General features: G+C 69.8%; 55 protein-coding genes and 1 riboswitch (1 of these 56 running past the window's edge). Of the genes, 35 read left to right on the top strand and 20 right to left on the bottom strand.

Going from position 1 to position 56,138, the window contains the following annotated elements:
- Positions 1–397, top strand: partial view of a hypothetical protein gene (locus tag HUA78_RS47270; protein ID WP_371745620.1) — the 3' portion only. 746 nt of this gene lie to the left of the window's left edge; the window shows 397 of its 1,143 coding nt (coding positions 747–1,143); its start codon lies beyond the left edge, outside the window; it ends in the stop codon at positions 395–397.
- 12 nt (positions 398–409) lie between these two features.
- Here the strand turns inward: HUA78_RS47270 and HUA78_RS20980 are convergent, their stop codons facing one another.
- From HUA78_RS20980 to hisG, 10 genes are all read right to left on the bottom strand, one after another.
- Positions 410–955: a DofB protein gene (locus HUA78_RS20980; RefSeq protein WP_246137656.1), complete on the bottom strand. Its 546-nt coding sequence runs from the start codon at positions 953–955 to the stop codon at positions 410–412.
- Positions 956–1,135: 180 nt separating this feature from the next.
- Positions 1,136–1,765: a bifunctional phosphoribosyl-AMP cyclohydrolase/phosphoribosyl-ATP diphosphatase HisIE gene (hisIE, locus tag HUA78_RS20975; protein WP_174477086.1), complete on the bottom strand. Its 630-nt coding sequence runs from the start codon at positions 1,763–1,765 to the stop codon at positions 1,136–1,138.
- Positions 1,765–2,544, bottom strand: coding sequence for a histidinol-phosphatase (gene hisN / locus HUA78_RS20970; protein ID WP_174462447.1), 780 nt, complete (start codon positions 2,542–2,544; stop codon positions 1,765–1,767). Before hisN ends, hisIE begins: the two co-directional genes overlap by 1 nt.
- A gap of 97 nt (positions 2,545–2,641) precedes the next feature.
- Positions 2,642–3,406, bottom strand: a complete 765-nt coding sequence (hisF, locus tag HUA78_RS20965) for an imidazole glycerol phosphate synthase subunit HisF (RefSeq protein WP_368773779.1) — start codon at positions 3,404–3,406, stop codon at positions 2,642–2,644.
- A complete protein-coding gene (locus HUA78_RS20960; RefSeq protein ID WP_174465463.1) occupies positions 3,403–3,939 on the bottom strand; it encodes an imidazoleglycerol-phosphate dehydratase in 537 nt (178 codons plus the stop codon). The genes hisF and HUA78_RS20960 overlap by 4 nt, the downstream gene beginning before the upstream one ends.
- Complete coding sequence (locus tag HUA78_RS20955) at positions 3,936–4,652, bottom strand: HisA/HisF-related TIM barrel protein (protein ID WP_174465462.1); 717 nt, start codon at positions 4,650–4,652, stop codon at positions 3,936–3,938. Before HUA78_RS20955 ends, HUA78_RS20960 begins: the two co-directional genes overlap by 4 nt.
- Positions 4,649–5,242: an imidazole glycerol phosphate synthase subunit HisH gene (hisH, locus tag HUA78_RS20950; RefSeq protein ID WP_174465461.1), complete on the bottom strand. Its 594-nt coding sequence runs from the start codon at positions 5,240–5,242 to the stop codon at positions 4,649–4,651. Before hisH ends, HUA78_RS20955 begins: the two co-directional genes overlap by 4 nt.
- On the bottom strand, positions 5,239–6,279 hold the full coding sequence (locus tag HUA78_RS20945; protein ID WP_174462450.1) for a histidinol-phosphate transaminase: 1,041 nt from the start codon (positions 6,277–6,279) through the stop codon (positions 5,239–5,241). Before HUA78_RS20945 ends, hisH begins: the two co-directional genes overlap by 4 nt.
- Positions 6,276–7,583 (bottom strand): histidinol dehydrogenase, encoded by a 1,308-nt coding sequence (gene hisD / locus HUA78_RS20940; RefSeq protein ID WP_174465460.1) that lies wholly within the window; start codon positions 7,581–7,583, stop codon positions 6,276–6,278. Before hisD ends, HUA78_RS20945 begins: the two co-directional genes overlap by 4 nt.
- Positions 7,583–8,443, bottom strand: a complete 861-nt coding sequence (gene hisG, locus HUA78_RS20935) for an ATP phosphoribosyltransferase (RefSeq protein WP_141647382.1) — start codon at positions 8,441–8,443, stop codon at positions 7,583–7,585. The genes hisD and hisG overlap by 1 nt, the downstream gene beginning before the upstream one ends.
- Positions 8,444–8,754: 311 nt before the next feature.
- Between hisG and thiO the strand changes: the two genes are divergently transcribed.
- The 3 genes from thiO (at position 8,755) to moaA (ending at position 12,360) form a co-directional block, all read left to right on the top strand.
- On the top strand, positions 8,755–9,873 hold the full coding sequence (thiO, locus tag HUA78_RS20930) for a glycine oxidase ThiO (RefSeq protein ID WP_174456734.1): 1,119 nt from the start codon (positions 8,755–8,757) through the stop codon (positions 9,871–9,873).
- A gap of 166 nt (positions 9,874–10,039) precedes the next feature.
- Positions 10,040–11,281: an HD domain-containing phosphohydrolase gene (locus HUA78_RS20925; protein WP_174456735.1), complete on the top strand. Its 1,242-nt coding sequence runs from the start codon at positions 10,040–10,042 to the stop codon at positions 11,279–11,281.
- Between the two features lie 65 nt (positions 11,282–11,346).
- On the top strand, positions 11,347–12,360 hold the full coding sequence (gene moaA, locus HUA78_RS20920; RefSeq protein ID WP_174476997.1) for a GTP 3',8-cyclase MoaA: 1,014 nt from the start codon (positions 11,347–11,349) through the stop codon (positions 12,358–12,360).
- Positions 12,361–12,646: 286 nt separating this feature from the next.
- Here the strand turns inward: moaA and HUA78_RS20915 are convergent, their stop codons facing one another.
- Both HUA78_RS20915 and thiC read right to left on the bottom strand, forming a co-directional pair.
- Entirely contained in the window at positions 12,647–13,036 is a 390-nt protein-coding gene (locus tag HUA78_RS20915; RefSeq protein WP_141647378.1) for a DUF4870 domain-containing protein, read from the bottom strand.
- Positions 13,037–13,176: 140 nt separating this feature from the next.
- Positions 13,177–15,051 carry a phosphomethylpyrimidine synthase ThiC gene (gene thiC / locus HUA78_RS20910; protein ID WP_141647377.1) on the bottom strand — a complete coding sequence of 625 codons (1,875 nt, stop codon included), beginning with the start codon at positions 15,049–15,051 and terminating at the stop codon, positions 13,177–13,179.
- Positions 15,052–15,097: 46 nt separating this feature from the next.
- Positions 15,098–15,208, bottom strand: a riboswitch (TPP riboswitch).
- A 222-nt stretch (positions 15,209–15,430) separates the two neighbouring features.
- On the opposite strand from thiC, the gene HUA78_RS20905 reads away from it, so the two are divergent.
- From HUA78_RS20905 to HUA78_RS20880, 6 genes are all read left to right on the top strand, one after another.
- A complete protein-coding gene (locus tag HUA78_RS20905) occupies positions 15,431–15,862 on the top strand; it encodes a CBS domain-containing protein (protein ID WP_174476996.1) in 432 nt (143 codons plus the stop codon).
- Positions 15,863–15,887: 25 nt separating this feature from the next.
- Positions 15,888–17,300 carry an SLC13 family permease gene (locus HUA78_RS20900; RefSeq protein WP_174476995.1) on the top strand — a complete coding sequence of 471 codons (1,413 nt, stop codon included), beginning with the start codon at positions 15,888–15,890 and terminating at the stop codon, positions 17,298–17,300.
- A 119-nt stretch (positions 17,301–17,419) separates the two neighbouring features.
- Positions 17,420–17,941 (top strand): OsmC family protein, encoded by a 522-nt coding sequence (locus tag HUA78_RS20895; RefSeq protein WP_174462454.1) that lies wholly within the window; start codon positions 17,420–17,422, stop codon positions 17,939–17,941.
- Positions 17,942–17,960: 19 nt separating this feature from the next.
- Positions 17,961–19,382: a sigma-54 dependent transcriptional regulator gene (locus HUA78_RS20890; RefSeq protein WP_174476994.1), complete on the top strand. Its 1,422-nt coding sequence runs from the start codon at positions 17,961–17,963 to the stop codon at positions 19,380–19,382.
- 105 nt (positions 19,383–19,487) lie between these two features.
- Complete coding sequence (locus tag HUA78_RS20885; protein ID WP_141646159.1) at positions 19,488–19,877, top strand: BlaI/MecI/CopY family transcriptional regulator; 390 nt, start codon at positions 19,488–19,490, stop codon at positions 19,875–19,877.
- Positions 19,877–21,769, top strand: a complete 1,893-nt coding sequence (locus HUA78_RS20880; RefSeq protein ID WP_174477085.1) for a M56 family metallopeptidase — start codon at positions 19,877–19,879, stop codon at positions 21,767–21,769. The genes HUA78_RS20885 and HUA78_RS20880 overlap by 1 nt, the downstream gene beginning before the upstream one ends.
- 36 nt (positions 21,770–21,805) lie before the next feature.
- Here the strand turns inward: HUA78_RS20880 and HUA78_RS20875 are convergent, their stop codons facing one another.
- The 4 genes from HUA78_RS20875 to HUA78_RS20860 form a co-directional block, all read right to left on the bottom strand.
- Positions 21,806–22,912: a sensor histidine kinase gene (locus HUA78_RS20875; protein WP_141646155.1), complete on the bottom strand. Its 1,107-nt coding sequence runs from the start codon at positions 22,910–22,912 to the stop codon at positions 21,806–21,808.
- Entirely contained in the window at positions 22,909–23,622 is a 714-nt protein-coding gene (locus tag HUA78_RS20870) for a response regulator (protein WP_141646154.1), read from the bottom strand. The genes HUA78_RS20875 and HUA78_RS20870 overlap by 4 nt, the downstream gene beginning before the upstream one ends.
- Positions 23,597–24,790, bottom strand: coding sequence for a sensor histidine kinase (locus tag HUA78_RS20865; protein ID WP_174462455.1), 1,194 nt, complete (start codon positions 24,788–24,790; stop codon positions 23,597–23,599). Before HUA78_RS20865 ends, HUA78_RS20870 begins: the two co-directional genes overlap by 26 nt.
- A gap of 202 nt (positions 24,791–24,992) precedes the next feature.
- Positions 24,993–26,177, bottom strand: coding sequence for an SRPBCC family protein (locus tag HUA78_RS20860; protein ID WP_246137534.1), 1,185 nt, complete (start codon positions 26,175–26,177; stop codon positions 24,993–24,995).
- A gap of 237 nt (positions 26,178–26,414) precedes the next feature.
- Between HUA78_RS20860 and HUA78_RS20855 the strand changes: the two genes are divergently transcribed.
- From HUA78_RS20855 to HUA78_RS20795, 13 genes are all read left to right on the top strand, one after another.
- Positions 26,415–26,699: a hypothetical protein gene (locus HUA78_RS20855; protein WP_246137533.1), complete on the top strand. Its 285-nt coding sequence runs from the start codon at positions 26,415–26,417 to the stop codon at positions 26,697–26,699.
- A gap of 181 nt (positions 26,700–26,880) precedes the next feature.
- The gene (locus tag HUA78_RS20850; protein ID WP_174465457.1) at positions 26,881–27,564 is read left to right on the top strand and encodes a phosphoribosyltransferase; all 684 of its coding nucleotides are present in this window, start codon (positions 26,881–26,883) and stop codon (positions 27,562–27,564) included.
- Between the two features lie 152 nt (positions 27,565–27,716).
- Positions 27,717–29,840, top strand: a complete 2,124-nt coding sequence (locus HUA78_RS20845; RefSeq protein ID WP_174476993.1) for an ATP-binding protein — start codon at positions 27,717–27,719, stop codon at positions 29,838–29,840.
- Complete coding sequence (locus HUA78_RS20840; protein ID WP_141646149.1) at positions 29,837–31,198, top strand: sigma-54 dependent transcriptional regulator; 1,362 nt, start codon at positions 29,837–29,839, stop codon at positions 31,196–31,198. The genes HUA78_RS20845 and HUA78_RS20840 overlap by 4 nt, the downstream gene beginning before the upstream one ends.
- A gap of 109 nt (positions 31,199–31,307) precedes the next feature.
- A complete protein-coding gene (locus tag HUA78_RS20835) occupies positions 31,308–31,682 on the top strand; it encodes a response regulator (protein ID WP_141646148.1) in 375 nt (124 codons plus the stop codon).
- Positions 31,682–33,556, top strand: coding sequence for an OmpA family protein (locus HUA78_RS20830; protein WP_174456746.1), 1,875 nt, complete (start codon positions 31,682–31,684; stop codon positions 33,554–33,556). Before HUA78_RS20835 ends, HUA78_RS20830 begins: the two co-directional genes overlap by 1 nt.
- Positions 33,553–34,725, top strand: coding sequence for a FecR domain-containing protein (locus HUA78_RS20825; RefSeq protein ID WP_174476992.1), 1,173 nt, complete (start codon positions 33,553–33,555; stop codon positions 34,723–34,725). The genes HUA78_RS20830 and HUA78_RS20825 overlap by 4 nt, the downstream gene beginning before the upstream one ends.
- Positions 34,726–34,734: 9 nt before the next feature.
- Entirely contained in the window at positions 34,735–36,162 is a 1,428-nt protein-coding gene (locus HUA78_RS20820; RefSeq protein ID WP_174476991.1) for a CHASE2 domain-containing protein, read from the top strand.
- 87 nt (positions 36,163–36,249) lie between these two features.
- The gene (locus HUA78_RS20815) at positions 36,250–38,043 is read left to right on the top strand and encodes a diguanylate cyclase domain-containing protein (RefSeq protein ID WP_174476990.1); all 1,794 of its coding nucleotides are present in this window, start codon (positions 36,250–36,252) and stop codon (positions 38,041–38,043) included.
- A 31-nt stretch (positions 38,044–38,074) separates the two neighbouring features.
- Entirely contained in the window at positions 38,075–38,683 is a 609-nt protein-coding gene (locus tag HUA78_RS20810; protein WP_174462461.1) for an aspartyl/asparaginyl beta-hydroxylase domain-containing protein, read from the top strand.
- Positions 38,673–38,879: a Nif11-like leader peptide family natural product precursor gene (locus tag HUA78_RS46560; protein ID WP_174462462.1), complete on the top strand. Its 207-nt coding sequence runs from the start codon at positions 38,673–38,675 to the stop codon at positions 38,877–38,879. The genes HUA78_RS20810 and HUA78_RS46560 overlap by 11 nt, the downstream gene beginning before the upstream one ends.
- Complete coding sequence (locus tag HUA78_RS20800; protein ID WP_174476989.1) at positions 38,876–39,886, top strand: sulfotransferase family protein; 1,011 nt, start codon at positions 38,876–38,878, stop codon at positions 39,884–39,886. The genes HUA78_RS46560 and HUA78_RS20800 overlap by 4 nt, the downstream gene beginning before the upstream one ends.
- Positions 39,887–40,188: 302 nt before the next feature.
- Positions 40,189–41,253 carry a DUF3103 domain-containing protein gene (locus tag HUA78_RS20795; RefSeq protein WP_254623816.1) on the top strand — a complete coding sequence of 355 codons (1,065 nt, stop codon included), beginning with the start codon at positions 40,189–40,191 and terminating at the stop codon, positions 41,251–41,253.
- Between the two features lie 80 nt (positions 41,254–41,333).
- Here HUA78_RS20795 and HUA78_RS20790 read toward each other — a convergent pair whose 3' ends face one another.
- Positions 41,334–41,963, bottom strand: coding sequence for a TetR family transcriptional regulator (locus tag HUA78_RS20790; RefSeq protein WP_174476987.1), 630 nt, complete (start codon positions 41,961–41,963; stop codon positions 41,334–41,336).
- Positions 41,964–42,080: 117 nt separating this feature from the next.
- Between HUA78_RS20790 and HUA78_RS20785 the strand changes: the two genes are divergently transcribed.
- Both HUA78_RS20785 and HUA78_RS20780 read left to right on the top strand, forming a co-directional pair.
- Complete coding sequence (locus HUA78_RS20785) at positions 42,081–42,929, top strand: SDR family oxidoreductase (protein ID WP_174465451.1); 849 nt, start codon at positions 42,081–42,083, stop codon at positions 42,927–42,929.
- A 23-nt stretch (positions 42,930–42,952) separates the two neighbouring features.
- Positions 42,953–43,384 (top strand): DUF6069 family protein, encoded by a 432-nt coding sequence (locus HUA78_RS20780; RefSeq protein WP_174476986.1) that lies wholly within the window; start codon positions 42,953–42,955, stop codon positions 43,382–43,384.
- Positions 43,385–43,399: 15 nt separating this feature from the next.
- Here HUA78_RS20780 and HUA78_RS20775 read toward each other — a convergent pair whose 3' ends face one another.
- Positions 43,400–44,365 (bottom strand): ribokinase, encoded by a 966-nt coding sequence (locus tag HUA78_RS20775; protein WP_174456755.1) that lies wholly within the window; start codon positions 44,363–44,365, stop codon positions 43,400–43,402.
- Between the two features lie 271 nt (positions 44,366–44,636).
- On the opposite strand from HUA78_RS20775, the gene HUA78_RS20770 reads away from it, so the two are divergent.
- From HUA78_RS20770 to HUA78_RS20725, 10 genes are all read left to right on the top strand, one after another.
- Positions 44,637–44,879, top strand: a complete 243-nt coding sequence (locus HUA78_RS20770; protein ID WP_174476985.1) for a hypothetical protein — start codon at positions 44,637–44,639, stop codon at positions 44,877–44,879.
- Positions 44,880–45,154: 275 nt separating this feature from the next.
- Entirely contained in the window at positions 45,155–45,844 is a 690-nt protein-coding gene (locus HUA78_RS20765) for a TetR family transcriptional regulator (RefSeq protein WP_174456757.1), read from the top strand.
- On the top strand, positions 45,841–46,638 hold the full coding sequence (locus HUA78_RS20760; RefSeq protein WP_141647024.1) for a CoA transferase subunit A: 798 nt from the start codon (positions 45,841–45,843) through the stop codon (positions 46,636–46,638). The genes HUA78_RS20765 and HUA78_RS20760 overlap by 4 nt, the downstream gene beginning before the upstream one ends.
- Positions 46,635–47,375: a CoA-transferase subunit beta gene (locus tag HUA78_RS20755; protein ID WP_174476984.1), complete on the top strand. Its 741-nt coding sequence runs from the start codon at positions 46,635–46,637 to the stop codon at positions 47,373–47,375. The genes HUA78_RS20760 and HUA78_RS20755 overlap by 4 nt, the downstream gene beginning before the upstream one ends.
- Positions 47,376–47,420: 45 nt before the next feature.
- A complete protein-coding gene (locus tag HUA78_RS20750) occupies positions 47,421–48,458 on the top strand; it encodes an alcohol dehydrogenase catalytic domain-containing protein (protein ID WP_141647022.1) in 1,038 nt (345 codons plus the stop codon).
- A 54-nt stretch (positions 48,459–48,512) separates the two neighbouring features.
- On the top strand, positions 48,513–49,775 hold the full coding sequence (locus HUA78_RS20745; RefSeq protein WP_141647021.1) for a hydroxymethylglutaryl-CoA synthase family protein: 1,263 nt from the start codon (positions 48,513–48,515) through the stop codon (positions 49,773–49,775).
- Positions 49,776–49,808: 33 nt separating this feature from the next.
- Positions 49,809–50,123 (top strand): aldo/keto reductase, encoded by a 315-nt coding sequence (locus HUA78_RS20740; RefSeq protein WP_174456760.1) that lies wholly within the window; start codon positions 49,809–49,811, stop codon positions 50,121–50,123.
- A 117-nt stretch (positions 50,124–50,240) separates the two neighbouring features.
- The gene (locus tag HUA78_RS20735) at positions 50,241–51,581 is read left to right on the top strand and encodes an AHH domain-containing protein (protein ID WP_174462465.1); all 1,341 of its coding nucleotides are present in this window, start codon (positions 50,241–50,243) and stop codon (positions 51,579–51,581) included.
- A gap of 19 nt (positions 51,582–51,600) precedes the next feature.
- Entirely contained in the window at positions 51,601–52,176 is a 576-nt protein-coding gene (locus HUA78_RS20730) for an imm11 family protein (RefSeq protein WP_174456762.1), read from the top strand.
- Between the two features lie 56 nt (positions 52,177–52,232).
- On the top strand, positions 52,233–52,994 hold the full coding sequence (locus HUA78_RS20725) for a hypothetical protein (RefSeq protein ID WP_174476983.1): 762 nt from the start codon (positions 52,233–52,235) through the stop codon (positions 52,992–52,994).
- 25 nt (positions 52,995–53,019) lie between these two features.
- Here HUA78_RS20725 and HUA78_RS20720 read toward each other — a convergent pair whose 3' ends face one another.
- Both HUA78_RS20720 and HUA78_RS20715 read right to left on the bottom strand, forming a co-directional pair.
- Positions 53,020–55,527 (bottom strand): WD40 repeat domain-containing protein, encoded by a 2,508-nt coding sequence (locus HUA78_RS20720; RefSeq protein WP_174476982.1) that lies wholly within the window; start codon positions 55,525–55,527, stop codon positions 53,020–53,022.
- 194 nt (positions 55,528–55,721) lie between these two features.
- Positions 55,722–55,988 (bottom strand): hypothetical protein, encoded by a 267-nt coding sequence (locus HUA78_RS20715; protein WP_174476981.1) that lies wholly within the window; start codon positions 55,986–55,988, stop codon positions 55,722–55,724.
- Positions 55,989–56,138: the final 150 nt, after the last annotated feature.

Genomic DNA, 56,138 nt, shown 5'->3' with positions numbered 1-56,138 from the left:
TCAGCTCCTGGGGGCCCAGCCCGCGTTCCAGGCGTTCGATGGAGACCTCCTCACGGGAGTCCCGGTGAGCAACGCGAGGCGGGGCACGCGCTGGTCGGCGGACGGAGCGCTGCGAGCGGGCTACGCGCCCACGCTCAAGCACCTGGTGGGGTTCCGTGTCCGGGCGCAAGGCCCAGGCTCCCTGCGAGCCATCGTCCGCACGCCGAAGGGCGTGGGCTTGAATGATCCAGAGGGAGGCTTCTCGTTCGTCAATCCCACCGTGTGCCAGTTTCGTGGCACGGGCGAGTGGGAGACCTGCAACCCCGCCGCGCCCCTTGTCGAGGTGGACGCGGTCAGCGTGTTCCCCGAGAGCGCGGACGGCAAGCTCCTGGAGTTGGAGATCCTCGGCGCGCGCTGAGCGCCGACGGCGTCAGGCGACCAAGCCGCGGTCCTTGGCGAGCTGGAAGATGGGCGCCGCGTCCTTCTTCAGGACGGCGCTGACGTCCTTGACGATGGACTCGCCCGACTTCGCGACCGAGAGGAAGTTGTCGAAGGTCCGGGTGAGGATGAGCACGCCAGAAATGATGACGCGCTGGAGGTTGTGTTGCAGGTCCGTGCCCTCGTAGATGAGCCACGCCTGCTCGACACACGTCTTCCTCGCATCCACGAGGAAGTTGTTGAGGATGGTGCGCTCGTTCGCGTCGGGAACCTTGGACTTCGGGCTCACGGAGCCAATGTAGATGAGACGCGAGTTGAGCCGCGTCGAGGCCTCCTCCATCTGAGCCAGCATCGCCGCGACGTCCTCCTTGGTCGGAGGATTCTGCCAGCGGGAGAAGATGACTCGGTCGATGAGCTCTGCCTTGTACGTGGTGGGGCCGTTCACGATGCCTCCGGTGAGGCGGACGGTTTCGATGCCAAGAAGCGCCCGGCCGGCGTTCTCCACAGCGCCGCGCGTCTGGATGTGTAGCAGGAACACTCCTTTCGTTGAAGAGAGTCACTGCTGCACGCGATCACTCCACCGTCGCAATCCTGCTGTCCGTATGCAGCCGTGACGGACAAATCCATCCGGGTCGACGCTGACACGGCCTGAAAACGGGGTTTGATACGTGGAATGCCCTGATAGCCCTGTGTCCTGCTCACGCGAGGTGAGCCTCGCTCATCCAGCATTGCCGGGAAGTTTTGGCTTCGCGGCACGACGTGCGAGCACGGCCTTCACGTCTTCCAGGGAGAGCCCGAGCGGCCTCACCGCGACGAGGAGGTGGTAGAGGAGGTCGGCTGCCTCCTCGGCGGCGCGTCCGGCGTCCGCATCCGCGCAGGCCGTCACCAGCTCCGCGGCCTCCTCGCCCAGTTTCTTGAGACGCAGGTTTCGGTCCGCGAGCAGGCGGCGCGTGTAGCTGGGTTTTTCGCCCGGGGCATCGGGTCGGGTCGCGCGCTCGGCGAGGGTGGCATCCAGCGCGGCCAGCGCGTCTCCCCCTCCGGGACCGAAGCACGTGGTCTCGCCGGTGTGACAAGCCGGCCCGGCTTTCTCGACGCGGGCCAGGATCGCGTCACCGTCGCAGTCCGCGCGCAGGGACACCACCTGCTGCGTGTTCCCGCTGGTGGCGCCCTTGTGCCAGAGGCCACGCGAGCGCGAACGGTAGTGCATCTGCCCCGTGGCGAGGGTGCGCTCCAGTGCCTCGCGGTCCGCGTGCGCCACCATCAACACATCACCGGTGCGCGCGTCTTGAGTCACCACCGTCACCAGGCCACCGCCCTTGGTGAAGTCGAGTCGGTCCAGGTCCAGAATCACGTGGCCTCCGTCGCGCCCAGGCGCTCACGGGTGAGTGTGGCCAGGGCCGCGTTGGTGGCGATGCCGTTGCCACCGAAGGAGGTCCGCCGCCCGGTCCAGTCGGTGAAGACTCCTCCGGCTTCTTCGATGATGGGTTGGAGCGCGGCGGCATCCCAGGGCGAGAGCAGCTCGTCCACCATGACCTCCGCTCGGCCCGTGGCCACCAGCAGGTAGCCGTAGCAATCGCCCCAGGTGCGGGAGATGGCCGCGTCGAGGGTGAAGCGGCGCCAGGCTTCTCCGCGCTCGGGATGCTGACGGAAGCGCTCGTCCGTGGAGAGCACCACCGCGCGAGACAGGTCCGCCTGCTCGGACACTCGCGCGCGTTTGTCGTTCCAGAAGCAACCTTCCCCTGGCGCAGCCACCAGCAGCTCACTCACGGCGGGGAAGTACGCGGCGCCCACGAGGATGCGCTCCCCTTCCGCCAGTGCCACCAGGGTCCCCCATAGAGGTACGCCCCGGATGAAGGTCTTTGTTCCATCGATGGGGTCCAGGATCCATCGGCGCCGCGCGCCCGGCCGTGTCTCTCCGAACTCTTCCCCGAGGATGCCGTCGTCCGGAAAACGTGCTTCCAGCCATTCGCGTGCGGTCTGCTCCGCCGTGCGGTCCGCCACCGTGACGGGCGTCCCGTCGCTCTTGGTATCCACTGCGATACCACCGCGGAAGTAGCCCAGCGCCACGTCCCCGGCCTTGCGCGCGACTTCGGCCGCCGCCTGCATCAAGCCCTGTGCACTCGTCATGTCGTGCTCCGGATGGGAAGGCCGCTGAAGGCGCTCGGCGCCACGTCTCCCGAATTGCGTGCGACTTCAGCCGCCCGCATCAAGCCCTGTGCGCTCGTCATGTCGTGCTCCGGATGGGAAGGCCGCTCGCTCGGAGCAGCGATTTGATGGCCCCTACCGTGGTGAGCCCATCGTGAAGGATGCCCGCAACGAGCGCCGCGTCCGCGCCGCCACGCGTGAGTCCGTCCCGCACGTGCTCCGCGTTACCCGCCCCTCCGGATGCGATGACGGGCACGTCCACCGCGTCCGCCACCGCGCGCGTCAGCTCCAGGTCGTAGCCCGAGCGGGCACCGTCCTGGTCGATGCTGGTGAGGAGCACTTCACCCGCACCTCGCGCCACACACTCACGCGCCCAGGCCACCGCCTCCAGCTCCGTGGGCTTGCGCCCACCATGCGTGTGGACACGCCAGCGCGAACCCTCTTTCCGAGCGTCGATGCTCGCCACCACGCACTGCGCTCCGAATCGCTCCGCGCACTCCGTGAGCACCTCCGGCCGGGCCACCGCCGCCGAGTTGATGCTCACCTTGTCCGCGCCAGACCGAAGCGCACGGCCCACGTCCTCCACCGTGCGGACGCCTCCCCCGACCGTCAACGGGATGAACAGTCGCTCCGCCGTGCGCCGCACCAAATCCCAGAGCGTGTCACGCTCCTCGGCGCTCGCGGAGATGTCGAGGAACGTCACCTCGTCCGCGCCCTCTTGCTCATAGCGCAGGGCCAACTCCACCGGGTCTCCCACGTCGCGGAGACCCTCGAAGCGAACGCCCTTCACCACCCGGCCGCCCTTCACGTCCAGACAGACGATGAGCCGTCGCGTCAGCATCAGAGCACCTCCAGGGCCACGGAGCCCTTCATGCTGAACACGGTGCCGGAGTCCACCATCGCATCCCGCAGCGCGAGCCCCAGCGCCTTGAACGCCGCCTCGGTGACGTGGTGACTGTCCTTCCCTCGCAGCACCCGCAGGTGCAGCGTCACCTTCGCGTGCTCGCAGAACGAGCGCATCCAGTGCTCGTAGAGCCGATTCTTCAACGGCCCCTGGTAGAAGAACCGTCCGCCCGCATCGAGGCACGCCTGCACCAGCGCGTCATCCATGGGCACCGTGCGCTCCGCGAAGCGGGCCGCTGTCGCCGGAACCACCCGCTGCACCGCCGTCCCCAACGTAATCGCCACGTCCTCCATCAGGTGGTGCGTGAGGTCGCCACGAGCGTGCAACTTCAAGTCGAGCCCCGCGTAGCGCGCGAAGGTGGAGAGCATGTGGTCGAAGAACTTGAGCCCCGTGTCCACCTGCGTGCTCCCCCGGCCCACCGACAGCTCCACGCGGATCCGCGTCTCCTTCGTCTCTCGAGTGACAGTGGTCATTTCGCGAACTCCAGCGCGACGTCGCGCGCATCCAGCCGCCCCGTGTACAGCGCCATCCCAATGACCGCCCCGTACGCGCCCACCGAGGCCAGCGCCCTCAAGTCTTCCAGCGTCGTCACGCCGCCCGACGCGTAGAGCCGGTGACGGCTGCGAACCACCACCTCGCGCATCAGCGACAGGTCGACGCCCTCGAGTTGCCCCTCCTTGTGGACCGCGGTCACCAGCAGGCCACCGAGCGGCAACGGCTCCAGCGCCGCGAGCACATCGCCCACCGTCATGCCACTGCCCGCCGTCCAGCCTCGCGTCACCACCTCGCGGCCTCGCACGTCCGCCGCAACCACCACGCGGCCTGGATGGCGGCTCGCGACGTCGGCCAACCACGCCGCGTCCTCGATGGCCCGAGTCCCCACCACCACGGCCGAGGCCCCCCCTTCCAGCAGCGCCTCCACCCGCTCCAGCTCTCGCACACCCCCGCCCACGGTGAACGTGAGCCCCGGCTCGTGCGCGGTAAGTCGCGCCACGGCCTCGGCATTGGAACCCCGGCCCAGCGCCGCATCCAGGTCGACCACATGGAAGGCCCTGAAGCCGTAGGCGCGCCAGCGCAGTAGCGCCTCCAGCGGATCCTTCACCCGCACCCGCTCGTCTTCATACGAACCTCCAACGAGCTGCACGCACGCGCCTTCGCGCAGATCGATGGCGGGAATCGCCCTCATGACGCCACCTCCCGCAAGAAGGTCCGCACGAAGGCGACACCCGAAGACGAAGACTTCTCGGGATGGAACTGCACGCCCACCACCCGGCCGCGTCGAACCACCGCGGGGAAGCGGTCTTCCTCGTGCGTCGTCCACCCCGTCACGACCGACGCGTCCTCCACGCGGCAGACGAAGCTGTGCGCGTAGTACGCGGTGTCCAGCTTCGCTCCCGACAACGTGCGGTCGCCCTCCACCTGGTTCCAGCCAATCTGCGGCACGCGTCGCGATGTCAGTCGCGTCACCCGTCCGGAGAAATAGCCCAGGCCCGCGCCCTCTCCCTCGTCGCTCGAATCGAACAGCAACTGCATGCCCAGGCAGATGCCCAGGCAGGGCAGGCCCTTCTCCAATGCCGAGCGCATCGCATCCCGCCCGGGCGCCAGTCGCGCCGCCGCCGAGCCAAAGGCGCCAACTCCGGGCAGCACGAGCACATCCGTATCCACCGCACGCGCCGGGCTCTCCTCCACGCGAACGTCGACGCCCTCCTCCGTGGCCAGGGCCTTGGTCAGCGAGTGCAGATTGCCAGCGCCGTAGTCGAACAGGGTGACTCTCATCGCAAGGACTCCAGCAGCGCCACAAGCGCCGCCTCCAGCAAGGGCCACGGTCCACTGCCGATTCGGAGCGCATCCCCGACCCCGGTCAGTCCCTGGAACGCCCTCACGTTCACGTCACGCTCCCGCATCCGCTCCGCCACCCCAGGCGCTCCGGGCAGCGGCACCATCAGGAAGTTGCCCTCGGACGGCAGCGGCTTCAGCCCCTGCGCCACCAGCGCGCCCCGCAGGCGCTCCCTGTTCTCCACCGCCTCCTCCACCCGAGCACGCACCCAACCCGCGTCCTCGCGCAGCACGGCCACGGCCATCGCTTCCGCGAGCGTCGTCAGCTTGTACGGCCCCCGTGCCTTCTCGACCTCCGCCACGAGCTTTGGGTGGCCCACGGCCCACCCCACGCGCATCCCCGCGAGCCCGAAGGCCTTCGAGAACGTGCGCGTCACCAGCACGTTCGAGCACGTGCGCGCCAGGTCCAGGAAGCCAGGCCCGCGCGCGAAGTCGGCATACGCCTCGTCGATGATGACCAGCCCCGGCGCACGCTCCACCACCCGCTCCACCGCCGCGCGCGACAGCACCGTGCCCGTGGGGTTGTTCGGTGAGCACAGGTAGATGACCTTCGCCCCCGTGGACACCAGCCACTCGGGCTCCACGTCGAAGTCCGCGCGCAGGGGCACCGCCGCCGTCCGCAGTCCGTTCACCTGCGCGAACAGCGGCATCATCACGAACGTCGGGTCTTGAAACACGAGCAACTCACCCGGCTCCAAGAACGCTCGCAGCGCGCTGTCGAGGACGTCATCGGAGCCGCAGCCCGTCGTCACGCACTCGGCTGTCACGCCAAGCTGCTCGGCCAACACGCCGCGCAGGTCGGGCGCATAGCTTCGGGGATAGCGCGAGAGCGACTCCAGGGAGGACTCGCGCAGCACTCGCTCCGCGGCGGGAGGCACCCCGAAGAGGTTGGTGTTGTCGCTCAGGTCCACGCGACAGGGTCGCTTCGCGGGCGAATACAACGGGATGTCCCGATAGGATGCACGCGTGGGAATCATTCGGCCCTCCAGGCCCGCGCGGCGTCCGCGTGCGCGAAGAGGCCCTCACTGTCCGCAAGCAGTCCCACGTCGTCCGCCAATGCCTGGGACGCCGCGCGCTCCACGCGCTGGTAGGTGGTCCATCGGTAGAAGTCGAGCAGGTTGAGTCCTGAGTAGGCCCTCGCCAGCCCCGCCGTGGGCAGCACGTGGTTGGAGCCCGTCATGTAGTCGCCGTAGGCCACCGAGGAGCGCTCCCCGAGGAAGACGGTGCCCGCGTTGCGCACTCGCGCCAGGTCCGCCGAAGGCGCGGCGGTGGCGAGCAGCAGGTGCTCCGGCGCGAAGTCCGCGACGAAGGGCCACGCCTCCTCCAGCGACGCCACACTCAACACCGCGCCACGTGAGCGCAGTGCGGCGGCGACAATCTCCTCGCGCTTCGCACCCAGTGACAGGCGCCGCACCTGCTCCGCGATGGCCTCCGCCACCCCCTCGCCTCGCGCCACCGTCACGCAGGCCGCATCCGGGTCGTGCTCCGCCTGCGCCAGCATCTCCCGCGCCACCGCGTCCGGACTCGCCGTCTCGTCCGCGATGACGAGGATTTCACTCGGCCCCGCCGGTGCTTCGATGGCCACCGCCCCCACCACCTGGAGCTTCGCCTCCGCCACGTAGGCATTGCCCGGCCCGACGATGCGGTCCACCCGGGGAACACTCTCCGTGCCGTACGCCATCGCCGCCACCGCGCCCGCTCCGCCCAGCGCGAAGACCCGGTCCGCGCCCGCCAGCACCGCCGCCGCCAACACGCTCGCGTGTGGCAGACCGTCCGGCCCCGGAGGCGAGCAGACGATGACCTCGCCCACCCCCGCGACCTTCGCCGGCACCACCCCCATCAACACGCTGCTCGGATACACCGCCCGGCCTCCCGGTGCGTACACTCCGACGCGGCCCAGGGGGTCCGGCCTCCGGCCCACCAGCACACCAGGCTCCGTCTCCACTTCCACCGCGCGAGGCCGCTGCGCCTCGTGCGCCCGCGCGATGTTGCGCGCCGCGCGTCCCAGGGCCCGCGCCACCGACGGGTCCAATGATTCGAGCGCCTGCTCACAACGCGCGCGGGGGACCTCCAGTGCGGACAACTCCGCGCGGTCGAACTGGCGCGCCATCTCGAAGAGCGCCCAGTCCCCATCCAGCCGGACCCGGGCGATGAGCTCCCGCACCCGGGCGGAGATGCGCGCGTCCACATCCCCGCCTCGCTGCAACAATCGGAGCCGGTCCTCGCGGGACAGGCTGGCCAGCGGTCCGCGATAGCGGAGGAACGAAGGAAGCGGCGTCATCACGCCACCAGCCTTTCGATGCGCGTGACGAGGATGCCCTCGCAGCCCAGGGCCTTCAGGGCGTTGACGGTGCGGTAGATGGTCTTCGCCGCCACCACCGCGTGCACCGCGACGAACGTCCCTCCGTCCAGCACATCCACCACCGTGGGGCCATTGAGTCCGGGCAGCACCTCGCGAACCCCCGCGAGCGAGTCCCTGGGGACATTGGCCATGAGGTAGCGCTTGCCCCGCGCCGCCAGCACCGAGCCCAGCGCCAGCTTCAGTTCGTCCAGCCGCTTGCGCGCCTCCGGGACGTTCGTCTTGCTCGACACCAGTCGGGCGCTGGACTCCAGCACCGTGGCCACCTCGCGCAGGCCGTTCATCTTCAGCGTGGAGCCCGTGGACGTCAGGTCCACCACGATGTCCGCGATGCCCAGGTGCGGAGCAATCTCCGCCGCGCCCGAGACGGGAACCACGGTGATGCTCTGCCCTCGCCGCGCGAAGTAGTCCTGCGTCAACCGGGGGAAACACGACGCCACCCGCATGCCGTCTCGCACGTCGTTGGAGTGGGTGATGCCGCTCTCCTCGCGCGCCGCCACGACGAGCCGGCACTTGCCGAACTCCAGGTCCATCAGGTGCTCGAGCTCCCGCCCCGCCTCGCTCACGAGATCCCATCCCGTGACACCCGCATGCGCCGCGCCGTCCGCGACGAACTCCGGGATGTCCTGGGCGCGCACGAAGATGGCCTCGAACTCGCCGCCGAGCGACGCGGTGAGTGCGCGCTCTCCTCTGCCGCGCACCTCCAGGCCCGCATCGTTGAAAAGTTCACGAACCTCTTCGGAAAGGCGGCCTTTGTTGGGAAGAGCGATCTTCAGCAACATGGGTAGACCTGCTGGGGGCTGCGGGGGAAACGAAGGCCGCGCGGAAACGAAAAAGGCCCGTCCTGGGGAGGACGGGCCTTCATTCGCTGCGGCAGGTGCCGGGAGGGTGGTGCGTCTAGTGGCTCACCCAGGCATGCGCGTGGCGAACGGTCCCGTCGGGGCCGAGCCGATGATGCGCATGATGGGGATGCACGGAAGAGAAACGCACGGCCCCATCAGTAATGGCAAAGGCCCCCGCCGTCAACCCGACCTCTGGGCTCCCTGTCCAAGTCGCTTGCAAACCCTCGACGGGGCGAGCAGGAAAGAAGTCCATGCGAGTTTCGGACGTCATCATCGTGGGTGGGGGAATCATGGGCTGCGGCATCGCGCTGCGGCTGCGGCAGGCCGGCGCGCGCGTCACCGTCCTGGAGCGCTCCATCCCCGGCGCGGAGGCCAGCAGCGCCGCCGCCGGCATGCTCGCTCCACAGATGGAGTCCGACGGCCCCGGCCCCTTCCTCGAGCTGTGCCTGAAGAGCCGCGCCCTCTATCCCGCCTTCGCCGACGAGCTGCGCGAGCTGTCCGGCGTGGACATCGCCTACCGCCCCAGCGGCGTCCTCAAGGTCGCCTTCAGCGAAGCGGCGGTGCAGCACGTGGAAGCCACCGTGCTGTGGCAGCGCGGCATGGGCCTGCGCGCGGACGTGCTCGACGGTGCCCAGGCCCGCGCATTGGAGCCGCGCCTCTCCTCGAAAGCCGTCGCCGCCGCCCACTTCCCGGATGACCACCAGGTGGACAACCGGCTCCTCGTCCGCGCGCTGACGATGGCCGCCGCGCGCGTGGGCGCCGAATTCCGAAGCGGCTACGTGCGCGGCATCGTTCACGAAGCGGGCCGCGCGGTGGGCGTGGACCTGGATGGCGAGGTGCTGCGCGCGGACGCGGTGGTGCTCGCCGCCGGCTCCTGGTCCTCGCTCGTCCAGGGCGCGGGCGTGGAGGCGAAGGCGGTGCGCCCCGCGCGTGGGCAGATGATTCAGCTCCAGACGCGCCTTCCCCTGCTCCAGCGCATCCTCACGTCGGAGAAGGGCTACGTCGTCCCCCGCGCGGACGGCCGCGTCATCGCCGGCAGCACCATGGAGCTGGTGGGCTTCGACAAGCAGGTGACCGCGGCGGGCCTGGCCCGCATCCTCGACATGGCCCTGGAGCTGTGCCCGGAGCTCGGGTCCGCCCCCATCACCGAGACGTGGGCCGGCTTCCGCCCCTGGACGGAGGACAAGCGGCCCTACCTCGGAGAGGGCCCCACCCCAGGCCTCTTCCTCGCCACCGGACACTTCCGCAACGGCATCCTCCTGGCCCCCATCACCGCGAAGCTCGTGGCCGAGGCCGTCCTCGGAGAGCGGACCACCCTGGACCTCGCGCCTTTCCGCCATGACCGCGCGAGTACGAGGGCCCAGGCCTGAAGGCTCGACTTCCTCCCAGGACCCGTCCACGCCTGCCCGGCCGCCCTCCCTCCCAGGGTCGTCTTCCGGACCAGCGCACTGGACTGTCAACCTGCAAGTGGAGGAAGGTGGTAATTTCCCTGACTCATTCGCCATTGAAACCCGGAAACCTTTAGAATCTCCCGCCGTGGAAGCCATCCCCCCTGCCCCACCCCGAATCCTCATCGTCGACGATGACGACTCTGTCCGAGACGTCATCTCCGTCCTCCTGCGTGAAGAGGGCTACAACTGCGTCGTCGCGAGCGGCGCCGAGATGGCGCTGGACGTGGCTGGCGAGGAGGACACCCCGCTCGTCATCAGCGACATGAAGATGCCGGGCAAGGACGGCCTCTGGCTGTTGGAGAACCTGCGAGAGCGACTGCCGGACACGTCCGTCATCATGCTCACCGGCTATGGCGACACGGAGTCCGCGGTGGACTGCCTGCGCCGGGGCGCGGTGGACTACCTGCTCAAGCCACCGAAGCTCACCGACCTCATCCGAGCCATCGAGCGTGCGCTCGCCAAGCGCCGCATCGAGATGGCCCGCAAGCGCTACCAGAAGAAGCTGGAGCGCAAGGTGCGAGACCGCACCGCGGAGCTGCGCAGCGCGCTGCACAACATCGCCAACACCTACCAGAACACGCTCCTGGCGCTGGTGGCCGCGCTGGACGCGCGCGAGCACGAGACGAGCGACCACTCGCAGCGCGTGGTCAGCTACACGTCCGCCATCGCCGGCCGGATGAGCATCTCCGGCAAGGACCTGGAGGAGATTGGCCGCGGCGCGCTCCTGCACGACATCGGCAAGATTGGCGTGCCGGACGCGGTGCTGCTCAAGCCGGGCAAGCTCACGCCGGACGAGTGGCTGGAGATGCGCAAGCATCCGGAGATTGGCTTCCAGATGATCCAGGCCATCCCGTTCCTCTCCACGCCCTCCGCCATCGTCCTGTCGCACCAGGAGCGCTGGGACGGCGCGGGCTACCCGCGCGGCCTCCAGCGGCAGGAGATCCACATCGGCGCGCGCATCTTCGCCGTGGCGGACACGCTGGACGCGATGACGAGCGACCGGCCGTACCGCAAGGGCACCTCGTTCGCGAACGCCATCCAGGAGATCCGCCGCTGCGCCAACACCCAGTTCGACCCGGAAGTCGTCCGGGCGTTCCTGGACATCGGCGAAGAGGGTCTCATCCGCATCAAGGAGGAGATGGCGCTGCGGAAGCTCAATCTTCCCGTGGCCGAGCAGGAGGCGAACGAGGCCGAGGCGGAGCTGGCGCGTCTGACGGACCTGGACGATGACCTGGAGCCCGCGCCGGTCGCCCCGCGTGCCGCCCCGAGCGAGCCCGTCGAAGTGAAGGTGCCGATCATCCGGTCGGCCACGGGCAGCGAGGGCTGAGCCCCTCACGCTGGGGGGATTGAGATGAACGTCCCCCTGGCGGCTGTTATGAGGTCAGGCCGCCCGTGACGACGCCCGCACTCCAGACGGATCCGCTCGCCCCTCCCCTGCTGGATGCGCAGGGGCGCCGCATGACGTACCTGCGGCTGAGCATCACGGACCGCTGCAACTTCCGCTGCACGTACTGCTCTCCCGCGTCCTGGGGCGGCAAGAAGGACCTGCTGAACGCGGAGGAGCTGGGACGCATCGCCGGCATCTTCGCCGCGCTGGGCATCCGCCGCGTGCGCCTCACCGGGGGCGAGCCGCTCATCCGTCCGGACATCCTGGAAATCGCCCGGCGCATCGCCAGCATCCCAGGCGTGCGGCACCTGGCCATCACCACCAACGCCAGCCACCTGGAGGCCCTCGCGGCCCCGTTGCGCGAGGCCGGTGTCGACCAGCTCAACCTCAGCCTGGACACGCTGTCCCCGGAGACGTTCCGCCGCATCTCCAAGCAGGGGGACTTCGACGCCATCCTCCGGGGCATCGACGCGGCGGCGGCCTCCCACTACGCCTCGCTCAAGCTCAACGTCGTGGTGATGCGGGGCGTGAACGACGGCGAGGCCCGCGCGCTGGTGGAGTACGCACACGCGCGCGGCATCACCCCGCGCTTCATCGAGCTGATGCCCTTTGGCCAGGGCGTTCCGGTGCCCACCGCCGAGCTGATGGAGCGGCTGCGCGCCGAGGGCCTGGACCTCTCCGCCGAGCCCGAGGAGACAGGCGCCGCCGCCGACTCCGTCACCTCCGGTCCCGCGCGCTACTGGAAGGCACCAGGTGGCCGCGTGGGCTTCATCTCGCCGCTGACCCAGAACTTCTGCGGCGGGTGCAACCGCGTGCGCGTGGCCTCGAATGGCGACCTGCGCAGCTGCCTGGGCGGCCGCGCACAGGCGCCGCTGCATCAGCTCATCCGAGGTGGGGCCACGGACGTGGAGCTGGCACGGGCCATCCGCGCCGCCCTGGGCGACAAGCCCGAGGGCCACCGCTTCACCGAGCCCGGCAACGGCGCCACGCTGCTGTCCATGATGGGCATCGGCGGCTGAAGGCCCGCACCGGCGCCACGCTGCTATCAATTAAGGGCATCGGCGACTGAAGACCCGCCCCACCGGCGCCACGCGGCTGTCCATGATGGGCATCGGCGGCTGAAGGCCTGCACCGGCGCCACGCTGCCACCCAAGCGGGGCCGAGGCCGCGCTGCCGCGTCGCGAGGATGCACCCGAGTGCTGGCGCTCGCGCGTCCCCTGAAAAGACGACGGGCGGGCCCGCGCGCTCGCGCCTGGCCCGCCCGAGTGGCCGCGGGCTCCCCGAAGGGAGCCGCCGCCGTGCCGACTACTTCACCAACCGGATGGCGAACGGGTACCGGTACAGCTGCCCCTCGTTCGCCTTCAGCCCGCCGATGATGCCGAACACCAGCGCCAGGATGCCGACGATGGGCAGCAACACCAGGCCGATGCCGATACACGACGTGGCGACGCCGACGAGGCCGGCGATGAAGAGGGTGATCTGGAAGTTCAGCGACTCCACCGAGTGCTCGCGAACAAAGGACGACTCCTTGCCCTTGGTCAGCATCAGCACCAGCGGAACCGCGAAGCCCAGGCCCACGAAGTTGGCCAGGATGGTTCCCATGTGGGCGATGAGCCCCATCGTCTTCTCATCCTGGGTCGGCATCGGCGTGCCGGTGATGTACGAACCCACTTGCTCCCGCGGCGGAGTCTCCATGAAGTATCCCCTCCAGATAATCGAGGGCGCGTGCACCGCGCCCATGCCTGCCTAACATGACATGCACCCACTCTCATTGTCACGTCTCGGACAGGTGATGTAGCAGGTCGTTTGACGCCCTCGATTCCTGGCTTCGTGGCTCAGCGATACAACTCGCTGCCTGCCTTCCGGAATTCCTCACTCTTCTGTTCCATCCCCGAGTCGAGCGCGGTGGCGTCGGTGACGCCCAGCTTCTCCGCGTAGTCGCGAACATCCTGGGTGATTTTCATGGAGCAGAACTGGGGCCCGCACATGGAGCAGAAGTGGGCGACCTTGGCGCCGTCGGCGGGCAGCGTCTCGTCGTGGAAGGCGCGGGCGCGCTCGGGGTCCAGGGAGAGGTTGAACTGGTCCTCCCAGCGGAACTCGAAGCGGGCCTTGGAGAGCGCGTTGTCGCGAGCCTGAGCGCCCGGATGCCCCTTGGCCAGGTCGGCGGCGTGCGCGGCGATCTTGTACGTGATGACGCCTTCCTTCACGTCGTCGCGGTCCGGCAGCCCCAGGTGCTCCTTCGGCGTCACGTAGCAGAGCATCGCGGTGCCGAACCAACCAATCATCGCCGCGCCAATGCCGCTGGTGAAGTGGTCATACCCCGGCGCGATATCCGTGGTGAGGGGCCCCAGCGTGTAGAACGGCGCCTCGCCGCACACCGCCAGCTGCTTCGTCATGTTCTCCTGGATGAGGTGCATGGGCACGTGGCCCGGGCCTTCGATCATCGTCTGCACGTCGTGCTTCCAGGCGATCTTCGTCAGCTCGCCCAGCGTCTCCAGCTCGCCGAACTGCGCCGCGTCGTTCGCGTCGGCGATGGAGCCCGGCCGCAGCCCGTCACCCAGACTGAAGCTGACGTCGTACGCCTTCATGATCTCGCAGATCTCCTCGAAGTGCGTGTAGAGGAAGTTCTCCTGGTGGTGGGCCAGGCACCACTTCGCGAGGATGGAGCCGCCCCGGCTGACGATGCCCGTCAGTCGCTTCGCGGTGAGCGGCACGTAGCGCAGCAGCACGCCGGCGTGGATGGTGAAGTAGTCCACGCCCTGCTCGGCCTGCTCGATGAGCGTGTCGCGGTAGATCTCCCACGTGAGGTCCTCCGCCTTGCCGCCCACCTTCTCCAGCGCCTGATAGATGGGCACCGTGCCGATGGGCACCGGCGCGTTGCGGAGGATCCACTCGCGCGTCTCGTGGATGTTCCGGCCCGTGGACAGGTCCATCACCGTGTCCGCGCCCCAGCGGATGGACCAGACCATCTTCTCCACCTCCTCCTCGATGGAGGACGAGACGGCGGAGTTGCCGATGTTGGCGTTGATCTTCACCAGGAAGTTGCGGCCGATGATCATCGGCTCCAGCTCCGGGTGATTGATGTTCGCGGGGATGATGGCGCGGCCCCGGGCAATCTCGTCGCGCACGAACTCCGGGGTGATGACGCGGGGGATGGACGCGCCCCACGAGTGGCCCGGGTGCTGCGCGGACAGCGACGCGTCCATGCGCAGGTTCTCTCGCAGCGCCACGTACTCCATCTCCGGGGTGATGATGCCGCGCCGGGCGTAGTGCAACTGGGTGACGTTGACGCCCTGGCGTGCCACGCGGGGCTTGCGGCGATGGCCGAAGCGCAGCCCCGCGAGCCTCGGGTCCGCCTCGCGCTCCTTGCCGTAGTCGGAGGTGATTCCCGCCAGCTCCTCCGTGTCATCGCGACGCAGCACCCAGGCCTCGCGCGTGGCGGGCAGGCCCTGGCGCAGGTCGATTCGCGCCTCCGGGTCCGTGTACGGACCGCTGGAGTCATAGACGAGCACGGGGGGATTCGACGTCACCCGGGCATCCGCGCCCGGTCCGTGCCGCGTGGGGGTTTGACTGATTTCCCGCACGGGGACTCGCAAGTCGGGGTGCAGCTCCCCACTCACGAACACCTTGCGCGAGGCTGGCAGGGGGCCCTGGCTGATGCCTTCGAGCACCTTGCCATCGACCTTGAGGCTTCTGGACGCTCCGCTCATCTCTCTCTCCTCGAGGACGGGCGGGAAGGCAGACGGAAGCCCCCAGGGGGGTTCCGGGCCGCTTCCCTCCGCCGGTATGACCCGGTTCAGGTTCCAAGGGTTGGCCGCGCCACGCGGCCGTCTCAGCCCCTTACGAGGGGCACCCCTAGCGACTGGGTGAGCATCTAGCGCACAGCGGGACCGGCTTCAACCTGCCCGGTGGCCAGGGCTGGAAGCGCTCCAGTCAACACCGCTCGCGCAAGGAATGCGGGGCACCACACGAACGCGCAAACCTTGCGTGTACAGGGCGCTGAAATCGCCGTAGCCCGAGGGAATCCGGGCTGGCCCCTTCCATGCAACGGCCCCCGGGAGTTCCACCTATCTACCGGGAGAGCGCCACATGCAGATCGTCGGAGAGCTGATGACACGCGAGGTGGTCGCGCTCAAGGAGACCCAGAACCTGGGCAAGGCGGAGGAGCTGCTGCGCCTGCACCGCATCCGGCACCTCCCCGTCGTCCGACAGGGAAAGCTCGTGGGCCTCATCACCCACCGCGACCTGCTGAGGGCCGCGGCCACGCACGCGACGGACCCCGCCGCGCAGCCGCTGTGGGCCGCCGACATCATGACCCGGGACGTGACGACGGTGACGCCCGAGGCGTCGCTGCGCGATGCCGTGGTGCTGATGTTGCGCAACAAGTTCGGCTGCCTTCCCGTCATCGGGCAGGACGGCGCGTTGCTCGGCATCGTCACCGAGGCGGACCTGGTGCGCTACGCGCAGCACCTCATCGAGGACAAGGACCGCCGCGAGCTGGCAAGGGAATTCAACGCGTAGGTCCCTCCTCCCCGCGTCCCTTGCAATGACCTCCCCACTCGCCTCGACACACGCAGACGCCGAGGCCCTGTCGACCAGCCTTCCCGAGGCCACCGTCGCGCCGTCGTCACGGCGTCGCTGGACCCGGCCCGTGCTCGCGCTGGTGGGCCTGGTCGCGGTGGCCGGGCTCGCGGGCTTCGGCGTGGACGGCGAGGTGGCATCGCGCACGGTGCTGGTGGCGGGCGTGTGCCTGGTGCTGTGGCTCACGGAGCTGGTGCCGCCCTTCGTGCCCACCCTGCTCCTGCTGGGCGCCACGCCGGTGGTGCTCGGTCCGCTGGGGCCGGAGTACCGGCTGTCCTCCGTGCTCACCTGGGGCGTGGACCCGGTGCTCATCCTGTTCCTGGGTGGCTTCACGCTGGAAGTCGCGGCCATGCGCCACGGCCTCGACTCGGCGGTGGCGCGGCACGTCGTGCGCCTGTCGCGAGGCCGGCCCCGCCTCCTGCTGCTCCTCGTCATGGGCGGCGTGGCCTTCCTCTCCATGTGGATGTCCAACGTGGCCGCAGCGGCGATGATGCTCGCCGCGCTCAGGCCCGTGCTGCTCGCCTCACCTCCGGGCACACCGCTGCGTCCCGCCCTGCTCGCGGGAGTCGCATTGGGCGCAAACCTGGGCGGCATGGCGACGCCCGTGGGCAGCGGCCCCAATGCCCTCGCGGTGTCCGCCGCGAGCGCTCATGCGCACGTCACCTTCGCGGGCTGGATGGCGTTCGCCCTGCCCCTCACGGTGCTGATGCTGCTGCTCGGCTTCGGCCTGGTGCTCCTGCGCTTCCGCATGGGAGACGCGCTGACCTTGCCCGCACAGCCCGCCCGCACACTCGATGCCTCCGGCCGACGCGTGCTCGCGGTGAGCGCCGCCTGCGTGGTCGCCTGGCTGTCGGAGCCGCTCCACGGAGTGCCCGCACCGGTCGTCGCCCTGGGCGCCACCGCGCTGCTGTTCGGCACCGGGCTTCTCAAACGCGAGGACCTGGGACGCCTGGACTGGTCCACCCTCCTGCTCATCGCCGGAGGGCTGGCGCTGGGAAAACTCCTGGAGCAGTCGGGCCTGGTGGCCCACGCGCTCGATGGCGCCCGGCTGGAGGCGTGGCCGCGCGAGGCGAGACTGGGGGCGCTGGTCATCGTCGCCGCCGGCCTGTCCGCGCTGATGAGCAACACCGGCACCGCCGCGCTGCTGATGCCCCTGGCCCTGAGCGTGGAACCCTCCGCGTCCACGCCCATCCTCGTCGCCATGGGGTGCTCGTTCGGCATCCCCTTCGCCATCAGCACCCCGCCCAACGCGATGGCCGCGGGCGAGGGGCTCGACACCTCCGAGCTGTTGAAACTGGGGCTTCCCCTCATGGTGGCCGGTTGTCTGCTGGTCAGCTGGACGGGCCCCCTGGTGCTACGTCTCTTTGGCCTGCCATGAGTTACCCTCGTCCGCCCGTCCGGGACTTCAGGGCGAATCCCCGGTCCACCATGAAGCACCTTCGCGGCACACGGGTTGTAAGGGCAATGCCGGAACAGGGCCCGGCGGAAGGAGCGCCCATGACGTCCGTGACCGTCACTGAGTACGAAACGCGTCTGTATTGGCAGGGCGAGCGAGGTGCCGTCCTGACGAGCGACCGTGCGCCGCCCGTCCCCATCGGCTTGCCACTCGTCGAGCAGGGCACAGCGGACGATGGACGCTGGGCGCCGGAGACCTTGCTGGTGGGCGCGGTGGAGGGGCGCACGCTGCTGGCCTTCCTGGAGCGCGCACGCGAGGCGGACGTGACTGTCCTCTTCTACCAGAGCTGCGCGGTGGCCCGCGTGGTGAGCGGTCCCGGCCAGCCACCCCACCTCACCGACCTCATCGTCCGTCCCCACGTGGCCGTGGCCACCGACCTGGACGCGGAGGTGGTGCGCCTCATCTTCTCCGAGCTGCCCGCCCACTGCTTCCCCAGCTCGGTCATCCAGATCGCGCCGCGCATCGAAGCGGTGGTGGAGACGTGGCACGCCCGCGCCGCCAGCCCCCGTGCGAAACCCGACGCCCCCCACTTGAAGCCCATCCCGGTCCTCACCCTTCCCTGACACCTCGAGCCCCCCTTCCATGTCCGCACAGCGCATCCTGGTCGTCGACGATGAGGACAATGCCCGCAGAGCCATCGCCACCATCCTGAACGAGGAGGGCTACGACGTGGCCGAGGCCGCCGACGGCGCGGAGGCCCTGGCGCGCGTGTCGGACTTCTCCCCCGCCGTGGTGCTCACCGACGTGCGCATGCCCCGGATGGACGGCCTCACCCTGCTGCGCGCCGCGCGCGAGCAGGGCAGCGACGCGACGTTCGTCATGATGACGGCCTTCGCCAGCGTGGAGATGGCCGTGGAGGCGATGAAGTCCGGCGCGGACAACTTCCTGCTCAAGCCGCTGGACGCCGACCAGGTGCTCGTCATCCTGTCCAAGGCCCTGGAGAAGCGCAGCTTGCGCCGCGAGGCGGAGGCCCTGCGAGACCAGGTCCGCACGCGCGTGCGGCGCTTCCACGACATCATCGGCGAGTCACCGCAGCTCCAGGGCATCTACGACGTCGTGCGCCGCGCGGCGAGCACCCGCGCCACGGTGCTCATCCTCGGCGAGTCCGGCACCGGCAAGGAGCTCATCGCCCAGGCGCTGCACCAGGAGTCGCCCCGCCGCGACAAGCCCTTCATCCGCGTCCACTGCGCGGCGCTGTCGGAGAACCTGCTGGAGAGCGAGCTGTTCGGCCACGAGAAGGGCTCCTTCACCGGCGCCCTCGCGCGCAAGGAAGGCCGCTTCGAGCTGGCCGACGGCGGCACCCTCTTCCTGGACGAAATCGGGGAGATCTCCCCCACGGTGCAGGTGAAGCTGCTGCGCGTGCTCCAGCAGCGCGAGCTGGAGCGCGTGGGCGGCACCCAGACGCTCAAGGTGGACGTGCGCATCGTCGCCGCGACACACCGGGACCTCGCCGCGGAGGTGAAGGCGGGCCGCTTCCGCGAGGACCTCTACTACCGGCTCAACGTGGTGAGCGTGACGCTGCCGCCGCTCAGGGAGCGCAAGAGCGACATCCCCGCGCTGGTGAACCACTTCCTGGAGAAGTACGGCGAGGCCTACGGCAAGCACGTGCGCGGCCTGGCACCGGGCACGCTCCAGGCGCTGCTCGCGCACGACTGGCCGGGCAACATCCGAGAGCTGGAGAACGCCATCGAGCGCTCCGTGGTCCTCACCCAGGGCCAGGAGCTGGCGACGGACGACCTGCCGCCCGTGCTGCGCGGCCCCCGTCCCACCGGCACGAGCCAGGGCGCGCTCATCCCCGGCGCCACGCTCGCGGCCATCGAACGCGAGGCCATCCTCCGCACCATGGAGATGGTGCAGGGCTCCACGTCGCGCGCCGCGGAGGTGCTCGGCATCAGCGTGCGGAAGATTCAGTACCGCCTCAAGGAGTACGGCGCCCAGGCCGACGGCGCGCCCCCGAAGACCGACGCCGACGAGCTCCCCGGAGACCTCGCCGCCGAGTCCTGACGCGAAGCCGGACACCGACGCACGGGCGACGCGGTGTTCCATGACGGGCATCTACGACGTCCGTCGTTGACAGTTACGACGTACGTCGTAATACTTTCGCGAATGATGCCCGTTCCACCGCAGCCGACGCGCGCCGAGCTGGCCATCCTCCGTGTCCTCTGGCAATTGGGGCCCAGCACCGTACGTCGGGTGCATGAGTCGCTCCGGGACACGCAGGACAAGGACACCGGCTACACCACGGTCCTCAAGCTCCTGCAGAACATGACGGAGAAGGGGCTCGTCCAGCGCGATGAGAGCGAGCGCACCCATGTCTACGAAGCGGCCCTGAGCCAGAAGCGCACGCAGCGCGACTTGCTGCGGGACTTGATGGACCGGGCCTTCGGCGGCTCCGCGTCCAGCGTGGTGGCCCAGGCGCTTTCGATGAAGCGGGCCTCCGCGGAGGAGCTGGCGGAGATCCGGAAGCTGCTCGACGAGCACGAGAGGCGGGGGAAGTGATGGACGTGCTGGACTCGCTGGAACAAGCCCTGCTCGCCTTCGCCTGGCAGGGCGCGGCGGTGGCGCTGGTGGTCGCGGGGTTGCTGGCCCTGATGTCGCGCCGCTCGGCGCGGGGCCGCTATGTCGTCGCCTGTCTGGGCCTGCTGACCATGGCGCTGCTTCCGCTCGGCACGTTCCTGGGCGCGCTGTGGGGGACGTCGGTCCCCGTGACTCCGACGTCGGGCGGCCTGTCCGCGGAGATGCTCCTGTCGGCGACGCTGCCTCCGGGCACCTCGCTGGTGGACGTGGCGTCTCCGGCGACGGTGGCGGCCAGCACCTCCTGGTTGGAGCTTGTGCGCCCGTGGCTGCTCCCGGCCTGGTGCTGCGGCGTGCTGCTGCTGTCGGCGCGGATGGTCATCTCCTGGTACGCGGCCCAGCGGCTGTCCCGACTGCACACCCAGGAGCCCGCCGCTGCCTGGCGTGACGCGCTGGCACAGGCGCTCACGCGGCTGAGCCTGACGCGCCCCGTCCGACTGCTGGCGTCCGCCCGCGTCGACGTGCCCCAGGTCATCGGCCTGTGGCGCCCCCTCATCCTCGTCCCCGCAGGCGCAATCGTTGGCCTGACACCCGCGCAGTTGGAAGCGGTGCTCGCGCATGAGCTCGCGCACATCCAGCGCCACGACTACCTGGTCAACCTGCTCCAGGCCCTGGTGGAGACCTTCCTGTTCTACCACCCCGCCGTCTGGTGGCTGTCCCACCGCATTCGCGAGGAGCGCGAGCACTGCGCGGATGACCTCGCCGTGCAGTCCTGCGGAGACGCGTTCCTCTATGCGCGCGCCCTCGCGCTCATCGAACAGCTCCGCGCGCCGCCGTCCGCCCTGCTCGCGCTCGGCGCGGATGGGGGTTCGCTGCTCGCGCGCATCCGCCGGCTCCTGGCCGTGCCGGAGCCCCGTGCCCCGCGCAGGTCCTGGCGGCTGGTCAGCGGACTGGGGGGCGCCGCGCTCGCCGTTGCCCTGGGCACCTCCCAGGTCCCCCTGCCTGCGATGGCCGTGCCGCCCACCTCCAACACCGCCTCCACCGAGGCCTCGCCCGTCTCGAATCACGAGCGCGCCTTCGAGATCGAGGAGCCCCGGGTCCACCGGCCCCTCGTCGCGCCCACGCCGCGAGTCATCCCGGCCAACCTCACCTCCACCGTGAGTCGTCCGGTCCGCGCGGCGGCCAAGGCCCCGACGAAGAAGGCCCGCGAGCCCAGCCCGCGTCCGCTGCTCATCCCGGACACGGAGGGGATTGTCCGCACGGAGCTGTCCCGCACGCCGTATCCGCTCGACGCGGAGCCGGCCGACCCCGCCGTCGCCATCGACAGCGTGCCTGTCGCCCCCGTCCAGGTGGCGGAAGCGGCGCCGGAAATCGCGAAGCCCACCCCGACGCCTCCGCCGCCCTCCACCAGGCCCATGCCCGAGGAGGATGGCGTCTTCACGCTCGGCCCTGGCATCACCCCTCCCCGCTTCCTGACGGGGCGCAGGCTGCACTTCGCGGACCTCACCCAGAACATACGCTCGCGCGTGAACGCCGTCCCCAAGGGCGCGGTGGTCACCCGCTGCACCATCACCGCCGAGGGCACCGTCACCGACTGCAAGTCCCTCCAGAGCCTCTCCGGCCTGGAAGACGGCATCATCCGGACGCTGACCACGTGGCGCTACGAGCCCGCGACGCTGGATGGCAAGCCCGTGCCCGTGCACTACGAGTTCGACGTCTGGTTCACCAACGAGCCCGGCGGAGGCATGGACGAGCGTCGTCAGGTCGCCAGCGCGGACAAGCCGGGACAGCGCGCGGACGGCTCCAACCAGAGCGCCTGCATCCTCTGCGCGAGCGCCGCCTCCACCAGCCTCGTGACTCCGCCCGGCGGCTTCTGAGCGTCGACGGGCTTTCTCCCGGTGCGCGCGGGTCCGCTACCGCGCCACCGGCAAGCGCAGCAGGAAGCGAGCCCCACCTCCGGGCGCCGCGCCCACCTCCAGCGTCCCGCCGTGCTGCGTGACGATGGCGTGGACGATGGGCAGCCCCAGTCCCGAACCCTGGGCCTTGGTGGTGAAGAAGGGCTCGAAGATGCGATCCCTCATGGCCTCCGGGACACCCGGGCCCGAGTCGTCCACGGTGATCCACACCCGCGCTTCGTCCGCGCCGACGGTCAGCGTCACCCGACCTCCCGCGGGCGTGGACTCCAGCGCGTTGAGGCACAGGTTGATGAGCACCTGCCGCACCCGCTCCTCTTCTCCAGACAGCGCGGGCAACGGCGCCTCCGGCACACCGTGCGTCAGCGTCACCTTCCGCGTCTCGGCCTGACTGCTCAGCAGGTCCACCACGCGGCGCACCAGCACCTTCACGTCCACCGAGCCCGGGCGGAACTCCCGCGGACGGGCGAACTGGAGGAAGTCCTCCAGGATGTGGTCCAACCGGCGAATCTCGTCACGCACCAGCAGCAGGGGCTCCAGCAGCGTGCCCTGCTGTCCATCCGGCAGCCTGCGCACGCGCCGCTCCAACACGGACAACTGCAAGGCAGCGGCGTTGAGCGGGTTGCGAATCTCGTGGGAAAGCCCCGCCGTCATCGTTCCCACGGCGGCCAGCTTCTCCGTCACCTGCGCGCGCCGGGCCAGCTCGCGCTTCTCCGCGTGCAGCCGCACCTGCCGCATCGCCTGCTCCAGCGTGAGGAGCAGCTCTCGCGGCGCGCACGGCTTCATCAGGTAGGCACACGCGCCCGCGCGCACCGCCGCCACGGCCGTCTCCAGCGTGGCGAAGCCCGTGAGCAGCACGACCTCCGAGTCCGGGGCTCCCGCCTTCAGCTCCGCCGCCAGCGCCGTCCCGTCACCATCCGGCAGGCGCAGGTCCACCAGCGCCACATCGAAGCCCTCGCGCGCCTTCTCCCGTGCGTCGCGGCACGTCGACGCCGCGCGCACCGCATAGCCCGCGTCTCCCAACAGCTCGTCGAGGTTGTCGAGGAACGCCGCGTTGTCGTCCACGACGAGCACTCGCGCGGGAGGTTGGGGAATGGGCTCGCTCATGGCGTGGCCCCGGGGCGCGCGGCGTACCTCGTCTCCAGCGCGCCGATGAGCGCCCCCGTGTCGAAGGGCTTGGAGAAGACATCCACGCCCACGTCCAGCGGCGCCAGGTCCGGCCACGCCGTCATGACGAAGGTGGGCAGGCTCGGGTAGCGCGCCCGCAACCTCCGGAGCGTCTCTCCGTCCGGCCCGCCCGGCATGCGCAGGTCCACCAGCGCCGCGAACGGCGTCGCGCACGAGAGCAGGTCCGCGTCCAGCACCGACGACACCGTCACGCAGGAGAAGCCGCGCGCGCGCAGCACCTCGGAGAGGTTGTCGCTCAGCGCCGGGTCGTCCTCCGCCACGACCACCAGGCCGTCGCGCCGCGCATTGGCCAGCAGGCCCATCAGCGTGGAGATGGGCACGGGCTTGGGCAGCACCGCGAGCAGTCCCTCGCGCCGAGCTGTCGCCAGATCGTCCTCGCGCGGATAGGCCGTCATCACGACGGCGGCGAGCCCCGGGTCCACGCGGCGGATGCGTCGCACCGCGTCCGCGCCGCTCATGCCGGGCATGCGCATGTCCGTCACCAGCGCATCGAAGCGCGTGGCGCCCACCTCGCGCAGGGCCTCGTCACCCGAGCTGACGACGGTGGCCTGGTGGCCCTCGTCCCGGAGAATCTCGGCCAGGTTCTCCGCCAGCGCCCGGTTGTCATCCAGCAGGAGGTAGCGTCGCATGGGGGCCCTCCTCGGGCGAGCTGGGGAGCTGCATCACGAAGCGCGCACCCGCTCCCGGGCGCGGCGCATAGGTGATGGTGCCACCGTGGCGCTCCAGGATGCGCCGGACCAGCGGAAGGCCGAGGCCGATGCCCCGGGCCTTCGTCGTCATCAGCGGCTCGAAGAGCCGTCCCCGGATGACCTCGCTGACCCCAGGGCCCGTGTCCTCCAACACCAGCTCCACCTGGCCGGGCTCGCGCACGGTGCCGACCAGCGACACGCCGCCCCCCGATTCCTCCAGGGCCTGCACGGCGTTCTCCAACAGGTTGACGAACACCTGACGCAGTTGCCCCGCGTCCCCGTGCACCGGTGGCAGCGAGACGAGTCCCTCCGTCTTGACGGTGACACCCTCCGGACAGGCCACGGCCTTGAGGGCCTCCTGCCAGACCTCGTCCAGCCAGACCTCCTGGCGTTGCAGCGGCCGGTCCCGAATCATGTCCAGCAGGTCGGACACGATGTGGTTGGCGATGCCCACCTGCTCGCCAATGCGGTCCAGGTGCTTCGTCGTGCGCTCATCCACCACCGGACCCGCGCGGCTGCGCAGGATGTAGAGCGAGGTCTCGATGACGCCCAGCGGGTTGCGCAGCTCGTGGCCGATGGAGCCCACCAGCTGGCCGAACGTCGCCAGTCGCTCGTTGCGCGCCTGCTGCGCCAGCAGGTCCTCGCGGTACGTGTGGAGCATGATGGCCAGCTCCAGGTCCAGGATGCGCCCCAGCGCCGCGCGGGCGCCGTGCAACGTCTCCGGCTGATTCAGGTACGCCGAGTCGATGATGGCGTTGAGTTCCTGGCGCAACACGTTCATCGCCCCGAACATGTAGTGCTGCGGCAGGGAGATTCGCACGTGCATGCGGCCGATGCGGCAGCGCAGCGCGAAGTAGGCCTCGTCCCACGGCCCCCGCAGGAGCTGGTCCATCCACACCTGCAACGTACCGCGCAGGTGGCCCACCTGGCTCTCGCCGCCCTCCAGCGCCCGACGCGCGCCCTCGTGCTCCAGGATGCGGTCGTAGAAGACGCGAGCGATGCGGGGGAAATGCGGATGCGCGATGGCATGGAGGCCGACGAGTGACTGCTCGTCCCGCGCTCCAAAGCCCACGTACCGCTTCAGCTCCTCGAACAAGGTTTCCGCCATGGTGTCGGGGCCCAGATTAACCGCTCGCCCCGCATCGGAGGAGGAACTCCGAAGCAAGCACCGAGCCAGCCACACGAGGGCATGGACGACCCGGGAGCGCGCAAGAAATGCGCACCCATCGACTCGCGGCCGAGGGTGCGCAAATCCTGCGCGAGGCTGGACGTGTGGGCGCCGAGGCGGCTCGCTCGCCGCTCCACCTGCGTCAGTGCATCAGCGACTCCCGCCCCCCGCGCCCGAGCGACAGCGACTCGCGCGTCACCGTCTCGCGCCCCGTGGCCTTGCCGCGCTCCAGCAGGGACTTCAGGCGCAGCAGGTCATCGTCCATCTGCCGCTTGGGGTCCACGCCCAGCAGTCGCGCGAAGGCGTGGCCGATGGCGCCCGCGGGCGGGTTGTACGCGAGGCGGATGTCCACCCGCGTGCCCCCCTTTGGCGTGGGCTCGAAGTGGATGACGCCCGCGTTCTCCACCGACGTGCCCTGCACGCTCTTCCACGCGAGCAGCTTGTTGGGCACGCGCTGGGTGACCACGGCCTGCCATTCGAAGTGCAGGCCCGCGGGGCCCTTCACCTTCCAGTGCGAGCGCCCGTCGGTGTCGACGCGAATCTCGTCCACGTGGGTCATGAAGCGCGGGAAGTTCTGCATCGCATCCCAGAAGGCGAAGACCTCCTCCACCGGCGCATTCACCGTGATGTCCTTGTGCAGGTTGATGGCACGAGCCCCCACGCCGATGCCGGTGAGCCGACGCAGCTCCAGGTTGCTGAGCGCGCGCAGCCCCAGCACCAGGCCTCCCGCGCCGAGCAACGCGCCCAGCACGCCTCCGCGTTGGATGGCCCCCGAAGCCAGGGACACGGCACCGAGCGCGCCGAAGAAACGCGCGGAGGGCGACCAGTGCGCCGAGCCGAACGTCCGGGTGGGCCCCCGCCGTGCCACGCCGCCCTGAAGCTCGGACTGACGGCCCGACTCCGCGAAGGGCAACAGCCGGTTCTCCACGCCGCGCACGCCGCGCACGCGACCGATGAACGGAATGACGCGCTTGAACTCCTCGAGCAGGAGGGAGCCCTCCAGCGTCACCACGCCGTCACGCGCGGCCACCTTCACGGATCCGGGATGCGAGCACACGCGGCCCAGCGCCGACCGGACGCGCTCGGCGAGCGTCACGTCATCCACCGTCTCCGAGCGGAACCGTCCGATGGACTCCAGGAACAAGCCCCGCGAGCGCTGGGTCAAATCGCGCTTCACGACCCCCGCCGCGCTTCCGGCCTCGTGGGCGGCATGCACCGCCCTGCCCTGCAGGTGAGACCTGCGCCAGCGACCACTGCGCGGGTCGGACCAGTACATCAACCCCACACCCAGCCCCAGACCTCCCAGACCCCAAAAGGCTGCCTTCATGTCGTGCCTCCTGTTCGGTTTTTGATGAGCCCCATCCGGGGAACGTGAAGGCGCTCATGCCGCGGTGCAGCAGCCACGGGCCGACGGCTCCAGGCCCCGAGGGGACGCTCGTCACCCCTGGAGCCCGGGAGGGCACGAGGCCCCGCTCGGGAGATGGGCGGGACGGTGCCCGCCTGCCCGGGCATGCACACCTTGAGCGGACGGACAGTCGCAGACCTCTTCAGGAGCTCCACACGCATGCCCCAGCAGCAACCGCCGATTCCCGGACCGCCGTCGCCATTGCCTCCCACGCGCGAGCCGACGCCCAACAATCCCGTGAAGGAACCCGACCCCCAGCATCCCCAGCGCGAGCCGCCGACGCGGAATCCTCCCGAGCAGGACCCGCCCATGCGTCAGCCGCCGGAAATCGAGCCGCCGTTGCCGCCCGACATCACCCCGCCTGGCATCCATGACCCGCCGCCCCCAGGGCAGCCGGGCATGCCCACCATCATCGCGGGCGAACCGGGCTCCCAGGACACTTGAGCCAGGGGCCGCCTGTCTGGGTGGCCACTCGATGTGCCAGGGCCACGGGCGAGCGGACACCGCGACGACCTCGCCCTCTCTCCGGGCTGGCGACAAGTGGCGAGACGTTCCTCTTCGTTCGCTCGTGCCCAATTTCAAGGGGGAGAAGTGCGCCAGGAGGCACACGGACAAGGAGCTTCGCATGCAGGGACCTGCGTTCCAGGACCGCTCCACGGCGGGTCGAGCCCTCGCGGAGCGTCTCGCGCATCATGGCCACCGCCCTGAAACCCGGGTGCTGGCCCTGCCGCGCGGTGGAGTGCCCGTGGGCTACGAGGTGGCGCGCGCGCTGGGTGCTCCGCTGGACGTGTTCGTCGTTCGCAAGCTGGGGACGCCCGGACACGAGGAGCTGGCCATGGGCGCCATCGCCACCGGCGGCGTGCGCGTGCTCAACCCCGAGGTCATCGAGGAGGTGGGCATCCCTTTGGAGCAGATCGACGCGGTCGCCGCGCGCGAAGGCCGGGAGCTCGAACGCCGCGAGGCAAGCTACCGACAGGGAAGACCCGCCCTGGACGTGCGCGGACGCAACGTCATCCTCGTCGATGACGGGCTCGCCACCGGCTCCTCCATGCGCGCCGCCGTGGCCGCGCTCCGGAAGCAAGGGCCCGCTCGCATCGTCGTCGCCGTGCCCGTCGCACCTCTGGAGACCTGCGAGGACCTCGCGACGCTGGCGGACGAGACGGTGTGCGTCCGGACCCCGGAGCCGTTCTTCGCCGTGGGCCTCTGGTATCGCCAGTTCGAGCAGACCTCCGACGCGGAGGTCAGGGACCTCCTGGAGCGCGCCGCGCGTGAGTCGTCCATGGCAGAGGCGCACCCTTCCCCTGGGTGAGTGCGCGCCCTCGCGGTCCTCGCAGACCCGCATGTGGCAGGAGCATCGAGGACCCGCCCCCTTGCTCACCGAACAACGGGAGCACCTGTCCCCAGCTCCGGTGGCGCGGTGGCGGGCTCGATTCCGGTTAGGCTCGCGCTCCCCACACCCCCATGCACGAGTTCCCCACCCGCCGTCAGATGCTGCTGGCCGTCCTCATGGCCACCGCGCTCGCCGCTCTCATCGAGTGGGCCTGGGCCAGCCCCGATGCCGCGAGCCCCCTGCCCCGTGTCCTCACCACCGCGGCCCTGGTGCTGACCTGTGCCGGCACTCCCGCGTTGCTGCTCGCGCACGCCCGGGAGCGAACCCGCCGCGAGCGCGACGCCGCTTTGCGCAGCGCCGGTGACTCCAGCGCCTTGCGCGACGCCATCATGGACGTCACCCCGGTGGGCTTCGCCTTCTTCGACCGGAACCTGCGCTACATCCACGTCAACGCGGCGCTCGCGGCGATGAACGGACTGCCCGCGGGAGGACACCTCGGCCGTCACGTGTCGGAGGTGATGCCAGAGCTGGGTCGGCTCCTCGCGCCGCGACTCAAGAGCGCGCTGGAGACAGATGCGCCCGTCCAGGACACCTGCCTCGAAGTGGAGACCCCCGCCGCGCCGGGCGAACCGCGCTTCTGGTTCGGCAGCTACTCGCGCGTGCGCGGCACGGGCGGCGATGTCTTGGGCGTCATCGCCTCGCTCTCGGAGCTCACCGAGCGGATGCGCGCCGAGGAGAGCCTCCAGGAACACGAGGGCCTCCTCGACGTGCTCACGCGCTCGCTGCCCGACTACCTGTGGGGCGGCAAGCTGCGCGACGGCGCGCTGCGCGACTTCTACTGCACGCCCGTCATCGAGCGCACCACCGGCTATCCCGCGTCCGCGTTCGCCGAGCCCGGCCCCGGTGGCGGCCCGCCGCCTCTCTGGGCGGAGATGATCCACCCCGAGGACCGCGCCCGCTACCGCGCCCGCATCGAGTCGCTCGCGCCCGGCTCCGAGGTGGAGCTGGAGCACCGCCTCATCTGCGCCGACGGCCGCGTGCGCTGGGTCCGCAGCCGCGCGGCGGCCTCCGCGAAGGACAACCAGGGCGAGCTGCACGTGGGCTGCGTCGTCACCGACATCACCGACCGGTACCTCGCGGACGAGCTGCGCCAGCGCCTCCATGAGAGCTTCCGTCGCTCCGCCCAGGAGTGGCGCCGCACGTTCGACGCCGTCACCTCGCCGCTCGTCGTGCTCGGCGCGGACGGCACCATCCAGAGCCTCAACGCCGCCGCGTGCATCCTGTTCGGCGGGCTGGACCCCTCCGGCCAGCCCCTGTCCACCGTCGCGAGCGAGCCTCCCTGGTCCAGCACATTGCCGCTGGTGGACGAGCTTCGCCGCACGCATGGCAGCCTCATCCGCGAGGTGAAGGACCCGCGCTCACGCCGCACGTGGGAGCTGGCCGCCGCGTGGGTGGACGAGGTCGGCGGAGAGGACTCGCGCATCATCGTCGTCGCCACCGAGGTGACCCGGCTGCTGGAGCTGCAAGCCAGCCTGCGCCGCAGCGAGACGATGGCCGCGATGGGCGCCATCGTCGCGGGCGTGGCCCACGAGGTCCGCAACCCCCTCTTTTCCATCTCCGCCGTGGTGGACGCCGTGGAGGCCACCGTCGGCGCTCGCGCGGAGCTGGCCCCGTACCTGGACGTGCTGCGCGGCGAGGTGCGGCGCCTCAACCACCTGACGCAGGAGCTGTTCGAGTACGGCCGCCCCACTCGGGGCGAATGGGTGGAAGGCCCCGTGCGACCGGTGGTGGAGGAAGCGCTGGCTGCGTGCGCGCTCACCGGGGAGCAGTCCCGTGTGACGGTGACGCAGACGCTCGCGGAGGCCCTGCCGACGGTGCGCATGGACTCGCGTCGACTGTTCCATGTCTTCCGCAACGTGCTGGAGAACGCCGTGCAGCACTCGCCCGCGGGCACCACCGTGAAGGTGGCCACCTCGCCCCTGGAGGAGGAAGGCCGCGCCTGGGTGCGCTGCACCGTGAGGGACGGAGGGCCGGGCTTCCGCGAGGAGGACCTGCCTCACGTCTTCGAGCCCTTCTTCAGCAAGCGCAGGGGCGGCACCGGCCTGGGCCTGTCCATCGTCCAGCGCATCCTGGAGGAGCATCAGGGCGTCATTCGCCTGCGCAATCACCCGGAGGGTGGCGCCGAAGTCACGCTGCTGCTACCAGCGGTGTCCTCGCCTTCCGTCAGCCTGCACCTGGACTCGCTCGCCTCATGACACGTACCCGCATCCTCCTGGTGGACGACGAGCCCGGTGTCCGGCTGGGCATGAGGGGCTACCTCACCGCCCACGGCTTCGACGTGGACGAAGCCCAGAGCCTCGCCGAGGCCCAGGAAGTCTTCCGCACGCACCGCCCCGACGTCGCGGTGGTGGACTACCGGATGCCGGACGGCACCGCGCTGGAGCTGCTGCCCCGCCTCAAGGAAATCGACGCCGCCGTGCCGCTCGTCGTCCTCACCGGGCACGGCTCCATCGAGCTCGCCGTCCAGGCCGTCAAGGAAGGCGCCGAGCAGTTCCTCACCAAGCCCGTGGAGCTGGCCGTCCTCAAGGTCGTGCTGGAGCGGCTGGTGGCCCAGCGCCGCGAGCGACAGCGCCTTCGCGCCGACCTGTCCCGCACCGCGCGCGCCACGGTGGACCCGTTCCTGGGCACCAGCGCCGCCATCCAGGGCCTGCGCGCCGAAGCCGGGCGCATGCAGCACAGCGACAGCCCCGTGCTCGTCACCGGCGAGACGGGCAGCGGAAAGAGCGTGCTCGCGCGCTGGCTCCACGAGGGCGGCCCGCGCGCGGACGCGCCCTTCGTGGACCTCAACTGCGCCGCGCTGTCGAAGGACCTGCTGGACTCGGAGCTGTTCGGTCACGAGAAGGGCGCCTTCACGGGCGCGGTGGCCGCGAAGCAGGGCCTCCTGGAAGTGGCGGACCGGGGCACCCTCTTCCTCGACGAGATTGGCGACATGGACATGGCCGTCCAGCCCAAGCTCCTCAAGGTGCTGGAGGAGAAGCGCTTCCGCCGGCTCGGGGATGTGCGAGACAGGCGCGTCGACGTGCGCCTCATCGCGGCCACACACCAGGACCTGGGCGTCGCCACCCGCGAGAAGCGCTTCCGCAGCGATCTCTACTTCCGCGTCAGCACCCTCATCCTCCATGTGCCCGCGCTGCGGGAGCGGACCGAGGACATCCCCGTGCTCGCCCGCCACTTCCTCGCGGAGATGGGCGGCGCACGCGGACGCGGTGGCGTGGGCCTCCAGCCCGACGCGGAGGCCGCGCTGACGCGCTACCCCTGGCCCGGCAACATCCGCGAGCTGCGCAACGTGCTGGAGCGCGCCGTGCTGCTGTCCGGCGGCGGCCCCCTGTCACGCGGAGACCTGCGCTTCGAGTCCTCCGCCGATGAGGCCCGCGTCGAGGACGACCTGACGCTGGAAGAGCTGGAGCGCCGCCACATCGAGCGCGTGCTGCGACGTGAGAACGGCCACGTCGAGCGCGCCGCCCTCCGGCTCGGAATCCCCCGTTCCTCCCTCTATGAGCGCCTGAAACGTTTGGGAATCAACAGATCTGGATTCCAGAAGTCGGATCCATGATCTGGAAAACCCGGCACCAGGGCGGGGCGGCCGTGCTCGCAAGTGCCGGGAAAGTCATGGGGCCCGGGTGAGAAGGACCCCTGGCCCCTGACTTGCTCACGGCCGGCGCGTGTCCCAGAACCTCCTCATCGTCGACGACGAATCCGCGCTGTGCTGGGTGTTGGGACAGTTCTTCGCGAGCGCGGGGTACCGGGTGGACTCGGCGCAGGCGCTGGACGAGGCGCTGGGGCTGATGACGACGGGCCGCTATGACCTGGTCATCAGCGACCTGCGGCTGAGCGGAACGCAGTCCGAGGAAGGCCTGGTGCTGGCGGACTTCGTGCGCCGTTACACACCCGACACCCGGGTGGTGTTGCTCACGGCCTTCGCGTCGCCGGAGCTGACGGCGCGGGCCCGGGAGCTGGGAGTGGACCTGGTGCTGCCCAAGCCTCAGCCCCTGCCCTCGCTGGCTCGGCACGTCTCTGAATTGTTGGCGGCCCGTTGATGTGGGCCGTTCCCTTCTGGCACCGTCGGGACATGCGAGTGCAATCCCACCCACCTCGTCCCGCGTCGTGTGGACGGAGTTCGAGGACCCTGGCGCGCCACGCGGCGTATCTCCGAGGGCCCACCGTCCTCGCGCTGTTGGGCGCCCTGCTGCTGACAGCGAGCACGGCCCGGGCGCAGGCGCAGGCCTCGCAGGCCATCGACGTGCAGCAGTACAAGCCGGGCCCTGGCGCCTACGACGTGCTGGGGCTGCATGGCGCGCGCGTGGGCAAGCACCTCGAATGGAACGTGGGGCTGTCGGTCAACTACGGGGAGAACCCGCTCAACCTGTTGGATCCTCGCCGCGACGAGTTCGTCTACCGCATCGTCGACAGCCAGCTCACGCTGGACTTGATGGGCGCGGTGGCGCTGTTCGACCGGCTGGAGCTGGGTGTGACGCTCCCCGTCTCCACGACGACGTCACAGCCCGCAACGGCCATCTCGCCCACGCTGGCGGATGGCGCCGCCGGCACGGGCGTGGGTGACCTGCGACTGGTGCCGAAGGTCCGGCTGTTGTCGACGGAAGGCGGCCTGCACCTGGCCCTCGTCGCGCCGGTGACGCTGCCCACGGGGGGCGGCTCCGACTTCCTGGGCACCAAGGGGCTGACCTTCCAGCCGAGGCTCGTGGCCGAGTGGGCCGGAGACTCGCTGCGCCTGCTGGCCAACGTGGGAGTGAATCTGCGCGGCGAGCAGCAGCTGCGCAACCTGCGCGTGGGCAACGAGTTCTCGTATGGCGTGGGCGCGGAGGTGCCGCTCACCCAGGCGCTGTCGGTGGCGGCCACCCTGTCCGGCGCGCTGGGGCTGAAAGAGACGAACGCCGAGGAGCGTCCGTTGGAGGCGCTCGGCGCGGTGAAGTACCGCTTCACCGAGGAGCTGGCGGCGCACCTGGGCGCGGGCCCGGGACTCACGCGGGGCTACGGCACGCCGGGCTTCCGCGTGCTCGGAGGACTGGCCTGGACGGCCTCGCCACCGGCCGCCACGCCCTCGCGACAGTGCGCGCTGGGGCCCGAGGACTTCGATGGCTTCCAGGACGACGACGACTGCCTGGATCCAGACGACGACAGCGATGGCATCCTCGATGGACCGGACGTGTGCCCCGGTGAGCCGGAGACCTTCAACGGCTATCAGGACGAGGACGGGTGCCCGGATGAGCAGGACCCGAACACACCCTCGACGACCGAGCCCTCCGCCGCGACGCCTGGCGCTCCGTTGACGCTGGCGCCCGCGCCGGTGGACTCGGATGGAGACGGCCTCATCGACACGGAGGACCGCTGCCCCTCGGAGCCCGAGGACATGGACGGCTTCGAGGACACGGACGGCTGCCCGGATGCGGACAATGACCGCGACGGCGTACCGGACGCGGTGGATGCCTGTCCGCTGGAGGCAGAGGCCATCAACGGAGTGAAGGACGAGGATGGGTGCCCCGACAAGGGCAAGGCGAGCGTGCGGCTGGAAGGCTCGCGCATCGTCATCCTGGAGAAGGTCTACTTCGCCACCGGCAAGGACGTCATCCTGCCCAAGTCCTTCAGCCTGCTGGCGCAGGTGTCCTCGGTGCTCAAGGCGAACCCGCAGTTGGAGCGGTTGCGCGTGGAGGGACACACGGACGACCAGGGCTCGGACACGAGCAACCTGGACCTGTCCCAGCGCCGCGCGAACAACGTGCGGGAGTTCCTGCTGAAGGCCGGCATCGCGCCGGAGCGCCTGGAGGCAATGGGCTACGGCGAGACGAAGCCAGTGGACAGCAATGCGACGACGCGCGGTCGTGAGAACAACCGCCGCGTCGAGTTCAACATCGTGAAGACCGCCGAGCCCTCGGCACAAGAGGCCACGCCATGACCCGGACCCTTCCCTGCCTGATGGTGTTCGCGCTCGCGGCCTTCCAGGCCCGGGCCCAGGACACGGCGGAAGCTCCTTGCGGCGGCCTGCGCTTCGTCAACGGCCGCGTGGAGATGGGGCGCAAGCTGGAGCCGAAGGGGCCCTCGACGGAAGCCTGCTTGAAGCACGTCGCGGAGGCGCTCGCGGCACGTCCCGCCATTCGCGCGGTGACGGTGGCCGCGCGGCTGCCCGACGCGGAGCGGCTGGACGGTCAGGGGCTCGCGGTGGCGAAGGCCGCGGCGGACATCCTGGTGTCGGCGGGCGTGTCACGCACGCGCGTCTCCGCGGTGGCGCCTCCCGCGGTACCGGGCGAGCCGGGTCAGCTCCAGCTCGCGTACGTCGAGCGTCCCACGCAGCCTCGGGTGGCCCGGGTGCGCGCGGCCAGCGGTGAGGTCTCCGCGGGCGCCGCTCCCGACGAGCTTCGCCCCCGTGGCGTCGGTGACTCGCTCTACACCGGTGAGCTGTTCCACACGAGCAAGGACGCGAGCGCGGAGCTGGAACTGGCCGATGCGAGCCGGGTGCGCGTGCTGTCCGACAGCATGCTGCGCCTGGGGGCCATCGAGCTGGGGGCCAACGCGAAGCGGGTGGTGCGCCTGGAGCTGATGCGCGGCTCCGTGGAGACCCTCGCCGCGCCCGGGGGCGACGGCTCCGTGTTCGAGGTGCGCACGCGAGGCGCGGTGGCCGGCGTGAGAGGCACGCAGTTCCGGGTGTCGGCGCAGGAGGACGGCGGCAGTCGCCTGGAGACGCTCGAAGGCAAGGTGGCGCTGGGCGCGGAGAAGGGCGAAGTCGAGGTGGCCGGAGGCCAGGGCTCTCGCGTGCTGCCCGGAGCCGCGCCGGAGCCGCCCCGACCGCTGCTCGCCGCGCCCCTGCTGAACGGACCGCGCGGTGGGAGCTTCACCACGGCGCCGAAGCTGGAGTGGTTCACCGTGCCGGGCGCGAAGACGTACCGCGTGGAGCTGGGACGGACGGCGGACTTCGCCGCGGGCGTGCGCACGTTCGAGTCCCCGGCCCAGGAGTTCGCCGTGCCGGCGGGCCTCGCGGGCAAGTGGTTCTGGCGCGTGCTGCCGGTGGACGCGGATGGCTTCATCGGCTTCCCGTCGAAGATTTTCGCCTTCGACCTCCGGCCCTGAGACTTTCGAATGAGCCCGAGCCCCGAGACGCCCGCGCGAGGCCCGCGCCTGCCTCGCCCTTCCCCGCCGCTCATGCGCGGACTGGCGGCCGTGGTGGGTCTGGCGCTGGCCGGAGTGACGGCGGTGACGGGTGGCGCGCCGGGGCTGTTCGAACGCGCGCTGTATGACCAGGCCGTGAGCCGGCTCCTGCCTGGAGTCCCTCGGAGCGCGGACCTGGTGCTGGTGGAGGTGGATGACCGGGCCCTGTCCGCGCTAGGCGAGCGCTGGCCGCTGTCGCGCGTGACGTGGGCCCGGGCCTTCCGCGCGCTGGCGGCCCAGCGTCCCGCGGCGGTGGCGGTGGACGTGGTGTTCGACCAGCCCGGCTCGCGCGATGCGCTGGAGCTGGGGGAGGACATGCTGGCGGCGCTGCGAGAGTCGGGCCTCGCGGACCAGCCCGCGGGCGCGGCCCTGGTGAAGGACCTGGAAGCGCGGCTGCATGCGCAGGACGGAGATGCCCGGCTGGCGGAGGCGCTCGCGGAGAACGGCGGCGTCATCCTGGGCGCCGCCGCGCTCACCGAGGACGTGTCGCTGATGCCGCCACTCGCGGACGGAGCGCTCGGTTCGCCGCTGCCGCTGCCCGTGGGCTCGCTGCGGCTCCAGGCCCGAGAGGTCGCCGGCAGCATTGCCCCGCTGCGGATGGCGGCACAGGGCAGCGGCATGTTGAACATGCTGGTGGACGCGGATGGCGTCATCCGCCGCTATCCCTACGCCGTCGGCGTGGGCGAGCACGTCTGGCCGTCCCTGGCCCTGGCGACCGCGCTGCGACTGATGCCCGAGCAGGGCGAGTCCCTGCAGCGCCGGGCGACCCTCGACCACGGCGCGCCGCTGATGCGCCTGCCCGCGCCGGACTGGCTTCCCCGGGTGAGTCTGGCGGATGTGCTCCAGGCGGATCCGCGCTCGGTGGGACTGGACCTGGCGCTGCGCGGAAAGACGCTCTTCGTGGGAGTCACGGCGACGGGACTCCACGGACAGAGCACGCTCCCGGGTCAGGTGGCGGTGCCGGGCGTGGAGATTCACGCGTTCGCGCTGGACAACCTGCGCGCGGACCGCCTGATGCGCTCCTCGGGAATCGTGGCCCTCACGGGCCTGCTGGAGACGGCCGCGTTGCTGCTGGTCTTCGGCTGGCGCTGCCGACGCGCGCGCACGCTGGGCGCCGTGGCTCGCACCGCGCTGGGGCTCACCGGGGTGCACGTCGCGCTGGTGGGCTGGCTCGCGGCGGACTTCGGCTGGGTGTTGCCGCTGATACCCGCGTGCGTGGGACTGGGGCTGATGTTGCTGGTGGACTCGGCGGCGCGCACGGAGGAACTGGGGCGTCAGCGGGGAGCGCTGCGCCGGCTCTTCGTGCGCTACCCCCAATCCTCCCCGGGCACCTCCGTGACGCCGGGCGACCCCCGGTAGGGCCCTGCCCTTGAGCGTCACCCGAGCAACCCGCCAGGTTCAGCCCTGTAACCCGCCCGCGTGCATCCGTGGCAGCATCCACGGGACATGGCCCGCTACGCCCTCATCGCCGAGCCCGACCCCCACCGAGCCGCTGGCCTGCTCGCCCTCGTCGCTGGCGAGGGGCTCGAAGGCGTGCTGGCCCGGGATGGCGCGGAGGCGCAGGAGGTGGTGCGCCAGCGCAGCGCGCCCGCCCTGCTCCTCACGGACCTGGCGCTGCCGCGAGTGGACGGGTTCACGCTGCTGACCTGGCTGCGTGAGCGACAGGACGCGGAGGGCACGCAGGTCGTCGTGGTCACCGCCTTCGACGAGCTGCGCGTGCGAGCGTGGCAGCTCAAGGACGCCCTGGGCATCCATTCGCTGCTGAGCCGCCGCGCGCCCGCGGAGACGGTGCGAGACACCGTGCGACGCGTGCTCGCGGGACAACGCCCCCTGCCCCCCACGCCCACGGAGAATACCCCGGACGAGGAGCACCAGCGGCTGGCGCGCATCGAGGCGATGCGACTGGTGGATGAAGGCCCACCCGAGGCGGAGCTCCAGGAGCTGGTCACCGAGGTGGCCCAGGCCTTCGCCGTGCCCGTGGCGTTGCTGACGCTGGTGCTGGGTGATCGCCAGTGGTTCAAGGCGCATGTGGGGCTGCCGCACGCGCTCGCGCGGGACAGGGGAACGCCGAGGGATTGGGCCTTCTGTCACCACGTGGTGATGGGCCGCGAGTCCCTGGTCGTTCCGGACGCCACGCGCCACCCTGTGTTTCGGGACAACCCGCTGGTGCGCGACGGCATCGTCGGCAGCTACGCGGGCGCGCCGCTGGTGACGCCTGGTGGCGAGGTGTTGGGCACGCTGTGTGTCATCGACACGCGGCCCCTGGTGCTCGGCACCGAGGACCTGGCGGCGCTGCGGGAGCTGGCCCGGCGCGTGGCGGGCGACCTGGAGCTGAGGTCCCGCGCGCGGATGGAGGCGAGGGATTTGGGTCGCTCGCGACAGGAGCCCTCGCGTTCGGAGGTCGCCGCGCTGGCGCAAATCCGAGACGCCATCCAGGCGCTCGATGTGGCGACGTTGCTGGTGGCGCCGGGGCGTCAGCCCTTCGCGGGCAACGCCGCGCTGTCGGAGATGCTCGGCCTGCCGCTGGAGGGCATTCCGAAGCTGACGTTCGACGACTTCCGCCAGCACGTGGCGAAGCTGACGGCGGACCCGTCGGGCCGCTCGCTGCTGCTCGACCTGGCGTCCGAGTCATCCCGAGGGCTGCACCTGACGCTGGCCCTGGAGCACCCACGTCCACGCCGGATTCGCTGGGTGGCGCGCCCGTTCCCCATTCCGGGCGGCACCGCGCAGCTCCTGACGCTCTCCGAGCTGGGTGGAGTCTCGCCCAAGGACGAGCGGGAGCGGATGTTGCGCGTGGACCCGCTGACGGGGCTGGCCACCCGGCGCGTGGGCGAAGAGCGCCTGCTGCGGGAGATTGGTCGCTGCCGACGGGACGGCGTGCCCTGTGGGGTGCTCCTGGTGGACCTGGTGGGTCTGGGGCGGCTCAATCTCCGGCACGGCTTCGACGCGGGAGACAACGCGCTGCGCGACGTGGCTCGACGCCTGGAAGACGTGGGCGTGCCGTCCGGTTTCGCGGTGCGATGGGAGGGCGGCACGCTGCTGGTGGCGCTGCCGGGTCAGGATGCCCGGGCCACGGAAGCCCTGCGCGCACAGCTCCACGAGGAGCTGGAGTCCTTCGAGTTCCATGGCGCGGCCGTGGCCGTCGAGGGTGAAGAAGACCCCCGGGAGACGCTCGCCCGAGCGCATGCGGCCCTTTCCCGCGCCAAGGCCGACCACCGCGCCCGGACCCGCACGGGCTGACGGACAGGGGAACGGTGTAGAACCGGGTCTCATGGCTCCTTCACCTGTGCCCGACCGACTCCGACTGCCCCTCGCCTTCGATGCGGTGCGGCTCCAGGAGGAGCTGGCACGTTTGCCAGCGGAGACCTGGGTGCCGCACTTCAATACCCGGTACTACGAGGGCGACTGGAGCGGCGTGCCCCTGCGTTCCGTGGGCGGAATGGAGGGACGGCTGTACCCCGACCCCACCGCGCGACAGAGTTACGAGGACACGCCGCTGCTCGCGCGCTGCCCGGCCTTTCGCGAGGCGCTCGCGGCGTTTCAGTGTCCCATCGGCTCCGCGCGACTGTTGAAGCTCGCCGCACGGGCGCACATCCGCGAGCACACGGACTACAACCTGGGCTTCGAGGATGGCGAGGTGCGCCTGCACATCCCCATCGTCACGCATCCCGACGTGGCCTTCGTGCTCGCGGGCCAGCGCGTGGACCTGCGGCCCGGCGAGTGCTGGTACCTGAACTTCAACCTCCCCCACCGCGTGGACAACTTCGGGGACACGGACCGCGTGCACCTGGTGCTCGACTGCGTGGTGGATGACTGGCTCCGCGAGGTCTTCGCTCGGGCCATGGCACCTGGTGGCGAGGGCGGCGTCCGTGTCGATTGAGGACTTCGAGCGCTTCCGCCAGCGCGTCCTGGAGGACGTCTCACTCCAGGAGGCACTGCGAGCTCGGATGGATGTGCCGGCCTTCCTCGCCCTGGCGACACGACTGGGCGCGGAGCACGGTTGTCACTTCACCGCGGAGGAGCTTCGCGACCTGATGAGGGACGCGCGCCGGAGCTGGCTCGGAGATTGGGTATGAGCCTCGCACCGGCCGACGCGCGACTGGACGGGTGGATTCCCGCGCGCATCCATGTGGATGGGGAGGCGCCTCGCGTCGACTGGTGCCACCTGGGCGACAGGCGCTTCACGGACCCGTTCTTCGACGAGACGCTGGAGCGAAGGCTTCGCCATCCGTTCGCCCTGCTCTTCCGGCACCAGACTTCGCTGGAGACGCTGGTGGCGCGACAAGCCGCGCGGCCGGGGTTGCCCGTCAAGGGCCTCGTCTTCCACATGTCCCGCTGTGGCTCGACGTTGCTCGCGCAGCTCCTGGCCTCACTGCCTCGTCACATCGTGCTGTCCGAGGCGAGTCCCGTGGATGTCGTCCTGCGCCTGCATCTGCGCCTTCGACACGTCACCGACGAGCAACGCATCGAGTGGCTGCGCGCCGTGGTCGCCGCGCTCGGTCAGCGGCGGCATCCCGAGGAGGACGGTGTCTTCCTCAAGCTGGACGCGTGGCACGTGCTGGAGTTGCCGCTGCTCCAGCGCGCGTTTCCCGGCGTGCCGTGGCTGTTCCTCTATCGGGACCCGGTGGAGGTCATGGCCTCGCACCAGAAGCACCGGGGCGCGCACATGCTGCCGGGAGTCCTGGAGCCCGCGCGGGTTGGACTGGAGTCAGGGCAACTCGCGGAGTTCTCGCTGGAGGAATACGGGGCCCGGGTGCTCGCGCGGCTCTGTGATGCGGGGCTGCGGGCCTATCGAGAACGGCAGGGGCCCGCGCGGCTGTTGAACTACCGCCAGCTCCAGGACAGCGCGGTGTCCCAGCTCGTGGACCTCTTCGGTCTGCAGCCGACGCCCACCGAGGCAGGGCTGCTGGCCTCCGCCGCCGCGCGCGACGCGAAAAACCCCGTGCTCCCGTTCGCGGATGACACCGAGGACAAGGCCCGGACTGTCTCCAACACCTCCCGCACGATGGCCGAGCGATGGGTCCACGAGGTCTACGACTCACTCGAAGCCGAGCGCCTGCGCGACGCCGCCGCACGCGGATGAGCCGGGATGGAGATGTCTGGCCATGCCAGCTTTGACCTGCTGCGTCGTCGTGTGCTGACCACTGTCTGTACCTACAAGTCCAGACGAAGTGCGAGAGAGAACGGAACCGGGCGAAGCCCAGAGGACGTTCGACTTCGGAGTGCGGGCCGTGCTCAATTATATCTGGGACAGACTTGCCGTGCGCATACGGCCGCTGGCCCATCACCCCACTCAACCACCGGAAAAATCCAATGAAACGGATAGGGATGGTCGTCGCGCTGCTCGTCTGCCTGAGCGAAGCTTCCCAAGCTCAAGCCGCTGCCTTGAATTCAGCGGCGTCGCGCGAACGCATCAGCGTGTCGCTGGCCGCCGATAAACGCGAGCTGGCGCTGACGCTGGCGAAGCAGGACTCGGTGCTGCGAAGGGACCTCGCCTCGCGTTTGAGTGGCGAGCACCTGGCGGTAGATTTGAAGCAATGGCTGAGCACGGTGTCGGCCCCCTCCTCTGTCACGGCCGTGGCGGGGCGAGCGGACCTGACCATCCGCCAGCGCAAGGGCCTGGAGCGCGAGCTCGACAGCCTGCTGCAGATTCGTCTCGCGAGTGCTTCCATGCTGCCGGCGCTGAAGCGTGGCGTTGAACCCCTCTATGCATACGAGCCGGATGGGAATGACTCCCAGTGGCGATTCATCGAGGCCTTCGACCGCCTTGGCGGCGTGCACCACCTTGACGTGCACCGCATGCCCGAACAGCCGGTGTTGGTGGTGGACATCGACTCGCGGAGAGACCTGGCCGCCGGCATCAAGCTGATGCGCGAGCGCCTCGTGGCTCTCGGCCAGCGTCCCATGCCGCTCCAGCCCGTCAGCGCGGCGGCGACCAGCACGCCGGTGACGATGCTTGACCGCATCTACCTGAACGACGACGAGGAGCCCTGGATCTCCGGTGACGCGGAGGTCTACGCCATCGTCAATGGAGTCGACCCCAGCCGCGACAAGCCGCAATTGGATATCGTCGACATGCCCTATCTGGACAAAGACGGTCGGACCTACTCGCCCAACCAGGTCCTGATCTTCTGGGACCGCTACCGCTGGGCGGCGGCGAACGTCGTCCTCATGGAGCACGACGACAACACCAACTATCAAGAGCTGGTGAGCCACCTGTTCACCATCGCGAGTCAAATCCTGACGGCCCTGGGCCATCCGGAGATCTCCGCCCTGGTGGCCCTGGGCAGCGGACTGGTGGATCGCATGCCCAGTGAATGGTTCAGCAACGACGACGACTACGTTGATTCGTACTACACCGTGGAGAAGAACCACTTCTACACCAACCATGGTGGAGCACGCGGCAACGCGGTGGTGTCTCTGAGACCGTATGAAATCGCGGGCCAGTAGCAGGACGTAGGCAACGAGAGGCGCTCTGGCGCCCGGAGGGGTCGAGGAAGAACGACTCGACCCCTCACCAGGAGACAGGCTCAGGGCCGGGTGCGGACTCCGTACGCCGCCAGCCCCTGCTCACAGAGTTCGAAGGCGTTGACGATGCTCTCGGTTGTCTCCGCGTGGCTCTTGCGCTTGCCGGGGGGCCCGCTTACGACGCCGTAGGCCAGTCGCGTCAGCACCCCGATGATGCTCGCCACCACGCGCGGAGTCGGGTCTCCCGCCGACGCACCCGTCTGCTCCGCGAGAATCTGCGCGAGCTGCTCCTCGGACTGGAGCGACATCTGGCGGATGCGGGTGTGCACGCTCGGGGTGCTCTGGATGACCTTGCGGAACGCGGCGCGACGCTCAGCGGGAAGCGCGTTCAGCCGCTCCGCGATGGCCAGCGTGTGCCGACGGACCACCGCGAGCACGGGTTCCTCGATGGAGCGCTCCCGCACCGCGCGGAGCAGCTCGGACTCGTGCTCCTCACGGCCGTTGAGGACCAGGTCTTCCTTCGTCGGGAAGTAGTTGAACACCGTCTTGTCCGACACGTTGGCCGCCGCCGCGATGTCCGCCACCGTCACCGCGTCGAAGCCGCGCTCCGCGAACAGCCGCGTGGCCACCTCCGCGAGCAGCCGCCGCGTCTCCAGCTTCTTGCGCTCTCGCAACCCCAGTTCACTCGACATCCGCCGGGGACCCTACCGCCGGGCCCGGGGCCCTGCAACGAACCTGGGCACAACTTACATTGACAGAAACTTTTCCGTCACTAGATATTCATCACACTCCAACCAGAGAAGGTCCGCATGAAAATCCTCGTCACGGGAGCCACGGGCTCCATTGGCAGTCAGGTCATTCAGCAGTTGCGTGCGCGCGACGCCTCGTTTCGGGCGTTCGTGCGGGACAGGAGCAAGGGGGAGTCGTTGGGAGGTGACTTCGTGGTGGGCGACTTCGATTCACCCGAGTCGCTCCGGGCCGCGCTCCAGGGCGTGGACCGGGTCCTGCTGAACGGCACGCCGAGCGAAGGACTGGTGCGACAGCACCGCGCGGTGATTGACGCGGCGAAGCAGGCGGGTGTCTCGCACGTCGTGCGCATCTCGACGCGAGGCGCGAGCACGACGACGGACTTCCTCGTCGGACGATGGCATGGGGAGGCGGATGCGTACCTGGAAGCCAGCGGGCTGGGCTGGACGGCGCTGCGTCCCACGTACTTCATGCAGAACCTGCTCCGGAATGCGGAGAGCATCCGAAACGGCGGGCGGTTCTTCGGCGCGTTCGGGACGGGTCGCATCGCGTTCATCGACAGTGGCGACATCGCGAGGAGCGCCGTGGCGCAGCTCACGCACGCGTCCCCTCACAGCGGAGCGCACTCGCTGACGGGGCCGGAGGCGCTCACGTTCGACGAGTTCGCCGCGAAGCTCTCGGCGCGGCTCGGCAAGCCCGTCGCCTACGTCGACCGTCCGGTCTCCGAGGTCATCGAGAACATGCGCGCGCAAGGGTTTCCGGAGGCCATGCTCGGCTCGTTCAAAGGCATGTTCGAGGCCTTCGCGAAGGGCGCGGCGTCGCAGCTCGCCACGGGCGTCAAGGACCTGACCGGGACGGAGCCGAGGACGCTCGATGCGTTCCTGGCGGACCACGCCGAGTCCTTTCGCTGAACCCACGCCGTCAAGGGTCCCCCATGATTCAACCCACTCAGAGCCTGCCTTCACGGGCGGGAACGTCGTCGTCTGTCCTCTCGCGGTTGCGTGTGCTGATGGTCGCCACCGGCTTCGTGGTCGTCCAGTGGCTCATCGTCGTCGGGCTGCTCGGCGTGCGACTCACCGTGCCCACGGGTCCCGGCGCCGTGGAACGAGAGCCCTTGTTGCTGGGCCCTGTCTTCTTCGCATCGCTCATCGCGGGCTTCAGCGCCTGGGGCCTGCTCACCCTGCTGGAGCGATTGTCCTCGCGAGGGTTGCGCATCTGGACGGGCATCAGCATCGCGGTCTTCGTGCTGACGCTGCCGTTCATGCCAGGGTTCTCGCTCGGGGAGCGACTGTTCCTGCTGGTGGAGCATGGCGGCATGTTCGCCATCATCGTGCTCGGAATGCGGCGCACCCGGGCCCGTCCGTAGCGAAGCGTCCGCGTGTCACCAGGTGACTGGCTCCGGGGACAGCGCCAGCGAGTCCACGCGGGCCATGAAGGAATCCACCTGCTCGCGGATGGGGAGCCCCGACAACGCCCCCAGCCGCATCGTGGCCAGCGCCGCCGTCGCGTGAGCGAAGCGCGCCGCGTCCGCGAGCGAGCGTCGCTCTCCCAGGGCAACACAGAGGGCGGCTGAGAACGCATCCCCCGCGCCCGTGGTGTCCACCCAGTCCACGGGCAGGTTCGGCAGCCAGAGTTCGCCCTCGGTGCCCAGGAGCAGGTTTCCCTCGGGGGCGGCCACCACGGCCGTCCCCACGCCCCGGCGCAACAGGTTCTCCGCGGCGCGGCGCGCGGAGTCTCGGTCCACCACCTCGAGCCCCGTCAGCACCTCCGCCTCCGCGTCGTTGAGGCGGATGATGTGAACCGCCTCCAGCAACTCTTCCGGGAGGGTGATGGGCGGTGCTGGATCCAGGACGACATGCATGCCGGCGGCGCGAGCGATGTGGACCGCCGCGATGACCGCGTCCAAGGGAACCTCCAGTTGGACGAGCAAGACATCCGAGCTGGTGATGCGGGCCTCGGCGGCAATCACGTCCGCGACAGCGAGCCGCCGGTTCGCCCCCTCGGCGGAGAGGCTCTGCCTGCGGCCGCTCTCATCCACCATCTCCAGCACGACGCCCGTGCTGAAGCCCGGGTCGCGTGACACGCCCCGGGTCTCCACTCCTTCACCTTCGAGTTGCTCCAGCAGGGCGAGCCCCCGGGCGTCCATGCCCACGCGGCCCACCAGCGTCGAGCGAGCACCCAGTCGGGCCGCGGCCACGGCGGCATTGGCGCCCTTTCCACCCAGGCTCTCCAGGAAGAGATGCCCCTCCACGTTCTCGCCCGCGCGCGGGAGCCGAGGCCCCTGGACCAGGAAGTCCGTGTTGATTCCACCGACCACGAGAATGTCGGCCTGTCGACGTGGCGCCATGACTGTCGTCCCCCTCCCCCACCCCCGCGTCCGATGCCCCGCCCAGACCCGGAGCACACCGGACACGGAACGACATCAAGCTAGGCATGCCCGGGAACCTCGGCCCCGTACGGCGGGCAACCACCCGTGCCACCGCCGCGCCGCCTTTTGATCGGAATGCCGCCCGGCCGAAACACCGCGCTCCGTCGAGGAGGCGAAGGAGCCAGAACCTCAGCGGCAATCTTGGGTGTGGGGCATCGCATCCCGCGGCGCCACGCATGAGGAGAGCAACATGAACACGACGAACATCGACCTGACGCAGGACTTCGACTGGAAGGCCGAGGTGCTTGAAGACCACGCCGCCAGGGCCACGAGCGACAAGGAACACGACGAGCGAACGTGGGCCCTGGCGAACCACCTGATCGAAACCAACGGCACCTACCCGAGTTGGGCGTTCGAGGAGGCGGAGCTCCGCATCAGGATTCAGCGGACGCTCTTGGTCGGCCTGGAACAGCGGCATCCGCCCCGGTCCTGAGGCCGTTCGAGCGCGAGAACAGCGGCGCCCCCTGGTGCAGGGGGCCCGCCTCGCCCCTCATCGGGAGGAACAGACTCACCCGCCGCACCCAGCGCGTCGCTGCTTCCCGGAAGCTCCAGCGCTCCCTCAACCCCCTGAAACTCCTGATACTTCCGCGCCCGGTCAGCGCCAGCGCGCGGCGCGGAGCGCATTGACACCCTGCGTTGCCACATGCTACCTACCGGTCGGTAGGTCGTAGATTTGAAAAACTTACAGTCCATCGAGACGAGGGACATGTGACGACGAGCGGACGGAAGCCGGATGAGGGCGAGCGCTACAAGGCCATCCTGGAGACGGCGGCGCGGCTCATCTGTGATCGCGGTTACGAAGGCACCTCGATGCAGGAGATCGCCGCCGCGTGCCGGATGACGAAGGCGGGGCTCTACCACCACATCCAGAACAAGGAGCAGCTGCTCTTCGCCATCATGAACTACGGGATGGACCTGTTCGAGGAGCAGGTCCTCTCGCGTGTTCAGGACATCGTCGACCCTGTGGATCGGCTGCGCGCGTGCATGCGCCACAACATCCTGCTGGTGACGCGCGGGTGGAGCAAGGAGGTCATCATCATCCTCCACGAGCACGCCACGCTCACCGGTGAGGCGCGCGCGTTCATCGACAACCGCAAGAAGCGCTACGTCGACTTCCTGGAGGAAGCCTTCTCGCAGGCCGCGCAGCAGGGGCGCATCCGTCCCGTCGACCCGACCATCGGAGCGTTCTCGTTCCTGGGCATGGTGCTGTGGGTCTACAAGTGGTTCAAGCCCGACGGGCGGCTGACGGACGAGCAGATCGCCGACGGCATGGTGGACCTCCTCTTCCCGCCCATCGTCGCCGCCGCGGTCGACGGCCAGCCCGGTGTCTCCTCGCTGCGCGTGGTGCCTCGCGCCGCCTCGGCCGCGGGCTCCGGCTCCGGAACGGAGGAGCCGTGAAGACCGCTCGCTGGTGTTCGCTGGAAGAAGCCGTCGCGTCGATTCCCGACGGCGCATCACTGGCCACGGGTGGCTTCATGCTCGGCCGCGCGCCCATGGCGCTGGTGATGGAGCTCATCGCCCAGGAGCGGCGCGGGCTGAGCCTCATCTCGCTGCCCAACCCGCTGCCCGCCGAGTTCCTCGTCGCGGGCGGCTGTCTGGCCCACCTGGACATCGCCTTCGGTGCGCTGAGCCTCGAGGGCCGCGTGCGGCCCATGCCCTGTATCAAGCGGGCGATTGAACAGAACACCCTCTCCTGGCGCGAGCACGACGGCTATCGAGTCGTCCAGCGGCTGCGCGCGGCCTCCATGGGGCTGCCCTTCATCCCCGCGCCGGACTCGGATGTCTCTGGCCTGGCGCAGGCGGAGCCGCCGCGCACCGTGGTGGACCCGTTCACCGGCCAGAGTGTCCCGGTGGAGCCGGCGTACTTCCCGGACGTCGCCCTCATCCACGCGCGAGCCGCCGACGAGCGCGGCAACCTCTTCATCGAGGACCCCACCACGGACCTGCTCGTCGCGGGCGCCGCGCGCCGGGTGATTGCCACGGTGGAGGAGCGTGTGAAGCGCCTGCCTCGCGCCACCATCCCCGGCTTCCAGGTGGACCGCATCGTCCTCGCGCAGGGAGGCGCGCTGCCCACCGGCTGCGCCGGACTGTACCCGCACGATGACGACATGCTGGCGCGCTACCTCGCGCTGGCGGAGACGGGCCGTGAGGCGGAGTTCCTCGCCTCGGTGAAGACGCGGAGGGCGGCATGAGCGCCACGGTCGACCCCACGCCGGCGGAGACGGTGGTCTCCCTGCTCGCGCTGCAAATCGAGAACGGCGCCGTGGTGGCCACCGGTGTCGCCTCGCCACTGGCCATCCTCGCCATCGCGGTGGCTCGCGCCACGCATGCGCCGGACCTGACGTATCTGGCCTGCGTCGGCTCGTTGGACCCGGACATCTCCACGCTGCTGCCCTCCTCCGAGGACCTGGGCTATCTGGAGGGACGCTCGGCGGAGATCACCATCCCCGACCTGTTCGACCACGCGCGGCGCGGGCGGGTGGATACCGTCTTCTTCGGCGCGGCCGAGGTGGATGCCATTGGCCGCACCAACATGACGGCCAGCGGGAGCCTGGAGCGCCCCCGGACGAAGTTCCCCGGTGTGGCGGGCGCGGCGACGCTGCGGCAGTGGGTGCATCGGCCCGTGTTGCTGGTGCCCCGGCAGTCGCGCCGAAACCTGGTGCCGGAAGTCCAGGTGGCGACGACGCAGGACCCGCGCCGCACCGTGCGCCTCATCTCGGACCTGGGTGTCTTCGAGCTGGGCGCTTCGGGCGCGAGACTGACGGCGCGTCACCCGTGGGCGACGGCGGAGGACATCGCCGAGCGCACGGGCTTCGAGTTCACCGTGGATGAGGCCCTCCCCGTCACCTCGCTGCCGGATGCGCGGACCATCGCCGCCATCCGCGCGTTGGACCCTCGCGGCTTCCGCGAGCAGCTGGTCGGTCGCTGACCCTCGACATCACTCGTTTCTGGAAATGCTCTCGGAGGTATGGAGATGAAGGCCGTCGTTCTGCGCAGTTTCGGTGAAGCGGGCAATCTCAAGATGGAGAACGTCCCGGTGCCCACCCCGGGCCGGGGCGAGGTGCTGCTGAAGGTGCACGCCTGTGGCGTCTGCTACCACGACGTCATCAACCGCCGAGGCAACCTGCCCCGCACCAGCGTCCCCGCGATTCTCGGCCACGAGGCCGCGGGCGAGGTCGTCGCGGTGGGCCCCGACACGCCGGGGTGGAAGACGGGCGACCGCGCGGCGACGCTCCAGCGGCTGTCGTGTGGCGAGTGCGCGCTGTGCCGCAGCGGGCGCAACAGCCTGTGCAAGACGGACAACCGCTTCTTCGGTGAGGAGCTGCCCGGCGGCTACTCGCAGTTCATGGTCGCCCCCGTCGCGGGCCTGGGCCGGGTCCCCTCGTCGCTGCCCTGGACGGAAGCGGCCACGGTCTGCTGCACCACGGGCACGGCCGTCCATACGCTGCGCACGCGAGGCAAGGTGCGCGCGGGCGAGACGGTGCTCATCACCGGCGCCAGCGGGGGCGTGGGCATGTCCGCCGTGCAGCTCGCGAAGCTGGACGGTGCGCGCGTCATCGCCGTCACTTCCGGCGAGGCGAAGGTGCAGCCGCTGCGCGAGGCGGGCGCGGACGAGGTCATCCTCTCGCGCGGGCTGGACTTCGCGTCGGAGGTGAGAAAGCGCACGAAAGGCGCGGGCGTTGACCTGGCGGTGGAGATCGTCGGCAGCGCCACGTTCGACCAGACGATGAAGGCGATGGCGCCGGGTGGCCGGGTCGTCGTCGTGGGCAACCTGGAGTCGGGCATGGTCCAGCTCAACCCGGGGCTCGTCATCGTGAAGGAGCTGGAGATCATCGGCGCCTACGCCACGAACCAGGCGGAGCTGGACGAGGCGCTGCGACTGACGGCCACCGGAGGCGTGCGGCAGTTCGTCACGGACACGGTGCCGCTCGCGGAGGCGGCGCGGGCGCACTTCCGGCTGGAGAACCGCGAGGTCGCGGGCCGGCTGGTGTTGGTGCCGCCCGAGGCTTGAGCGGACGAGTCAGCGAACCGAGGTTTGAGGCACGAATTGGAAGCGAGGAGTCCCATGAAGAAACGGGTTGGAATCGAAGCGCTGGCGGTGGCTGTGCCGTCCCGATACGTGGACATCGAGGACCTGGCGCGCGCGCGTGGGGTGGACCCGGCGAAGTTCACCGCGGGCCTGGGCGCCAAGGAGATGGCTGTCACGGACCCGGGCGAGGACACGGTGTCCCTGGCCGCCACGGCGGCGGCGCGGCTCATCCAGCAGCAGGGTGTGGACCCGTCCCGCATCGGCATGCTGGTGGTGGGCACGGAGACGGGCATCGACCACTCGAAGCCGGTGGCGTCGCACGTCCAGGGCCTGCTGAAGCTGCCGCGCACCATGCGCACCTATGACACGCAGCACGCGTGTTACGGCGGGACCGCGGGCCTCATGGCCGCGACGGAGTGGATTGCCTCCGGCGCGGGCGCGGGCAAGGTGGCCATCGTCGTGTGCTCGGACATCGCGCGCTACGGCCTGAACACGGCGGGAGAGCCGACCCAGGGCGGCGGCGCGGTGGCGCTGCTCGTCTCGGAGCAGCCGGACCTGCTCGCGCTGGACGTGGGCCTCAACGGCACATGCACCATGGACGTCTACGACTTCTGGCGGCCCATCGGTCGACGGGAGGCGCTGGTGGACGGGCACTACTCCATCAACTGCTACCTGGAGGCGCTGTCGGGCGCCTATCGCGGCTGGCGCGAGAAGGCGCTGGAGCACGGGCTGGTGCGCTGGTCGGGCACGCTTCCCGGCGAGCAGCTCGCGCGCATCGCCTACCACGTCCCCTTCTGCAAGATGGCGCGCAAGGCGCACACCCAGCTTCGCCTCTGTGACCTGGAGGACGCGGTGGGTCCGGGGCCCGGCACGCCGGAGGCTCGCGAGGAGGTGGCGAAGTCGGCGGCCAGCTACGACGCACAGGTGGCCTCGTCGCTCGGGCTCAACTCGCGCATCGGCAACGTGTACACGGCGTCGTTGTACCTGGCGCTGGCGGGCCTGCTGCATCGCGAGGGCGCGCAGCTCGCGTCGCAGCGCATCGGCCTGCTGTCCTACGGCAGCGGCTGCATGGCGGAGTTCTTCTCCGGCGTCGTCGGGGAGAAGGCGGCGGAGCGGATGGCACGCGCGGACCTGGACGGCGTGCTGGCCCGGCGCGAGCGCGTCTCCATCGAAGAGTACGAGCGGCTGATGAAGCTGCCCTCTGACGCTCCCGAGGCCAAGGCCCCGGCGCCCGGTGCGTTCCGCCTCGCGGAGATTCGCGACCACAAGCGCCTGTATGTCGAGGGCGGCGCGGCCTGACCGTCGTCCCCTGAAGGCCGCCCCGAGGACACCTTGGGGCGGCCCGTCGATGCCTCGCTCGACGCAGGCATCACCCTGTTCGACACCTCCGACTCGTATGGCGCCTCGGAGGAACTGCTCGGAGAAGCCCTGGGCACCCGCCGCCGGGACATCATCCTGGCCACCAAGTTCGGCAGCGACCTGAATGGTGCGAACTGGGGCGCGCGCGGCTCGCGCCGCTACATCCGTCGCGCCATCGAGCGCTCCCTGCGAAGCCTACGCACGGACTGGATTGACCTCTACCAACTGCACTGGGCCGAGCCCGAGACGCCCCTCGAGGAGACGCTGAGCGCGGTCGCAGCAGCGTGAGGTAGGCCCGGCCCCCCGGGCGGTGCGGGTCATTCTTGCTTGGCGGAATGTCAGTATTTTCTGGTATTGCATGACTGAGCCCGAACTGTTGCGGGCCGCTCGCTGGGGGGACACTCCATGTTGCTTCGCTGGGCGGCGCCGCTGTTCTTGCTCGCGGCCATCACCGGTTGCACGACGAGTCGAGTCGTGCGGCTGGATACCGGACACGACTCCTTCGTCGTCACTCCTCGCGAGGAACCAAGCGCGGAAGTGGGGGCGGCCGAACTCGAAGACGACGAATTCGAGGAGGCCATCGCGGAACTGGCTCGGGACGTGCGCCCGTTCCCCAGCCCCCTACAAGAAGCCCGAGACTTCTTCGGCGTGCCGTCGCGCAGCGGGGTTTACCGATACGAGAGCCGCCCCCCGCGCCTCACCCCCCAGCGTCGAGAGGACGCGGACGGCCCCCACCTGCTGGAGTCCTACGCGGATGACGAGCTGACGCGCAGCTACGGCCAGTGGTGCAAGCGGAAGGACCAACCTGGGGACTGCTTGCGGCTGCTGGAGGAGGGCCCCCTGCTCGCCAGCGACGGCAAGTACACGTTGGCCTTGGCCATCGCGATGGATTCAGTGTGGGAAGAGACGGCGGAGGCCCTTGAGGACATAGCGGACCCCGGCGCGGTCATGGCCACAATCACGGCCGCTGCGACGATGTACCTGCTGCTCTGGGCGCTCCCCGAGCCAGTGAGCAAGGGAGCGGCCGCCACCCTGACCGCCATCGCCATTGCATACCTGGGTGTGGACACGGTGTGGCGCCTGCTCGACGGGTGGTTGACCCTGGTCCGCGAAGTGGACCGGGCCACGACTTTCGCGAAGCTCAGTGCGTCGGGTGAGGCATACGGCGAAGTCCTCGGAGAGAATGCGGCGCGCGTCTTCGTGATGCTCGCCACGGCCGCTATCGGCAGCACCGCCGGGTTGGCCGCGAAGGCCGCGACACTGCCGGGTTCCGCGCAGGCTGCGGTTGCCGTGGAGTCTCAGGCAGGCTTCCAGTACGCCGCGGTGGGGAGTGTGCAGTCGGTCGCGGTGGCGGCTGAAGGCTTCACCATCGCGCTCGCCCCCAACGCCCTGGCCATGGCGAGTCAGGGGATGCGCAACAAAGGAAAGCGCCACCACATCGCCACGAACAAAAACGACGTCTCCCCGGCGCGCGGCGGGCCTTGGACACCGAGGTTTGAGGAACTGTTCAAGAGGGCTGGGATGGAGCTGAAGGACACCGAGAACATCGTTGAAATCGTCGGACACAAGGGGCCGCATCCGGAGCGATATCACGTGATAATCCGTGATCGGCTCAGGGATGCGCTAGGCGGGTGCCGAAAGGTTGCGGATTGCCGAAAGGCCTTGACACTTGAACTCCAGAAGCTGGCCAAAGAGGTACAAACGAAGGGAACGGAACTCCACAGGCTTGTGACTCTGGGGAAGTGATGTATTGAGGAACCTCACCATGCAACATCGCGTTCGCTACTTCCGACTCAGTGAGAGTGTTCAAGCCGGGAATTGGTACCTGGGAGACCCCTTCGACGGGCAGGGCCAGGAGTTGGAAGACATTTGGGAGTTCACTGAGGGACGGCCCGTTCAGACGGAGGGCCGCCTGACGCTCCCCATTATCGAGCCTGGAAGACGGCTGGACTTCAACACGGCAGGCGCCGGCGTGACGCCCATTGTTCACGTCAGGGTGGCTTCAATGTTCGCGGAACTGGCCCCCGATGATGTGCAACTAATCCCAGTCGACATCAAAGGCTACCCAGAGCAGTACGTCATGCTCGTGGCCACGAAGCTCGTTCGCTGCATTGACGACAAGGCATCAAAAGAAGTGCAGTATTGGATGCCCGAAGATGAGCGACCCGAGAAGGTTGGCCACTTCAGGGGCGTAATCGACATGCGGATTGACCATGCGAAGGTGGGAGCCGCCAAGGTGTTCCGCACCTGGGGATGGTCGGTCGCGCTCATCGTCTCGGAGGACATCAAAGTGGCCCTGGAGGGCGCGAAGGTCACGGGAGCAAAATTCGAGGAAGTCTAGAGCGCGCGTTGGAGTTGCTGCCGTGGGCCCGCTGGACTGGCATAGGCTGCGGGCCGATGAAACTCACCCGGCTCCGTGTCACCGGCTTCCGCTCGCTTCGAGCCCTGGACCTGCGTCCCCGGGCCTTGTGCGTGCTGGTGGACTCCGAGGAGACAGCCACCCGGGATTTCGCCGCGCTGCTCGCGCTGCTCCGGGCGCTTTCGGAAGGACGACTGCAAGCGTACCTGCGCGACTCCGGCGTGCTCGCGGGGCCCGAGGCGACGCAGCCTGTCAGGCTGGAGCTGAGCTTCTTTGACGACCACTATGGCGTGGAGCTCCAGCCCCAACCTGGTGGCGAGTGGCACGTGACGAGGGAGTCGGTGGACCTCAACGTGGGGCTGTCAGCCCTCCTCGTCGACCCTGCCCTCGATGCGCCCTGCGCGGAGGCCTCGCTGCCCGAGCTCGCGCCCCGGGAGCCCTCATGGTCGACTCCCAAAGGGGCCACTCAGGACGAAAAGGAAAGCTGGTACGTGGGCAACGTGCTGGAGAGCTGGCTGTGGTGGCTGCGATGCTTCCTGCGCGGCATCCAGCTCGACGACGCCGCGCCTCTCGAAGCGCTGACGCTTCGCTTCTTCGTGGAGCCCTCACGCGACCCGCCTCCGAATGCCATCTGGGAGCAGGCCCAGGTCGCGCACTCCGCCTCGCGCCTGTCCCAGGTGGTGCTCTGCACTCCGTCGGAGTCGCTGGCGGAGACCTTCGACCTCCGCGACGTCATCCGCGTGGACACGCGAGAAGGCGTGGCCCACTTCACGCCCCTCGCTGTGCCCGAGGACACCTGAATCACGGCACGGAGAGGTCCTTCGCTCAGGGCGTGAAGCGCCAGACTCGCAACGAGGCGTCCCGTCCGCCGGTGGTGACCAGACTCCCATCGGGCCTCCAGGACACGGCCGAAACGTTGTTGTCATGGAAGCCGATGACAGTGGCTGGCAGCGTGGGCGCGCTCGCGTCCCACACGAAGACCTGACCGCCGAGCCCACCTCCCGCGACACGGCGGCCATCCGCGCTCCAGGCGAGCGCCTCCGGAGAGAATGCGAACGGCGTCTCCGCGAGCAGCTTCCCCGTCGCGACCTCGCGCACGGACAGGCCCGGCCTTCCACCGAAGGCGAGCTTCGTTCCATCCGGGCTCAGGGCCGCGGCCAGCGGCGCGATGTCCACGCCGGGCGCCACCGACGTGATGGCCTGGGTCCTCGGGTCCCAGAAATCCCAGCTCATGCCGGCGTAGGCGACCACGAGCGTGCCCTCCGGAGTCCATGCGAGCGACAACACCTGCCGCGAGCCATCCGGGAAGCGGAACAGCTCCGCGCCATTGCTCACCTGGTGGATCCGGATGACACCGCGCTCGGAGGCGACCACGGTGCCCCCCAGGACGCTCGCCACCCGCGTCCCATCGGGGCTCGGCGCGACCATTTCCAACCCCAGGGATGATGTCGGCTCCCGCCGGATGGGGAGCTGCGCGAGCGTCCCGTCGTCCGCGCGCCAGACATTGATGACGCCATCGTCTCCGCCCGTGAACAGCCGCGTCCCGTCGGTGTTCCACGCCAGCGCTCGCACTCCCAGCCCACCATGGCCGGACAAGGTCCGCACCGGGTCGCCCACGCGGTCCCAGAGGCGCACCTCTCCCTCGTCGCCACTGGAAGCCAGCACCTCACCCGTCGGGCTCCAGGCCGCCGCCTCGACGGTGTAGTGGTGCGACAGGACCTCGCGCCGGGACCAGGTCCCAGCGCCGGAGTCCACGGTGAAGACATCGAGGACCGGCGGCAGGTCATCCACCACGAGGAACTGGGGCTTCGTCGGATGGAAGCGAAACGCGTCGTAGCCCATCAACGTCCCTGGCAGAGGCGGCTGGCTGGCCTCGACGACGAGGGCGCCCGTGCCCGCGTCGAGGACGAACAACGCGCGCGCGGCCCCCGCGACACCGAGCCAGCGTCCATCCGCGCTCCAATCCACCTCGGACGCCAGGTCCCACGCGCGCTCATACGTGGCCTCCACGCGATAGCCGTCGGTGGCGTACACCTTCACCTCGCCCTGCAAGCCCACCAGGAAGCGCGTGCCGTCCGGGCTCCATGCGAAGCCCGCCACACCCGTCAGCAGCTCCTCGGGACCCTGGGTGCCCACGACGTGGAACTCGACCCACCGCGAGAAGCCTCCGCCCTGTCCCGCCAGCATCGCGAGGCGCGAACCGTCGGGGCTCCATGACAGTCGACGCACCTTGTCCACGGCCACCAGCATCTCGCCCGCGCGCTCTCCGGTGGTGGGGTTCCAGAAGTGGACCTCCTTGCTGGCGTCCGTCGCGCTGGCCAGCCGCGTGCCATCCGGGCTCCACGCCAGTGTCCGCACGCTGCCGGCCTGCACGGGCCACTGATTCAGCATCCGGCCCGCCGCCACATCCAGGACCGACACGCGGCCCGTCGACATTCCGACGGCCACGACCGCGCCACCGCCGGGCTTCCAGGCCACCGTGGTGAAGCGAGCGGGAGGCACGGGCGCCATCAGCCGCGTCACGCGCCCGCTCGTCGCATCCCAGATGCGCAGCAGGCCATCCCCCGAGACGCTCCCATCCACCGCGGCGAGCAACGTGCCATCCGGGCTCCACTCCGGTGACGTCGGCAGGCGCGCGCCCGTGCGCTGCCAGGAGAGCGCCGTGTCGAGGACCGGCGCGAAGCGCACCGTGAAGACCTTGTCGGCGTCGAACAGCAGCTCACAGCGCCCGAGCGTGCCCTCACACGCGGAGGTCCCCACCAACTGCCAGCCCGACGCGGGAACCACGTCCAGGGTGACCCGAGTGCCGGCGGGGTGCCGCACACCACAGGTGCCGGGGCAGTCGATGCCCGAGGGAGTGCTCGTCACCCGTCCCTGCCCCACGACCTCCACCTGGAGCCCCCATGCCCCATCGGGCTGCACACCCTGGATGATGAAGGTGAGCTGGGGCGACCACGCCCCCTCGTTGCCAGCCGAGTCCACCGCGCGGCACCGCGCCTGGAAGGTGCCTTCTTGCGTGAAGGGGATGTCCACGCCGGACATCGTCCCGCTATCGACCTCCGGAGACTGGGGAATCGTTCCGCCCGCGCCCCAATCGAAGACATAGGTCAGCGAGTCTCCGTCCGGATCCGCGGCCGTGCAGCGGAAGCGCACGGGCACACCGGGCTCCACCAGTGCATCCTCTATCTGGATGCGGGCCACCCCGGGCGCTCGTGACGAGGGCTTGGGTGGATCCTCCTTGGAGGAACACGCTCCGAGCACACAGGCCAGCGCCAGTCCGACAGACAGGGATGAGAGAGAGACGATGCGCAGGGACACAAGACGCGAAGTCATGGGCATTCTCCCGCGCGTCCCGGCCCCCCAGATGCGCGTGAGGCCCTTCCCTAGCCCTCCTCCCAGGCGGTGTCAAAGCCTGTCGGCGATGCGCGCTGAGAAGCATTCCCCACGAAACCATCGCAAGCAGCGGCACGAGAAGATTCCCGCGCCCACCGCGTCGCGACTGTCATTGCGTCGCCTCCTGGTCCCACTCAGGCCACCCGGGAGCCTCCCGCCCCCTGGAAGTAGTCGGCGAGCTTGCCGCTGTTCGCGGCCGCGGTGGGACTGCTCGCCGCCACGCCGGGCTTGGCTCCCGTGACGACCTCCACGGCCTTCTTGAAGATGAGCGGGAGCGCGGCGCCGAGGACCAGGTACTGGCGCGCGGGAATACTGCCGTCCCCCGCGAACCACGCCCACACCGCCACGCCGGAGCCGACAATCATCAGGCCCGTGATGACCCAGTAGGGAATGGACCGCATGAGCGCCTTGTAGCGCCCCGTCCCTAAACCGGAGTTCGTGATTCTCGATCAGGCCGGAGGGCGGGCGGGCGTGAAGTGAGCGGGAAGAGGGAGCAGGGGCACCTCTCGTTCGGCTCTGTGTGCGCAGAAGACCTGAGAGCGAGAAGGCCC

The sequence above is a fragment of the Myxococcus sp. CA033 genome (genome assembly GCF_013336625.1).
In the GTDB taxonomy this organism is placed as follows: domain Bacteria; phylum Myxococcota; class Myxococcia; order Myxococcales; family Myxococcaceae; genus Myxococcus; species Myxococcus llanfairpwllgwyngyllgogerychwyrndrobwllllantysiliogogogochensis.
Note: the sequence above shows the minus strand (reverse complement) of the source record. Positions and strands in the feature narration are given on the sequence as shown.

Coding starts and splice junctions, on each gene's coding strand:
- HUA78_RS20890 (WP_174476994.1), top strand. CDS start 17,961: ATGTCCGCACAGCGCATCCTGGTCGTCGACGATGAGGACAATGCCCGC.
- HUA78_RS20785 (WP_174465451.1), top strand. CDS start 42,081: ATGAAAATCCTCGTCACGGGAGCCACGGGCTCCATTGGCAGTCAGGTC.
- HUA78_RS20955 (WP_174465462.1), bottom strand. CDS start 4,652: ATGAGGGCGATTCCCGCCATCGATCTGCGCGAAGGCGCGTGCGTGCAG.
- HUA78_RS20820 (WP_174476991.1), top strand. CDS start 34,735: ATGAGCCCGAGCCCCGAGACGCCCGCGCGAGGCCCGCGCCTGCCTCGC.
- HUA78_RS20840 (WP_141646149.1), top strand. CDS start 29,837: ATGACACGTACCCGCATCCTCCTGGTGGACGACGAGCCCGGTGTCCGG.
- HUA78_RS20915 (WP_141647378.1), bottom strand. CDS start 13,036: ATGGAGACTCCGCCGCGGGAGCAAGTGGGTTCGTACATCACCGGCACG.
- thiO (WP_174456734.1), top strand. CDS start 8,755: ATGCGAGTTTCGGACGTCATCATCGTGGGTGGGGGAATCATGGGCTGC.
- HUA78_RS20745 (WP_141647021.1), top strand. CDS start 48,513: ATGAAGAAACGGGTTGGAATCGAAGCGCTGGCGGTGGCTGTGCCGTCC.
- HUA78_RS20830 (WP_174456746.1), top strand. CDS start 31,682: ATGTGGGCCGTTCCCTTCTGGCACCGTCGGGACATGCGAGTGCAATCC.
- HUA78_RS20880 (WP_174477085.1), top strand. CDS start 19,877: ATGGACGTGCTGGACTCGCTGGAACAAGCCCTGCTCGCCTTCGCCTGG.
- HUA78_RS20720 (WP_174476982.1), bottom strand. CDS start 55,527: ATGACTTCGCGTCTTGTGTCCCTGCGCATCGTCTCTCTCTCATCCCTG.
- HUA78_RS20870 (WP_141646154.1), bottom strand. CDS start 23,622: ATGCGACGCTACCTCCTGCTGGATGACAACCGGGCGCTGGCGGAGAAC.
- HUA78_RS20875 (WP_141646155.1), bottom strand. CDS start 22,912: ATGAGCGAGCCCATTCCCCAACCTCCCGCGCGAGTGCTCGTCGTGGAC.
- hisN (WP_174462447.1), bottom strand. CDS start 2,544: ATGACGAGTGCACAGGGCTTGATGCAGGCGGCGGCCGAAGTCGCGCGC.
- HUA78_RS20800 (WP_174476989.1), top strand. CDS start 38,876: ATGAGCCTCGCACCGGCCGACGCGCGACTGGACGGGTGGATTCCCGCG.
- hisG (WP_141647382.1), bottom strand. CDS start 8,443: ATGTTGCTGAAGATCGCTCTTCCCAACAAAGGCCGCCTTTCCGAAGAG.
- HUA78_RS20825 (WP_174476992.1), top strand. CDS start 33,553: ATGACCCGGACCCTTCCCTGCCTGATGGTGTTCGCGCTCGCGGCCTTC.
- hisH (WP_174465461.1), bottom strand. CDS start 5,242: ATGAGAGTCACCCTGTTCGACTACGGCGCTGGCAATCTGCACTCGCTG.
- HUA78_RS20900 (WP_174476995.1), top strand. CDS start 15,888: ATGACCTCCCCACTCGCCTCGACACACGCAGACGCCGAGGCCCTGTCG.
- HUA78_RS20865 (WP_174462455.1), bottom strand. CDS start 24,790: ATGGCGGAAACCTTGTTCGAGGAGCTGAAGCGGTACGTGGGCTTTGGA.
- HUA78_RS20810 (WP_174462461.1), top strand. CDS start 38,075: ATGGCTCCTTCACCTGTGCCCGACCGACTCCGACTGCCCCTCGCCTTC.
- HUA78_RS20945 (WP_174462450.1), bottom strand. CDS start 6,279: ATGATTCCCACGCGTGCATCCTATCGGGACATCCCGTTGTATTCGCCC.
- HUA78_RS20770 (WP_174476985.1), top strand. CDS start 44,637: ATGAACACGACGAACATCGACCTGACGCAGGACTTCGACTGGAAGGCC.
- HUA78_RS20780 (WP_174476986.1), top strand. CDS start 42,953: ATGATTCAACCCACTCAGAGCCTGCCTTCACGGGCGGGAACGTCGTCG.
- HUA78_RS20905 (WP_174476996.1), top strand. CDS start 15,431: ATGCAGATCGTCGGAGAGCTGATGACACGCGAGGTGGTCGCGCTCAAG.
- HUA78_RS20850 (WP_174465457.1), top strand. CDS start 26,881: ATGCAGGGACCTGCGTTCCAGGACCGCTCCACGGCGGGTCGAGCCCTC.
- thiC (WP_141647377.1), bottom strand. CDS start 15,051: ATGAGCGGAGCGTCCAGAAGCCTCAAGGTCGATGGCAAGGTGCTCGAA.
- HUA78_RS20730 (WP_174456762.1), top strand. CDS start 51,601: ATGCAACATCGCGTTCGCTACTTCCGACTCAGTGAGAGTGTTCAAGCC.
- HUA78_RS20895 (WP_174462454.1), top strand. CDS start 17,420: ATGACGTCCGTGACCGTCACTGAGTACGAAACGCGTCTGTATTGGCAG.
- HUA78_RS20735 (WP_174462465.1), top strand. CDS start 50,241: ATGTTGCTTCGCTGGGCGGCGCCGCTGTTCTTGCTCGCGGCCATCACC.
- HUA78_RS20815 (WP_174476990.1), top strand. CDS start 36,250: ATGGCCCGCTACGCCCTCATCGCCGAGCCCGACCCCCACCGAGCCGCT.
- HUA78_RS20790 (WP_174476987.1), bottom strand. CDS start 41,963: ATGTCGAGTGAACTGGGGTTGCGAGAGCGCAAGAAGCTGGAGACGCGG.
- HUA78_RS20750 (WP_141647022.1), top strand. CDS start 47,421: ATGAAGGCCGTCGTTCTGCGCAGTTTCGGTGAAGCGGGCAATCTCAAG.
- hisD (WP_174465460.1), bottom strand. CDS start 7,583: ATGACGCCGCTTCCTTCGTTCCTCCGCTATCGCGGACCGCTGGCCAGC.
- HUA78_RS20775 (WP_174456755.1), bottom strand. CDS start 44,365: ATGGCGCCACGTCGACAGGCCGACATTCTCGTGGTCGGTGGAATCAAC.
- HUA78_RS20725 (WP_174476983.1), top strand. CDS start 52,233: ATGAAACTCACCCGGCTCCGTGTCACCGGCTTCCGCTCGCTTCGAGCC.
- HUA78_RS20860 (WP_246137534.1), bottom strand. CDS start 26,177: ATGAAGGCAGCCTTTTGGGGTCTGGGAGGTCTGGGGCTGGGTGTGGGG.
- HUA78_RS20855 (WP_246137533.1), top strand. CDS start 26,415: ATGCCCCAGCAGCAACCGCCGATTCCCGGACCGCCGTCGCCATTGCCT.
- HUA78_RS20755 (WP_174476984.1), top strand. CDS start 46,635: ATGAGCGCCACGGTCGACCCCACGCCGGCGGAGACGGTGGTCTCCCTG.
- HUA78_RS20960 (WP_174465463.1), bottom strand. CDS start 3,939: ATGACCACTGTCACTCGAGAGACGAAGGAGACGCGGATCCGCGTGGAG.
- HUA78_RS20715 (WP_174476981.1), bottom strand. CDS start 55,988: ATGCGGTCCATTCCCTACTGGGTCATCACGGGCCTGATGATTGTCGGC.
- HUA78_RS20845 (WP_174476993.1), top strand. CDS start 27,717: ATGCACGAGTTCCCCACCCGCCGTCAGATGCTGCTGGCCGTCCTCATG.
- HUA78_RS20885 (WP_141646159.1), top strand. CDS start 19,488: ATGCCCGTTCCACCGCAGCCGACGCGCGCCGAGCTGGCCATCCTCCGT.